We start from the raw sequence: 54,613 nt of genomic DNA on the forward strand, positions 1-54,613 counted from the left end.
CGCCCTGCCCCGGGACTGACGCGTCGGCTGTCTCTCGGACCGCTTCCGCTACCCGCCTCGGGGGCCCGGTTCCGGGTCGGTGGTGAGGCGGGCGTGGAGGTGTTCGTCGTGGTGGCGGCCGTCGCCGAAGAGGTGGGAGGCGCGCAGGGTGCCTTCGGGGAGGTATCCGCAGCGTAGGGCGACGCGGCAGGAGGCGTCGTTGCCGGTGGCGTGAGCGAGTTCGATGCGGCGTGCGTCGGCGGTGCGGAAGCCCCAGGTGGTGACGGCCCGGGTGGTCCGGGTGGCGAGGCCGCGTCCGCGGGCTTCGGGCAGGAACCAGTAGCCGATCATGGCCTGGCCGTCGGCCCGGTCGGTCCAGCGGAGGTTGACGGTGCCGAGCAGGGTGCCGTGGGTGGTGTCCAGGGCGGCGAAGGCGGCGCCGGCGCCGCGGTTCCAGCCGTCCTCGCGGGCTTCGAGCCAGGCCTGGGCGGTTTGGGGGTCGGCCGTCGGGAGGGGGTTCCAGAGGGCGATCGTCGGGTCGGCCGCGGCGGCGACGAGGGCGTCGAGGCGTTCCGGTCCGGCCGGTTCGCGGCCCCAGGGGTGGAGCTGCACGTCGCCGAGGTCGAGTGAGGTGCGGACGAAGGTCCGTAGGGGGGTGCTCATGGCGCTCTTCCTACGCGGCGGCCGGGCCGGTCGCCAGCCCTTTTCCGGTGGTCAGGGGAGGTCGCCGTCGCCGCCGAGGTTGGCGACGATGCGGCGCAGTACGTCGATGGTGGCCGCGTATGCGGTGTCGTCGATGCCGTTCCTGATGCGGGCGTGGACCTTGGCGTTGCGGTCGCGGGCGCGGAGGCGGCCTGCCTCGCCCGCCTCCGTCAGTGCGAGGTGGTCGGCGGTCTCGGTGATCCAGCCGCGGGCGGTGAGGTCGGCGTAGACGGCTTCGAAGTCGGTGTGCTGTTCGTCGTAGGGGGCGAGCTTGGCGGTGAGGGCGGGTCGGGTCCATCGGTTCGGGGCGCCGGCGAGGTGGTTGAGGGTCCACCAGTGGGGTTGGGTGAGGTTCTCTTCGGCGAGGGCGCTGCGCAGGCCGCCGATGACGAGGTCTGCGGCGGTGCGGCTCCAGTGGCCGATGGGCTGGGCGGCGAGCTGCTCCTGGGAGTACTGCCGGGTGGTGGTCATGGTGTGACCGTAGGACCTCAAGTGGGCTTGGGGTCAAGGGGCGGGGTCCGTGGGGTGGGGGTCCGCACCGCGCCGGGGTGGCCGGCGCGGTGGGGTGGCATGAGGGGGGTCAGCGTACGGGGTCGCCGATGTGGTGGATGCGGACGAGGTTGGTGGATCCGCTGACGCCGGGGGGTGAGCCGGCGGTGATGACGACGGTGTCGCCGGGGACGCAGCGGCCGATGCGCAGGAGTTCTTCTTCGACCTGGGCGACCATGGCGTCGGTGGAGTCGACGTGGGGGCCGAGGAAGGTTTCGACGCCCCAGGTGAGGTTGAGCTGGGAGCGGGTGGCGGGGTCGGGGGTGAAGGCGAGGAGGGGGATGGGGCTGCGGTAGCGGGAGAGTCGTCGGACGGTGTCGCCGCTCTGGGTGAAGGCGACGAGGAATTTGGCGTCGAGGAAGTCGCCCATTTCGGCGGCTGCGCGGGCGACGGCTCCGCCTTGGGTGCGGGGCTTGTTGCGGTCGGTGAGGGGTGGGAGGCCCTTGGCGAGGATGTCTTCTTCGGCGGCTTCGACGATGCGGGACATGGTGGCGACGGTTTCGACGGGGTATTTGCCGACGCTGGTTTCGCCGGAGAGCATGACGGCGTCGGTGCCGTCGATGACGGCGTTGGCGACGTCGGAGGCTTCGGCGCGGGTGGGGCGGGAGTTGTCGATCATCGAGTCGAGCATCTGGGTGGCGACGATGACGGGTTTGGCGTTGCGCTTGGCGAGTTTGATGGCGCGCTTCTGGACGATGGGGACCTGTTCCAGGGGCATTTCGACGCCGAGGTCGCCGCGGGCGACCATGATGCCGTCGAAGGCGGCGACGATCTCGTCGATGGTGTCGACGGCCTGGGGCTTTTCGATTTTGGCGATGACGGGGAGGCGGCGGCCTTCCTCGTCCATGATGCGGTGGACGTCTTCGATGTCGCGGCCGCTGCGGACGAAGGAGAGGGCGATGACGTCGGCGCCGGTGCGCAGGGCCCAGCGGAGGTCTTCGATGTCCTTGTCGGAGAGGGCGGGGACGGAGACGGCTACGCCGGGGAGGTTGAGGCCTTTGTGGTCGGAGACCATGCCGCCTTCGATGACGCGGGTGTGGACGCGGGGGCCGTCGACGGTGGTGACTTCGAGGGTGACGCGGCCGTCGTCGACGAGGATGCGTTCGCCGGGGGTGACGTCTGTGGCGAGTCCTTTGTAGGTGGTGCCGCAGGTGTGGCGGTCGCCGTGGTGGTCTTCGACGGTGATGGTGAATTCGTCTCCGCGTTCAAGGAGTACGGGTCCTTCGTGGAAGCGTCCGAGGCGGATCTTCGGGCCTTGAAGGTCGGCGAGGATGCCGACGCTGCGGCCGGTCTCGTCGGAGGCCTTGCGTACGCGCTGGTAGCGCTCCTCGTGTTCGGCGTAGGTGCCGTGGCTGAGGTTGAGGCGGGCGATGTCCATTCCGGCTTCGACCAGGGCTTTGATCTGGTCGTACGAGTCGGTGGCGGGGCCCAGGGTGCATACGATTTTCGCTCGGCGCATGGGGCGAGCCTATTCCCCTACCAACGGGTAGGTAATCGCTTCCGGGTGTCCTATCAACAACCTTTGGGCGAAGGGTTGTTGACAACTGTTGAATGTGCGTGGGGGTGCTCTGATGAGCACCCCCCGGAGGCTTTTTCCGCGGTTTCTCAGAGCCGTGGAGGGGTCATGGTGAAGCGGGCGTTGACGTTCGCGTGGACGGTCTGGCGCTGGGGTTCGAGGTCCAGTGGCGCGGGGCCGGTGTCCTCGGTGGCGCCGAAGGCCATGGTGCGCATTCCGGAGCCGGCCGGGGAGCCGAGGGGGCCTGCGTTGTCGGCGTCGAGGTCGGCGAGTTCGACGAGGGCGGCGAGGGTGGCGCCGAGGGCGTCGGCGTATTCGCGGGCGCGCTGGACGGCTTCGAGGACGGCTTGGCGGCGGGCTTGGCCGTGGGCGGGCGAGGTGGGGCGCAGGGCCCACCAGGGGCCGTCGACCTGGGTGAGTTCGAGGTCGGCGAGGCGGGTGGTGAGTTCGCCGAGGGCGGTGAAGTCGGCGAGTTCGGCGGTGATGTGGACGCGGCCGGTGTAGGCGCGGACGCGTTCGGCGCGGCCGTGGCGGGTGAGTTCGGGGGTGATGGAGAAGGAGCCGGTTTCGAGTTTTTCGACGGCGTCGCCGTAGCTCTTGATGAGGTCGAGGGCTGCGTTGTTGCGTCGGGTGAGGTCGTCGAGGGCGGTGCGGCGGTCGGTGCCGCGGGCTCCGACGGTGATGCCGATGCGGGCGATCTCGGGGTCGACTTCGAGGCGGGCTTCGCCGCGGACTGCGACGCGGGGGACTTCGGGCGTTCCGTAGGGCTGGTGCTGCGATGCGTCCTGGGTCATGGATTCACTGTCGCACTGTTGCTCGGATGGGTGCGGTCATCGGATCGAAACCTGGCGGGGGTGTTGCGGCTTGTTACCGGTGGGTCAGAATCTACGCGCGTTGTTCAGGCCTCGAAAGGGAGATGGCATGGCGTTCGACCGCAGGACTTTCATGGGGACCACGGCCGTGACCGGTGCGGCCGTGGCGCTGACGGGGGCCACGAGCACCCCGGCGGCGGCTGCCGGACCGCAGGACGCGGAGCGGAGGAAGCCGCGGACGTACGCGTTCACGGTGATGGGGACGACCGATCTGCACGGGAACGTCTTCAACTGGGACTACTTCACGGACAAGGAGTTCGACGACAAGGCGCACAACGACGTCGGCCTGGCGAAGATCTCCACGCTGGTGGAGCAGGTGCGGGCGGAGAAGGGGCGCCGCAACACGCTGCTGATCGACGCGGGTGACACCATCCAGGGGACGCAGCTGTCGTACTACTACGCGAAGGTGGATCCGATCACGGCGCGGCGTGGTCCGGTGCACCCGATGGCGCAGGCGATGAACGCGATCGGCTATGACGCGGCGGCGCTGGGGAACCACGAGTTCAATTACGGCATTCCGGTGCTGCGGAAGTTCGAGGAGCAGTGCGACTTCCCGTTGCTGGGGGCGAACGCGCTGGATGCGAAGACGCTGCGGCCGGCGTTCGCGCCGTACAGCATGCACAGGCTGCGCACGCCCTGCGGCCGGGACGTGAAGGTGGCGGTGCTGGGGCTGACGAACCCGGGCATCGCGTTGTGGGACAAGGCGAACGTGCAGGGGAAGATGACGTTCCCGGGGCTGGAGGAGCAGGCGGCGAAGTATGTGCCGCGGCTGCGTTCGATGGGTGCGGACGTGGTGATCGTGTCGGCGCACTCGGGGTCGAGCGGTACGTCGTCGTACGGGGACCAGCTGCCGCACGTGGAGAACGCGGCGGCGCTGGTGGCGGAGCAGGTGCCGGGGATCGACGCGATCCTGGTGGGGCACGCGCACACGGAGATCCCGGAGTACCGGGTGAAGAACCGGGCGACCGGCAAGGACGTGGTGCTGTCGGAGCCGTTGAAGTGGGGGCAGCGGCTGACGCTGTTCGACTTCGAGCTGACGTGGGAGAAGGGCCGCTGGTCGGTGGCGAAGGTCGCGGCGAAGGTGCTGAACTCCAACACGGTGGCGGAGGACGCGAAGATCACGCGGCTGCTGTCGGACGAGCACCGCAAGGTCGTGGCGTACGTGAACCAGGTGATCGGCACCTCGACGCAGGCGATGTCGTCGGCGGAGGGCCCGGTGAAGGACGTGGCGATCATCGATCTGATCAACCACGTCCAGGCGGAGACGGTGAAGGCCGCTCTGGCGGGTACGGAGTGGGCGGCGCTGCCGGTGCTGTCGCAGGCGTCGTGTTTCTCGCGTACGGCGGCGATACCGGCGGGGAAGGTGACGATCCGGGACGCGGCGGGTCTGTACCCGTTCGAGAACACCCTTGAGGCGCGGCTGCTGACCGGTGCGCAGCTGAAGGAGTACCTGGAGTTCTCGGCGCGGTACTTCGTGCGGACGGCGTCGGGTGACGCGGTCGATCCGGCGAAGCTGACGAATGCGGAGGGGATTCCGGACTACAACTACGACGCGGTGTACGGGTTCTCGTACGACATCGACATCGCGCAGCCGGCCGGGGCGCGGATCACGGGGCTGTCGTTCCAGGGGAAGCCGGTGGATCCGGCGGCGCAGTTCGTGCTGGCGGTGAACAACTACCGGGCTTCGGGTGGCGGCAACTTCCCGCACGTTCCGCAGGCCAGGCAGCTGTGGGCGAATTCGGACGAGATCCGCAACACGATCATCCAGTGGGTGAAGGCGAAGGGGACGGTGGATCCGGCGCAGTTCGCCGCGGTGGACTGGCGGCTGACGCGTGCGGGTGTTCCGGTGTTCTAGGCCGGGTGTTCCGGGCCCGGTGTTCCGGGCCGGGTGGTGTGGGAGGGGCCGGGGTCCGCGGTGGCGGGCTCCGGCCCCTTCGGCGTGTCAGGGGCCGGTGTGGACGAGGTGCGGGGGGACGGCGGCGTCGAGGGCGGCGATGAGCCGTTCGCCGCGGGCGACCTGGTCGGGGTGGACGTGCTGGGTGCAGCCGCAGCCGGCGAGGACGATGCGGCCGGCGCCGTCGTGGCGCATGAGGGCGATCTCGTCGAAGCGGAGGGGGTGTTCGTCCTGGGCGTCGCGGGCGACGAGGCCCCAGGAGGTGAGGACGTACTCGGCGCGTTCGTGGCGGGGGGTGGTGGCGCGGCGGAGGGGGTTCGGGCGGAAGCGGGTGCCGGGCGTCGGTGAGTGCCGGCTGTGGAAGCGCCAGCAGGTGGAGCTGGGCAGGGGGGTGCCGTGGAGGGTGGCCGGGCGGGGGGCGGCGTCGAGGGGGACGACGAGGACGGCTTCGGGGAGGGTGCGGCGGAGGTAGTGGGTGACGTCCTGTGCGGTGACGGCGGTGTGCTGGGCGAGGAGGGTGCGGGCGTCGTGGTGGGGGATGCCGAAGTGTTCGGCGGTGAAGGCGCGGTGGAGGGTGGTCCAGTGGCTGTGGTGGCAGTCGTACAGGTCGCGGGCGTGGGCGGTGAAGGCGGCGAGCTCTTCGGGGGTGGGGCCGCGCCGGGCGAGGTCGAGGGCTTCGTTCCAGAGGATCTCGGCGGCTTCTTCGGCGTGGCCGTCGGCGGGGTGGAGGGCCAGGACGCGGTCGAGGGTGAGGCGGTCGCATAGGAAGCGGTGGTGGGTGGGTTCGTCGGTGATGCCGCGGGTGTGGTGGGTGTTCTGCTCGACGCGCCGGCCGAGGACGTGGGCTGCGGCGTCGGCGGCGGGTTCGTGGGCGTGCGAGGTGAGCAGGAGGGAGACGGTGTCGATCTGGCGTTGCTGCCAGGTTCCGGCGGTGCCGGCGCGCAGGCGGGGGGCGGGCCGGTGGGGGCGGGGTCCGTCGGGCAGCGGGAGGGTGAGGCCGGCGGGCGGGGGGCCGTCGAGGGTGAGGACGGCGTTGCCGCGGGTGAAGTGGGTGGCGGCGTGGGTGCGGGCGGTGTCGGGGCGGAGCCGGGCGTAGGTCTCGGGGCCCTGGTGGGCGAGGAGGCCGAGGCCGTGGGGTCCGTAGCGGGCGTCGAGGGGGGCGGAGCCGCGGTGGTCGCAGGTCAGGGGGGCGTGGATGCCGAGGAGGCGGGTGGTGTGCGCGGTGTCGTGCAGGGGGAGGTCGCCGAGGGCGCTGCAGACGGCGTGGAGGAAGCCGGTGATGTCGTCGGGGGATCCCGTGGCGATGAAGTGGGTCGTCTCCTCGCCGACGGTGCTGCCGAACTCGTGCGGGCGGTTGCCGACCCGGGTCATGGCGAGGGCTTCGACGAGGCGGGTGACGCCGAGGGTGGGGGCAGTTTCGTCCCGCACCCCGGTGCCGAAGGAGAGGACGGCGGTGAGGGGACCGGGGGCGGGGGCGGTCTGCCACAGGACGGTGACCCCGTCGGTACTGCTGCGCTGCATGACGGCGACGATAGTGCCGGTGCGGGGAGGCGGGGCGTGGGGGGTGTGGCCCCGGGGCGGGGCCGGGTGTGGGGCTCGTTGCGGGGCCGGTCGGGAGCCCCGGGGTGGGGGCCGTTGTGGGGGCCGGGGCGTGGGGCCGGGCGGGAGCCCGTAGTGGGGGGCCGGGCGTTGGCCCCCGTTGTCGGGTCCGTTGTGGGCCGAGTGTGGGGCCCGTTGCGGGGGCCGGGCGTGGGGCTCGTTGCGGGGCCCGTCTCGTGGGCTGGGCTTGGGGCCCGTCGTGGGGGCCGTCGTCGGCCGGGCTTAGGGCCCGTTGCGGGGCCCGTCGTGGGCCGGGCGTAGGGGCCCGTCATCGGCCGGGCGTAGGGCCCCCGTTGTGGGCCAGCTGTGGGGGCCCGTTCCGGGGCCGGGTGTGGGGGCCCGTTCCGGGCCGGGCTTGGGGCCCGTTGTGGGCCCGGGTGCGGGCCGTTGTGGTTCAGGGGTGGTCGACGAGGGGGCGGAGTTCGCCGGCGGGGCGGGGGCGGGGGTGGGTGCGCTGTTCGAGGCCGAAGGTGGTGAAGGCCGTGCGGAGGGGCTGGGGGTAGGGCTCCTTGCCGGTGAGGGTGTTGAGGATGGCGGCGCTGCGCCAGGCGGCGAGGCCGAGGTCGGGGGCTCCGACGCCGTGGGTGTGTCGTTCGCCGTTCTGGACGAAGACGCTGCCGGTGACGGAGGGGTCGAGGACCATACGGTGGCGGTCGTCGATGCGGGGGCGGCCGGAGGAGTCCTTGCGCAGGTAGGGGTCGAGTCCTGCGAGGAGGTTGCCGAGGGGGCGTTCGCGGTAGCCGGTGGCGAGGACGACGGCGTCGGTGGTGAGGCGGGAGCGGGTGCCCTGCTCGGTGTGTTCGAGGTGGAGCTCGACCTGGGTGGTGGCGATGCGTCCGGCGGTGCGGACGGTGACTCCGGGGGTGAGGACGGTGTCGGGCCAGGTGCCGTGGAGGCTGCGGCGGTAGAGCTCGTCGTGGATGGCGGCGATGGTGGCGGCGTCGATGCCCTTGTGGAGTTGCCACTGGGCGGGGACGAGCCGGTCGCGGACGGGTTCGGGGAGGGAGTGGAAGTAGCGGGTGTAGTCGGGGGTGAAGTGTTCGAGGCCGAGCTTGGAGTACTCCATGGGGGCGAAGGAGGGGGTGCGGGCGAGCCAGGTGAGGCGTTCGCGGCCGGCGGGGCGGGCGCGGAGGAGGTCGAGGAAGACCTCGGCGCCTGACTGTCCCGAGCCGATGACGGTGATGTGCTCGGCGCCGAGGATGCGGCGGCGGTGGTCGAGGTAGTCGGCGGAGTGGATGACGGGGACGGTGGGGGTTTCGGCGAGGGGGCGCAGGGGTTCGGGGACGTAGGGGGCGGTGCCGATGCCGAGGACGAGGTGGCGGGTGTGGGTGCGGCCGAGGGCCTGGGCCTCTCCGGTGGTGTCGAGCTGGGTGAAGTCGACTTCGAAGACGTCGCGTTCGGGGTTCCAGCGGACGGCGTCGACCTGGTGGCCGAAGTGGAGTCCGGGGATGCGGTCGGCGACCCAGCGGCAGTAGGCGTCGTATTCGGCGCGGTGGATGTGGAACTGCTCGGCGAAGTAGAACGGGAAGAGACGTTCCTGTTGCTTGAGGTAGCTGAGGAAGCTCCAGGGGCTGGCGGGGTCGGCGAGGGTGACGAGGTCGGCGAGGAAGGGGACCTGGAGGGTGGCGCCGTCGATGAGGAGTCCGGGGTGCCAGCGGAAGTCGCGGCGCCGCTCGTAGAAGGCGGTGCCGAGTTCCCCCGCTCCTTGCCGGGGGAGGCCGTGGGCGAGGGCGGCGAGGGACAGGTTGGAGGGGCCGATGCCGATTCCGACGAGGTCGTGGGGCGCATCGAGGTGGGCGGTCATCGGTGGGTGCTGCCTTCCAGGAGGGCGATGAGGGTGTCCAGGTCTCCCGCCGTGGTGTGCGGGTTGAGCAGGGTGGCTTTGAGCCACAGGCGGCCGTCGGCGTGGGTGCGGCCGAGGACGGCGCGGCCTTGGTGGAGGAGGGTGCGGCGCAGGGTGGCGAGGTCCTCGTCGGTGGCGTGGGTGGGCCGGAAGAGGACGGTGGTGAGGGTGGGGGCCGAGTGGAGTTCGAAGCCGGGGTGGGCGTCGAGGCGGCGGGCGAGGTGCCGGGCGAGGGCGCAGGTGCGGTCGATGAGGTCGGTGAGGCCGTCGCGGCCGAGGGCGCGCAGGGTGGTGGCGATCTTGAGGGCGTCGGGTCTGCGGGTGGTGCGCAGGGAGCGGCCGAGGAGGTCGGGCAGGCCGGCTTCGGTGTCGTCGGTGGCGTTGAGGTAGTCGGCCTGGTGGGCGAGGGGGGCGAGCAGGGCGGTGTCGGGGACGGCGAGGAGTCCTGCGGCGACGGGCTGCCAGCCGAGTTTGTGCAGGTCGACGGTGAGGGAGTGGGCGCGGCCGAGTCCGTCGAGGTGGTGGCGGTGGCGGGGGCTGAGGGCGAGGAGGCCGCCGTAGGCGGCGTCGAGGTGGAGGTCGGCGCCGTGGTGCTCGCAGAGGTCGGCGATGGCGGGGAGCGGGTCGATGAGGCCTGCGTCGGTCGTGCCGGCGGTGGCGGTGACGAGGGTGGGGCCGGGGGTGGCGGCGAGGGCCTCGGCGAGACGTTCGGGGTCGAGGACCCCGGCGGGTGTGGGGAGTTCGGTGGCCGGGGGCAGGCCGAGGAGCCAGGCGGCGCGGGGCACGGAATGGTGGGCGTTGGCTCCGTGCAGGACGGTGAGGTGCGGGCCGTGGCGTTCGCGGGCGAGGAGGAGGGCGAGCTGGTTGGCTTCGGTGCCGCCGGTGGTGACGAGGGCGTCGGGGTGGGGGGTGTCGTAGAACTCGGCGGCGAGGGTGCGGGTGAGGAGGGCCTCGATCGCGGAGGCGGCGGGGGCCTGGTCCCAGGAGTCGAGGGAGGGGTTGAGGGCGGCCGCGGCGAGGTCTGCGGCGGCGGCGACGGCCAGCGGGGGGCAGTGCAGGTGGGCGGCGCAGAGGGGGTCCGCGGGGTCGGCGGCGCCGGCGGCGAGGGTGTGGACGAGGGTGCGCAGGGCTTCGTGGTCGCCGGTGCCGTGGTCGGGGAGGATGTCGCCGAGGGCGGTCCGGACGCGGGCGGTGACGGTGTCGGGGCCGCCGGCGGGGAGGGGGCCGTGGCGGGCGGTGGTGCCGGTGCGGAGGGCGTCGAGGGCGGTGTCGAGGAGGGGGCGCAGGGCCTCGGGGCCGGTGGCTCCGCCGGCGAGCGGGTGGCCGTGCGGCGCTGTCAACGGGACCTCCGGGGGCTGGCGGGGTGCCGTGCGGTGTGGGGCACCTTGCCCGTACAACGATCAGACCCGAATGGGGTAACCGCCGGGGTTTGTCCGGATCGGAGGGTGGGGGGTGGGGTGCGGGGGTGGGGCCGGCGCCGGGGGCGGGGCGGGGTGCCGTCCTGGACTGCATGATTCATGGCGCCCCAGGTCCATGTGCCCAGGCGGGCTCCTGCCGCGCCAACACATCACGTTCTGCGTCCTGGACAGCACCCCACCCCGCCCCCGTCACCGGCCCGCGCGCCGTCCGTCACCCGCCGGGGACGGCCCCGTGCCGGCCCGCTAGGTCCGTCACCCGCTGGGGGCGGCCCGTACCGGCCCGCCGTCCTGGGAGGCGGAGGGGGGCCGGGTCGCGGAGGCTTCGGTCAGTTGCGGACGCGGAGGGCTCGGGTGAGGTCGTCCAGTTGGTCGACGAGCTTGCGGCGCAGGAGGGGGATGACGGCGGGGTCGGCCAGGCAGGCCTGGCCGGCCTTGAGGTTGTCCTCGTCGACGGCGTGGGCGGGGAAGGCGTGGCGGCCCGCGGCCTCGCCGATGGCGGGGCCGCGGCGGGCGGCGAGGGCGACCGCTTCGGGGTAGAAGCGGGTCACGTAGTCCTGGAGGAGTTCGGTCTGTTCGGGCTGCCAGAAGCCTTGGGCGGTGGCGCTGAAGAGGTAGTTGGAGAGGCTGTCGTCGTTGAAGAGGCGGTCCCAGGCGGCGGCCTTGGCCTCGGGGGTGGGGAGGGAGGCGCGGCAGCGGGCGGCGCCTTCCTGGCCGGTGGCGCTGGGGTCGGCTTCGAGGGCGGCGTCGATCTCGGTTTCGCCGACGGCGCCGAGGACGGCGAGGCGGGCGAGGATGCGCCAGCGCAGTTCGGGGTCGAGGGAGGGGCCGCCGGGGACGGTGTCGTCGGCGAGCCAGCCGGTGAGGGTGTCGGGCTGGGTGGCGCTGCCGACGAGGGTGCGTACGGCGGTGAGCCGCATGCCCGGTTCGGAGCCGTCCTCGGTGCGTCGGAGCAGGTCGCGGGCGATGCTGGTGAGGGTGGCCAGTGCCTCGGGCCGGTCCTCGGGGGCGACGTAGTGGTCGGCGATCTGGGTGCGGGCGAAGGCGAGGACGCCCTGGACGATGGCGAGGTCGTGTTCGGCGGGGAGGTGGGCGGCGGCGGTGGCCAGGTAGTCCTGCGGGGCGAGTTCGCCGTCGCGGACCATGTCGCGCAGGGCGTTCCAGACGACGGCGCGGGTGAGGGCCTCGGGGATGCCGGAGAGGCCGTCGAGGACGGTGGCGAGGGAGGTCTCGTCGAGGCGGATCTTGGCGTAGGTGAGGTCGGCGTCGTTGAGGAGGAGCAGTGCGGGGCGGGTGCCGTCGGCGGAGATGACCTCGCCGGAGGGGACGTCGAGGTCGAGGAGTTCGCGCAGTTCGAGGATGCGGCCGTCGACGGGGTCGCGGTCGTAGACGCCGACGGCGATGTGGTGGGGGCGGCTGCCGTCGTGGTCGATGGTGAGGGTCCAGCCGTTGGTGCCTTCCGGGTCCTCGATGCGCGGGGTGAGGGTGTCGATGCCGGTGGTGCGCAGCCAGGCGGCGGCCCAGGCGCGGACGTCGCGGTCGGTGTGGGTGGCGAGGGAGTCGATGAAGTCGGCGAGGGAGGCGTTGGCGAACTTGTGGCGGGCGAAGTGGGTGTTGATGCCGGCCAGGAAGTCCTTCTCGCCGAGCCAGGCGACGAGCTGGCGGAGGGCGGAGGCGCCCTTGGCGTAGGAGATGCCGTCGAAGTTGAGGAGGGCGGAGGCGGTGTCGGGGACGTCGTCGGGGGCGGGGGCGACGGGGTGGGTGGAGGGGCGCTGGTCGGCGTCGTAGCCCCAGGGCTTGCGGGTGACGCCGAAGTCGGTCCAGGTGTCGGTGAAGCGGGTGGCTTCGGTGAGGGTCTGGTAGCCCATGTATTCGGCGAAGGACTCGTTGAGCCAGATGTCGTCGAACCAGGCGAGGGTGACGAGGTCGCCGAACCACATGTGGGCCATCTCGTGGGCGATGACCATGGCGCGGGACTGGCGTTCGGTGTCGGTGACGGCGGAGCGGTAGATGAACTCGTCGCGGAAGGTGACGAGGCCGGGGTTCTCCATGGCGCCGGCGTTGAACTCGGGTACGAAGGCCTGGTCGTAGGAGTCGAAGGGGTAGGGCTCGGTGAATTTGACCTGGTAGCGGTCGAAGCAGGCTGTGGTGAGGGAGAGGATCTCGTCGGCGTCGGCGTCCATGTACGGGGCGAGGGACTGGCGGCAGTGGATGCCGAAGGGCAGTCCGGCGTGTTCGGTGGTGACGCTGTGCCAGGGGCCGGCGGCGACGGCGGCGAGGTAGGTGGAGATGAGGGGGGTGGGGGCGGACTGCCAGATGCCGGCGCCGTCCGTGTCGCGGTCGGCGAGGCGGGTGGTGACGCCGTTGGCGAGGACGGTCCAGTGGGCGGGGGCGGTGACGGTGAATTCGAAGACGGCCTTGAGGTCGGGCTGGTCGAAGGCCGGGAAGACCCGCTGGACGTCGTCGAGGAACATCTGGCTGTAGACGTAGGTGTGTCCGTCGGCGGGGTCGGTGAAGCGGTGCAGGCCCTCGCCGGTGCGGGAGTAGCGCATCCGGGTGTCGAGGTGCAGTTCGTGGGGGCCCTGGGTGAGGCCGGTGAGCGGGAGACGGTTGTCGTCGAGTGCCGCCACGTCGAGGGGGTTGCCGTCGAGGGTGGCGGAGCGCAGTTCCTGGGGCTTCAGCTCGATGAAGGTGTCGCCGGCGGTGAGGGCCGTGAACCGGATGGCGGTGGTGGAGCCGAAGGTGTCGTCGCCGCCGGTGAGGTCGAGGGTGACGGCGTAGTGGTGGACGTCGAGGAGCTGGGCTCGGAGCTGCGCTTCGGTGCGCGTCAGTGCGGACATGGGGCCCATGCTGCCGCAGGGGGCGGCCGGACCCCGAGCTTCTACTCTTCGCCCGCGGCGATCGTCTCGTGGTGGCGGATGACCTCGGCGATGATGAAGTTGAGGAGCTTCTCGGCGAAGGCGGGGTCGAGTTTGGCGTTCTCGGCGAGCTGGCGGAGTCGGGCGATCTGGCTGGCCTCGCGGCCCGGGTCCGCGGGGGGCAGCTGGTGGCGGGCCTTGAGATGGCCGACCTGCTGGGTGCACTTGAAGCGTTCGGCGAGCATGTGGACGACGGCCGCGTCGATGTTGTCGATGCTGTCGCGGAGGCGGGCGAGCTCGGCGGTGACGTTCTCGTCGATGCCCGCGTTGCCGTTGCCGTTGTCGAGGTCGCTGGTGTTCATGGTTCCCGAGAATACGTGGAGGTGGGGCGGCTGGTCGCAGGGCTGTCGGTGGGTGAGACGGGTCGGGTGCGGCGGGCCGGTGGGCGGATGCCCGGAGGGGCCGCCGAGGCGTTCGTACGACTAATTCGCTGTCCGGTGGCCGGGGCTCCGTGGTAGACAACCGCGGTGCAAAAGGTCTTGCAGTTTCCCGATGTCCTGCGGCTGATCGAAGAGCGTTCGGGCGCGTTCCGCGCCGCGCTCGCGTCCGCGCCCGACCTCGACGTCCGGGTGCCGACGTGTCCGGACTGGACGCTGCGCGAGCTGGCGCAGCACCTGGGTGACGGCCGTCGCCGTCAGGCGGCCGTCGTCACGGCGGGTCCGGGCGCCGAGCCCCCGGCGCGGACGGACCCGAAGGGTGCGCCGACGGCGCCCCGCGACCGCGGGGCCCTGGACGCCTGGCTCGCCGCGTCGACGGAGTCGATGCTCGGTGCGCTGCGCGAGGCGGGGCCGGACCGCGGCTGCTGGACCTGGTGGGGCCGTTCGCAGGCCCCGCAGACCAGTGGGGCCGTGGCCCGGCACCAGGTGCAGGAGCTCGCCGTCCACACCTACGACGTGCAGCTCGCCGGGGGCGCCGCGCAGGCACTGCCGGCGGAGGTCGCCGTGGACGGTGTCGAGGCGTTCCTGACGACCGTGGCGGCGACGTCGGTCCCCTGGCCGTTCGAGCCGGCGACCATCGACCTGCACGCTGCCGAGGGCCGTTCCTGGCGCTTGACGCTCGACGCCGGCGGTGTCCGCTGCGACGGTCTGGCGGGGGGCGCGGAGCCGGGTGACCTGGTGATGCGGGGCACCGCGAGCGACCTGGTCCTGTACTTCTACGCGCGCCTGCCGATGGACGCCCTGGAGAACACCGGGGACACCGGGCCGATGGAGCAGCTCGCGGAGTGGGACCCGAACGCGTAGGCGCCGTGGCGTTCTTCGAGTCCGCTCTCGACGGTGAGCAGTACGGGCGGTCCGGTGCGGGAGGAGCGTTCGGTGAGCTCGCGGATCTCGGCGAGCCCGGCGACGGGGGTGGTGGAGGCCGGTACGGCGGGGGCGGACGGGGTGGCGGGCGCGGTGCCGGTGTCGTCGCGCAGGACCTTGACGAGGCGCCGCATGGAGGCGAGGGCTTCGTCCCCGGCGGTTTCGATGCGGCCGAAGATCTCGGCGGCGTGGTCGGCGGTGACCTTGGTGAAGCGGGCGGCGCGGGCCTCGACGACGATGCCGGTGACGTGGCACCGGCGGGTGTGGCGGGCCGCAACCGCACGGCGCGCCGCCCGGGGGGTGTCGGGTCCCCCGGCGGCGGCTGCGGTGGCGGTGTCCCCTTCGTCCCGGCCGGTGCCGGGCCGGGACGAAGGGGACAGGTGGTGCGGGTGGTGCGGGTTACAGGGTGGCCGCCGCGCTCTTGATCTGTGCGGCGAAGGTGGAGACCTCGGTGTAGACGCCCGGGTAGTCGGGGCGGGCGCAGCCGATGCCCCAGCTGACGATGCCGACCTGGATCCAGGCTCCGGCGTTGTCGCGGCGGAACATGGGGCCGCCGGAGTCGCCCTGGCAGGTGTCGACGCCGCCCTGGTCGATGTAGCCGGCGCAGATCTCCTCGCCGGGTACGAGGTCGCTGTAGGCGGCGTTGCAGGCTGCGTCGGAGACGAAGGGGACGGTGGCCTTCATCAGGTAGCGCTGCTGGCCGCCGCCCTCGCGGGTGGCGCCCCAGCCGGCGACGGTGAAGGTGCCGTTGTCGTAGGCCTTGGTCTCGGCGATCTTGAGGGTGGGCAGGTTGATGGGCTTGGCGAGTTTGATGAGGGCCCAGTCCTTGCCCGTGCCGTTGTAGCCGGGGGCGCGCAGGACCTTGGTGGACTTGACCTTGATGGCGCTGGAGCTGTTGAGGTCGACGACTCCGGCGGTGGCGGTGATGGAGGTGTTGTTGCCGGAGGCGCTGACGCAGTGGGCGGCGGTGAGGACGATCTGCTGGGTGTAGAGGGCGCCGCCGCAGCCCATGGAGAGGCGCACCATGAAGGGGAACTCGCCCTGGGCGGCGCGGACGCCGCCGACGACCGGCGCGGGGCCGGCGCTGGCGGTGCCGGGCTGGAGGCTGACGGCGGCGAGGGCGACGGCGCCGACGGCGAGGCTGCGCTTCATGAATCGCACAAGGGTGCTCATGGTCAACACACTGCCTTTCGTGGGGGGTTGGGCCGTGCGTGTCATCGGGGAATGACGGGTCCATGACACATCAGGGATGTGACGCACATCAAGAACCCACTTTCGGCCAACTCCCTTCTCCACGAAAGGGATTGCTGTATGGAGGACCCGATGGAGCACAACGGCGGCCCGCCCGGACGGATCGAGCACGGATTTCCGCACCTCCCCGTCGTGCGCGCCTCGATCACCGCCCTCTTCCGCCGGCTGACGGCGGACGGCGTCCGCGCCTACGCCACGAGCGTCTCCCCCGCCGAGGCCGCCTTCGACGCGGCCGAAGACCTGCACCCGGGCGCCCACCGGGTGGCCTCCGCCATGGTGCGCGCGCTGCGACTGCCCGACGCCCGCACGGTGGTGGCCTTCCGCCCGACGGAACAGGCCGCGACGGTCGAACCGGCCGCCGGGCCCGAGTACTTCGTCGAGGTCGACGACCGCTTCCGGACCCATCGGCGGGACCTCCCGGCCGCGCTGTCCCACGAGGTCGCGCACGTCCTGCTGCACCGGCTCGGCCTGGAGTTCCCGGACACCGCCGACAACGAGATCCTCACCGACACGGCCGCCGTCTACCTCGGCGCGGGCCGGCTGCTCCTCGACGCCTACCGCGAGGACGCGCTCACCCACCAGAAGTTCGGCTACCTCACCCCCGAGGAGTTCGGCTACGTCCTCGCCAAGCGCGCGGCACTGTTCGGCGAGGACCCCTCCCCCTGGTTCACCAGCCCCCGGGCGTACGAGGCGTACACGACCGGAAGCGCCCTGGCCGCCCGGGACCTGCGCCGGGCACCCCTGGCCGCGGCCGGCCCGATGACGCGGCGGCGCTACGCGAAGGCGCGGCGCGCGGCGGCGGCCGGCGCGGGGGTCCCTGCGGCGGGCGGGGCGGAGTACCGCTTCGAGCGGGGCGGGACGGACGGCGGGCTACGGGTGGGATTCCCCTGCCCGGTGTGCGAGCAGCGGCTGCGGGTGCCGGTGCGCGGGCCGTTGCGGGCGCGTTGCGGGCTGTGCGGGACCGTACTGGAATGCGACACCTGAGGTGGACGGGCACGACCCAAGATCATTCACCGGCCGGCCACAAAAAGTTTCCTACCGGCCAGTAGACACTGGAGGAGTTCTCGCCAACTCTGGTCACGTCCATGCCAATTCGTGACCGAGGAGCCGCCCCCCATGCGCATGTCCCGCCGCACTCGCACGTCCCGTACCGCCGCCGCCGGCCTGGCCGCCGCGGCCGCCGTCCTGACCCTCGTTCCGGCCACCGCCGCACAGGCCGCGCCCGCCGCCGCCCCGGCGCCGGTCTCCGCGGCGGCACCGGCTCCCGTCTCCGCGGCCGCGTCCACCTCCGCACCCGGTGGCAACGCGGCGATCCTCGGCATCGACTACGGCACCTGGCAGCGCGAGGTCGCCGCCATCGTCGACGCGGCCCGCCCGGCCATCGAACAGCGCATCGCCGCCTCCCCGGCCGGGGAGAAGCCCGCACTGGTGCTCGACATCGACAACACCTCGCTGGAGACGGACTTCCACTGGTTCTGGACGTATCCGACGCCGGCGATCTCCAAGGTCCGCGCGCTGACCCAGTACGCACACGCGCGCGGTGTCGCGATCTTCTTCGTGACCGCCCGGCCCGGGATCATCGAGTCGCTCACCGAGTACAACCTCAAGGCCGTCGGCTACCCGGTGTCGGGGCTCTACGTCCGCAGCCTGCCGGACCTCTTCGACGAGGTGAGCGAGTACAAGACGAGCAAGCGCGCCGAGATCGAGGCCCGGGGCTACACGATCATCGCCAACATCGGCAACAGCCCGACCGACCTGGTCGGCGGTCACGCCGAACGCACCGTCAAGCTGCCGGACTACGGGGGCAAGTTGTCCTGATCCCCACCTCCACGATTTCTCCGCACAACCGGAGCGCCCCGCGCGGTTCAGCGGGCGGCCGTAGCGGGTAGTCCTATCCCAACGCACCACCGAAGACTCGGGCCCGACCCCTCGCCAGGGGGCCGGGCCCGCCTTCGTTCCCGGCCCGGTTCCACCCGTTCCGCCTTTCTGGAACGACCGGTTGGGAATGGGGTAGGGTCGCCCCCATGGCACGATCCAAGGAGTTCGACCCGCAGACCGCCCTGGTGGCCGCCATGGAGCTGTTCCGCCGCCAGGGGTACGAGGCCACCTCGGTGCAGGACCTGGTGGACGCGCTGGGCGTCAACCGCTCCAGCATGTACGCCGCCTACGGCTCCAAGCACGACCTCTACCTCAAGGCGCTCGACCTGTACTGCGCCGTCGAGGCCGACCGGGCCCAGCAGGCCCTCGCCGGGTCCGACGCGGGGCCCGCCCTGCCGGTGCTGCGCGCCTTCCTCCTCTCCTACGTCGAATCCGCGCTGGCCGATCCGCTGCGCGGCGGCTGCATGGTCACCCACGGAGTACTGGAGCGGCTGCCCGGCGACGCCAAGGCCGCCGAACGGCTCGGCGGGGCGCTGGGCTCGCTGGAGGAGGCGTACGCCTACCTGCTGCTGCGGGCCCGCGCGACCGGCGAGCTGGCACCCGGCACCGACGTACGGTCCTCCGCCCGCCTCCTCGTCACCCTGACGCAGGGGCTGCGCGTGATGGAGCGGACGGCCGGCCGCGCCTATCTGACCCAGGTCGTGGACCAGGCCCTCGCGAGCCTGTCCCCGCCCGCCTGACCGCACCCCACCTCACCGCACCCGCACCGCCCCCGCCCCGCCGCCCGTTCGCGCGGCCGGGCTGCGCCTGCCCACATTCTGGAACGATCGTTCCCGACAGAAAGGTGGTGACGGCCGTGCCCAAGGCCGTCCACGTCCTCGCCCTCGGCATCTTCGCCATGGTCACCAGCGAATTCGCGGTCGCGGGCCTGATGCCCCGGATCGCCGCCGGGCTGGGGGCCACCATCCCCCACGTCGGTTACCTGATCACGGCGTTCGCCCTCGCGATGGCCCTCGGAGGGCCCGTCCTGGCGGCGGCCGTGCTCCGGCTCCCGCACAAGAGCGCCCTGATGGTGCTCTTCGCCGTCTTCCTCGGCGGCAACGTCCTGGCCGCCCTGGCGACGGACTACACGACGATGGCCGTCGGCCGCGTCGTCACCGGGGTCGCCTCGGCCGCCTTCTTCGGTGTGGCGCTCTCGCTCGTCGCCGAGATCACCCCGCCCGGACTGCGGGGCCGGGCCATCGGCACGGCCATGAACGGGCTCATGCTCGGCACCCTGCTGGGGCTGCCCCTCTCCACCTTCGTGGGAGGGCAGTTCGGCTGGCGGGCGGCGTTCTGGGCGATCTCGGCCCTCACCGCCGTGGTCGCCCTCGCCACCGCCGTCGGCGTGCCCTCCGGGACCGGGACCCGTACCGGGGGCGAGGGCCGGGACCGCACCCCGTTCGGCGAGGAGCTGCGCGCCTTCGGGAACCCGCGGCTGTGGCTGGCGTTCGCCACCTCCACGCTCACCATCGGCGCCACCTTCTCCGCCTTCAGCTACTTCACGCCGATCCTCACCGGGCTCACCGGCGTCGGCGAGGGCTCCGTGCCCTGGCTGCTGGTCGCCCACGGAGCCGCGACCGTCGTCGGCAACGCCGTCGTGGCGCGCTTCGCGGACCGGCACACCATCGTGACGCAGCTCGTCGGGCTCGGTCTGAACATGCTCCTCCTCGCCGGCTTCGCCCTCTTCGCCGAGGTCACCGTGCCCGCCCTGCTCTTCATGACGGGCATCGGCCTGGTCGGCGTCACGATGAACCCGTGCATGATCACCCGGGTCCAGCGCGCCGCGAACGCCCGCCCGCTGGTCAACACCGTGCACTCCTCCTTCATCACGTTCGGCATCGTCCTCGGTTCCTGGCTGGGCGGCGTCGGCATCAGCGCCCACGGGCTGCGCGCTCCGCTGGTGCTCGGCGCGCTCCTGGCCTTCCTCGGGCTGTTCACCCTGCTGCCGGACCTGCGCGGGGCGAGGCACCGCACCGGCGACGGCTCCGGCGGCCCGGGCGGCACCGGCGGTGGCACCGCCACCGCGCCCGAGGCGCAGCCGGCCGCGGCCTGACCGCGGCCCGGCCCGGGCCCGCCACCGGCCTCCGGCCCCGGCCCCGGTTACCCGATGGCATGTACACGCGCCCTCTGCGATCATCTGCGGATGCCCGAACTCGCCGACGAAATCGGCCTCCTCTCCTACGCCGTCACCGGCGACGGACCCCCCGTCGTCCTCGTCCACGCCGGTGTCGCCGACCACCGGATGTGGGACGCGGTGGTCCCCGCCCTCGCCGAGCGGTACACGGTCGTCCGCTACGACCTGCGCGGCTTCGGCGCGTCCGCGCCCCCGGCGGGGCCCTTCGACGAGGCCGACGACCTGCTGCGCCTCCTGGACCACCTGGGCCTGGACCGCGTCCGGCTCGTCGGCGCGTCCTGGGGCGGACGGGTGGCCGTGGAGTTCGCCGTGGCCCATCCCGACCGGGTGCGGTCGCTGGCCCTGCTGTCCCCGCCGTGGCCGGGCTTCGACTGGTCGGCGGAGATGATCGCCTACGACGAGGCCGAGACCGCGGCCCTCGCCGCGGGGGACCTGGACACCGCCGTCGCCGTCAACCTGGACATGTGGCTGCGCGGGCCGGCCCGCGGCTGGGACGAGGTCGCCGACGGCCTGGCCGACGCGCTGCGCGGCCCGCTGCGGACCTCGCTGGAGAACCAGGACGCCGTCGGGGCGCACTCCCGCGACACCCCGGCCGGCGACGTCACCACTGTCCGCGTCCCCACCCTGGTGGGGATCGGCCGGCTGGACGTCGCCGACTTCCAGGACATCGCCCGCCGCTACGCCGCCGCGATCCCGGGAGCCACCCTGGTCGAGTTCGGTTCCGCCGCCCACCTGATCGCGCTGGACTCCCCCGCCGAACTGGCCGCGGCCCTCGGCCCGTTCCTGGACCGTACGTAGTCCTCCCCGGCGGTGCGGCTACCGCGACCCGTACACGGGCAGCGCCTGCCGCGCCGCCGCGAGGAGCTTCAGTGCGGCCTCGCCCGCCTCCGCGGGCGTCCACCGGGAGTCGCGGTCGGCGGTGGGCCCCGGACTCCAGCCCTCCATCACCGTGATCCGGCCGCCCTCGGTCTCGAAGACCCGGCCGGTGACCCCTGCCGACGCGTCCGAGCCGAGCCACACGACCAGGGGCGAGACGTTCTCCGGGGCCATGGCGTCGAAGGTGCCCGGCTGCGGGGCGGCCATCGTCTGCGCGAAGGTCTCCTCGGTCATGCGGGTCCGGGCGGCCGGGGCGATGGCGTTGACCTGGACCCCGTGGCCACCCATCTCGGCGGCCGCGACGAGGGTCATGGCGAGGATGCCCGCCTTGGCCGCGCTGTAGTTGCCCTGGCCGACGGAGCCCAGCAGTCCGGCGCCGGACGAGGTGTTGACCACGCGGGCCCGCACCGGCCGGCCCGCCTTCGACTCCGCGCGCCACCACGCGGCAGCCGACCGCAGCGGCAGGAAGTGCCCCTTCAGGTGCACCCGGACGACCGCGTCCCAGTCGTCCTCGTCGAGGTTCACCAGCATCCGGTCGCGCAGGAACCCGGCGTTGTTGACCAGGGTGTCGAGCCGGCCGAAGGTGTCGACGGCCGCCTCGACCAGCGAGGCCGCGCCCGCCGCCGTCGCGATGTCGCCGCCGTGCGCCACGGCCTCGCCGCCGAGTGCCTCGATCTCCCGGACCACCCGTGCCGCCGGGCCCTGCGGCTCGGGCCGTCCGTCCAGCCCCACCCCGAGGTCGTTGACGACGACCCTGGCGCCCTCCGCCGCGAAGGCGAGCGCGTGCGCCCGCCCCAGTCCCCGTCCGGCCCCCGTGACGATCACGACCCGGCCCTCGCACAGTCCCGCCATCTCAGTCCTCCTTGTTGACAGTTGCCGCGTCCAGGAAGGCCGGGCGCTCCCCGCCCCCGTGCACCAGCAGGGCGGCCCCGCTGATGTAGCGCGCCCGGTCGGAGGCGAGGAACACCGCCGCCTCCCCCACGTCCGACGGTTCGGCCAGCCGGCCGAGGGGGACGGTCGCGCCGACCGCCGCGATCCCCGTCTCGTCCCCGTAGTGCAGGTGGGACAGTTCGGTCCGCACCATGCCGAGGACCAGCGTGTTCACCCGTACCTCCGGGGCCCACTCGACGGCCATGGAGCGGGCGAGGCTCTCCAGGCCCGCCTTGGCGGCGCCGTAGGCCGCGGTGCCGGGAGAGGGCCGGGTGCCGCTGACGCTGCCGATCATGACCACCGACCCGCGGGAGCGGCGCAGCCAGGGGCGGGCCGCCAGCGAGGCAGTCATCGGTGCGAGCAGGTTGAGTGCGACGACGCGTGCGTGGTGCTCGGGCGCTCCTTCGCCGAGCAGCCGGTACGGGGTGCCGCCGGCGTTGTTGACCAGGCAGTCGAGTCGTCCGTGGTGTGCGGCGAGCGTGTCGAAGAACTCCCGTACGGCGTCCGCGTCGCGCAGGTCGACCGGGGTGTAGGAGGCCTCCCGGCCGTCGGCCGAGACCGGCGTGTCCGGGGGCCGCCGCGCGCAGACGGTGACGTGTGCGCCGGCCGCGAGGAACGACCGGGCGATTCCGGCGCCGACGCCGCGGGTTCCCCCGGTGACGACCACGACCCTCCCGTCGAGCTCCATGGGCTGCTACCTTCCTCACCTAACAAATGTTTGGTGGAAAGGTAGCTGATCCGCTCATGGGTGTCTCCACCTCACGCCCCGACAAGGGCGTCGCATGCGTCACGGCCGACTTCCCACCCGTCAACGCCCTGCCCGTACAAGGCTGGTACGACCTGGCCGACGCCCTGCGCGCGGCCGGCCGCGACCCCGAGGTCCGCTGCGTGGTCCTCGCCGCCGAGGGGCGCGGCTTCAACGCGGGCGTCGACATCAAGGAGATGCAGCGCGACAGCGGACACACCGCGCTCCTCGGCGCCAACCGCGGCTGCGCCGAGGCCTTCGCCGCCGTCTACGAGTGCGAGGTGCCGGTGGTCGCCGCCGTGCACGGCTTCTGCCTGGGCGGCGGCATCGGCCTGGTCGGCAACGCCGACGCGATCGTCGCCTCCGAGGACGCCGTCTTCGGCCTGCCCGAGCTCGACCGGGGCGCGCTCGGCGCCGCCACCCACCTGGCGCGGCTCGTGCCGCAGCACCTGATGCGGGCCCTGTACTACACCTCGCGCACCGCGAGCGCCGCCGAACTGCACGCCCACGGCTCGGTCTGGAAGGTGGTGCCGGCCGCCGCGCTGCGCGCCGCGGCGCTGGAGCTGGCGGCCGAGATCGCCCGGAAGGACGGCGAGCTGATCCGCCTGGCCAAGGCCGCCATCAACGGCATCGACCCGGTGGACGTGCGCCGCAGCTACCGCTTCGAGCAGGGGTTCACCTTCGAGGCCAACCTCAGCGGGGTGGCCGACCGGATCCGCGACACCTTCGGGAAGGAGACGCGCGCATGACCGACAAGACCATGACGCCCGAGGAGGTCGTCGGGCGGCTGCGCAGCGGGATGACCCTCGGCATCGGCGGCTGGGGGTCCCGGCGCAAGCCCATGGCCCTGGTCCGGGCGCTGCTGCGGTCCGGGGTCACCGACCTCACCGTGGTCTCCTGCGGCGGCCCCGACGTCGGCCTGCTGGCGGCCGCGGGCCGGATCCGCCGGCTCGTCGCGCCCTTCGTCACCCTCGACTCGATCCCGCTGGAGCCGCACTACCGCGCGGCCCGCGAGCGCGGCGCGTTCGCCCTCACCGAGTACGACGAGGCCATGTTCATGTGGGGTCTGCACGCCGCCGCCAACCGGCTGCCGTTCCTGCCCGTGCGCTCCGCCCTCGGCTCCGACGTGATGCGGGTCAACCCCGGGCTGCGCACGGTGACCTCCCCGTACGCCGACGGCGAGGAGTTCGTGGCCGTGCCGGCCCTGCGCATGGACGCCGCCCTGGTCCACCTGAACCGGGCCGACCGGCTGGGCAACGGCCAGTACCTGGGCCCGGACCCGTACTTCGACGACCTGTTCTGCGAGGCCGCCGACACCGCGTACGTCTCCTGCGAGCAGATCGTCGGCACCGCCGAACTGGCCAAGGCGGGCCCCCCGCAGTCCCTGCTGGTCAGCCGGCACAGCGTCACCGGTGTCGTCGAGACCCCCAACGGCGCCCACTTCACCTCCTGCGCGCCCGACCACGAGCGCGACGAGGCCTTCCAGAAGCTCTACGCGACCACGCCCTGGACCGAGTTCGCCGAGCGCTTCCTGTCCGGGAAGAGCGAGCGGGACTACCAGCGCGCCGTCCGTACCTGGCACGAGGAGCAGCAGTGACCACCGACACCGCGCCGGCGCCCGCCACCCGGGCCGAGTACTGTGTGATCGCCTGCGCCGAGGCCTGGCGGGGCGACGGGGAGGTGCTGGCCGGCGCGATGGGGCCGATCCCCACCTTCGGGGCCCGCCTGGCGAAGCGGACCTTCTCCCCCGACCTGCTGCTCACGGACGGCGAGGCGATGCTCGTCGGGCCGGACGGCACGGTCGAGGGCTGGCTGCCGTACCGGCGGCATCTGGCGATGGTCACGGGCGGCCGGCGGCACGTGATGATGGGGGCGAGCCAGATCGACCGGTTCGGGAACCAGAACATCTCCTGCATCGGCGACTGGGAGCGGCCGTCCCGCCAGCTTCTCGGGGTGCGCGGGGCGCCGGTCAACACCTTGAACAATCCGGTGAGTTACTGGATCCCCCGGCATTCGCCCCGGGTGTTCGTCGAGCGCGTCGACATGGTGTGCGGGGTCGGCCACGACCGTGCCGCCGAGGCCGGGGTGACCCGCTTCCACGGGCTGCGCCGGGTGGTCAGCGACCTCGGGGTCTTCGACTTCGGGGGGCCCGGCCGGTCGATGCGGCTGGTCTCGGTGCACCCGGGGGTCACGGTCGCGGAGGTCCGGGCGGCGACGGGCTTCGACCCGGTGGCCGACGGCGGCCCGGAGGGGGTGCCGTTCACCCGGGAGCCGTCCGCGCGGGAGCTGCGGCTGATCCGTGAGGTGATCGACCCCCGGGGGCTGCGCGACCGCGAAGTGCGGGGCTGAGCGGTGGAGACGGCGTTCACCAGGCTGGTCGGGGTGGAGCACCCCATCGTGCAGACGGGGATGGGCTGGGTGGCCGGTCCCCGGCTGGTGTCGGCCGCGGCCAACGCGGGCGCCCTGGGGATCCTGGCGTCGGCGACGATGACGCTGGAGCAGCTGCGGTCCGCGGTGCACGAGGTCAGGTCGCGGGTCCCGGAGGGGACGCCCTTCGGGGTGAACCTGCGGGCGGACGCGGGGGACGCGACCGAGCGGGCCCGGCTGATCATCGACGAGGGGGTGCGGGTCGCCTCGTTCGCGCTGGCCCCGTCGCGGGAGCTGATCGGGACGCTGAAGGACGCGGGCGTGGTCGTCGTCCCGTCGGTCGGGGCGCGCCGGCACGCCGAGAAGGTCGCGGCCTGGGGCGCGGACGCGGTGATCGTGCAGGGTGGTGAGGGCGGTGGGCACACCGGGGACGTGGCCACCACGGTGCTGCTGCCGCAGGTCGTGGACGCCGTGGACGTGCCGGTGGTCGCGGCGGGCGGCTTCGGTGACGGGCGCGGGCTGGTCGCGGCGCTGGCGTACGGGGCGGCGGGCATCGCGATGGGCACGCGGTTCCTGCTCACCTCGGACTCCACCGTGCCGGATGCGGTGAAGGCCGAGTACCTGAAGGCCGGTGTCCGGGACGTCGTCGTCACCACGGCCGTCGACGGGCTGCCGCACCGCATGCTCCGCTCGGAGCTGGTCGACTCCCTGGAGCGGTCGGGCCGCGCCCGGGCGCTGGTCAGGGCGGTCCGGCACGCGGCGGGTTTCCGGCGTCTGTCCGGGACGAGCTGGCGGCGGATGGTCCGCGACGGCCTGGCGATGAAGCACGGCAAGGACCTGTCCTGGAGCCAGGTCCTGCTGGCGGCGAACACCCCCATGCTCCTCAAGGCGTCCATGGTCGAGGGCCGTACGGACCTCGGCGTCATGGCTTCGGGGCAGGTCGCGGGAGTGATCGACGACCTCCCGTCCTGTGCGGAGCTCGTCTCCCGCGTCATGTCCGAGGCGCACACCGTGCTGGACCGACTGCACCAGTCGGGCGGACCGCACGCGCTCCACACCCTGCCACCACCAGGGTGACGTCCTTCTCCTTCGGGGAGTTGCCTCCATGAGCCGTGCAAGACTCCGTCCGGCGGTCGCCTCGGCCGCCGCCGCCCTCGTCCTCGCCGCCCTGCCCGCTTCCGCGCACGCGGCGCCCGGGCCCGGTGCCGGTCTCCGTCCGGGCCACCAGCAGCAGGCGGAAACGATCCGTCAGATCGTCCTCCAGGGCGCCGTCAACGTCCGCGACCTCGGCGGGTACCGCACCTGGACCGGCGGGCAGGTCCGCCAGGGGCTCGTCTACCGTTCCGACGCACTGGGCAAGCTGACCGACGCGGACGTCACCGCCCTCTCCGGTCTGCGCCTCACGAAGGTCGTCGACTTCCGCATCCCGATGGAGGTCCAGTACGACGGCGCCGACCGGCTGCCCGCGGGACTCGCGCCGACCGCGCGCCCGGTCAGCGACCTGGGGCTCTACGCGACCCTGGTCGGCGCGATCGGCAGCGGCGACCCGGTCGTCCAGGAGCAGATGCTGGGCGGCGGCCGCGCCGAGGCCTACATGCGCGACATCTACCGCACGTTCGTCACCTCGCCCGAGAACCGGGCGCAGTTCGCGACGACGCTGCGGGAGATCGCGGACGGCCGGCAGGGCCCGGTCCTGTACCACTGCACGTCCGGCAAGGACCGTACCGGCTGGCTGAGTTACGTCCTGCTGCGGGCGCTGGCGGTGCCCGAGGAGACGGCCGGGAGCGACTACCTGGCGTCCAACACCTTCCGTGCCGCGTACGACGCCCGGGTGCGGGCGGGCCTGAAGCAGTCGGGCCGGATGCAGAACCCGGACCTTCTGATCCCGCTCCAGGAGGTCCGCCGGGACTACCTGGACGCGGCGACCGCGCGGATCGAGGCCGACTACGGCGGCTTCCACGGCTATCTGACGCGGGGGCTCGGCCTGGACCTGCGCACGCTCGCGAAGCTGCAGGACAAGCTGGTCCGGTGACGGCCGCGGCCGTGCCGGGCGGCGCGGAATGCGCCGTCCGGCACGGCCGTCGGGTCCGTGTCGTCGCCCGCGGACGGGCGGGTGTGCCGGTGTTCCGGTGGTCCGGTCAGACCGCCCGGCGGCGGCCCTGGCCGCCCGCGCCGACCCGGCTGCGCGCCGAGGCCGCGGCGGCACCGCCGCCGGAGGAGGTGGCGGAGCCGGAGCCGCGGCGGCGCTCGCCCGTCCCGGCGGAGCCGCCCTGACCACCCTGGCCGCGACGGGCCTGGCCGGCGCCGGCGGCCGCCGGGGCCTGCCCGGAGGAGCCGGATCCGGAGCGGCGTCCGCGGGTGCCGCCCGCCGGGGCCGCGCCCGTGCCCGAGCCGGAGCGCTGCCCGCCGGAACGGCGGCGCCCGCCGGAGCCGGCGGCGGAGCCGCTGCGCGGCTTCGGCGCGGGCTGCTGGGGGACCTCCAGGACGACCGGGACGCCCGAGGGCTCCTTGGCGCCGGTGAGGCGGGCCAGCTCCTCGTCGGAGGACTTGATCTGCGCGGTGCGCGGGGAGATCCCGGCGTCGGCCATGAGGCGGGTCATGTCCCGCTTCTGGTCGGGCAGCACCAGCGTGACCACGCTGCCGGACTCGCCGGCCCGGGCGGTGCGGCCGCCGCGGTGCAGGTAGTCCTTGTGGTCGGTGGGCGGGTCGACGTTGACGACGAGGTCGAGGTCGTCGATGTGGATGCCGCGCGCCGCGACGTTGGTCGCGATCAGCGCGGTGACCTCGCCGGTCTTGAACCAGTCCAGGGTGCGGTTGCGCTGCGGCTGGGAGCGGCCGCCGTGCAGGCCGGAGGCGCGCACGCCTTCGGCCAGGAGCTTCTTGACCATGCGGTCCACGCCGCGCTTGGTGTCCACGAACATGATCACGCGACCGTCGCGGGCCGCTATGCGCGTGGCCACGGCCTTCTTGTCGGTCTCGTCCATCACATAGAGCACGTGGTGCTCCATGGTGGTGACGGCGCCGGCCGACGGGTCGACGGAGTGCCCGACCGGGTCGGTGAGGAACATCTTGACGAGCTTGTCGATGTTCTTGTCGAGGGTCGCGGAGAAGAGCAGGCGCTGGCCGTCCGGCTCGACCTGCTTGAGCAGGGCGGTGACCTGCGGCATGAAGCCCATGTCGGTCATCTGGTCGGCCTCGTCGAGGACGGTGATCGAGACCTGGGAGAGGTCCGCGTCACCGCGGTCGATGAGGTCCTTCAGCCGGCCGGGGGTGGCGACGAGCACCTCGGCGCCGCGGCGCAGGGCCCCGGACTGCCGGTTGATGGACATGCCGCCGACGACGGTGGCGATGCGCAGGTTGACGGCCGTGGCGTACGGGCTCAGGGAGTCGGTGACCTGCTGGGCGAGCTCGCGCGTCGGTACGAGGACCAGCGCGAGCGGCGCCTTGGGCTGGGCGCGGCGGCCGGTGGTGCGGGCCAGCAGGGCCAGGCCGAAGGCGAGCGTCTTGCCGGAGCCGGTGCGTCCGCGGCCGAGCAGGTCGCGGCCTGCGAGGGAGTTCGGCAGGGTCGCGGCCTGGATGGGGAAGGGCTCGGTGACGCCCTGGGCGGCGAGGGTCTTCAGCAGCGCCTCGGGCATGTCCATGTCCTCGAACGCCTCGACCGGCGGCAGCGCCGGGACGGTCGGCTCGGGCATGGTGAATTCCTGCGGCCGGGGTGCGGGCGGGGCGGACTTCTGGCGTCCCGCGCCAGCCTTCGGACGCCCCTGGGCCGCTCCTCGTCCCCGGGCGGGGCGGCGGCTGGGTCGTGCGGAGCTGGAGCTGGTCATGCGTGAAGGCCCTCCTGGAACCGGCGGGTGGAACGAAGCAGGTGGAACGAAGCAGGTGGAACAAAGGTCGAACTGCATGCAGACAAGCCGGGGCCCGCACCTCGCGGTGCGGACCCCGGCATGCTGAAGAACTTAGGCGGGGATGATGTTCTCCGCCTGGGGGCCCTTCTGGCCCTGCGTCACGTCGAAGGACACGCGCTGGCCCTCGGTGAGCTCACGGAAGCCGGAGGTGGCGATGTTCGAGTAGTGGGCGAAGACGTCCGGGCCGCCACCGTCCTGCTCGATGAAGCCGAAGCCCTTTTCCGAGTTGAACCACTTCACGGTGCCAAGTGCCATTTTGAATCTCCTGAATAGGCGGCGAGGGCCCCATCCGGAGATTCCGGCAAAAACAATAAAAGCGCCTGACGTCTTACGTCAGGCGCACATAAAGTTCATGGGTACCACAACTGCAACGGCCCCAAAGCTAGCACACCTCGCGCCGGGTCGTCTCGACAAGGCACTGGTGACCGGGGCCCGGGCCTGCTTGGATCATGGAATGACAGCGATCCGAGAGCCCTGGGGGCTCAGCGTGCTCGGTGCGGGCAGCGTGTCCGCCGAACCCCGCCTCGCCCGGGTCGACCTGGCCGTCGACCTCATCGCCCCGACGCCGAAGGCGGCCTTCGCCGAGGCCGGTGCGGCGGTGACCCGGCTGCGGGCCGTCCTGCGCGACCACGAGATACCGGACGCCGACGTGTCGGGCTCCCGGCTGCAGCTCACCTCTCAGTACAAGGGCCACGGAGCGGACCGGACGTTCCACGGCTACGGCTGCGTGGCCACGTACACCGTGCGGACGACCGAGCTCGGGGGCCTGGACCTGCTCATCGAGGAGGCCGTGTCGGCGGGCGCGAACCGCGTGGACGCGGTGCGCTTCGAGGCCGAGGACAAGCCGGCGATGCGGGACGAGGCCCGGCGCCGGGCGGTGGCGGCCGCCCGGCGCAAGGCCGAGGTGTACGCGGAGGCGTGCGGGGTGAAGCTCGGCCCGGTGATCCACGTCGAGGACGTCGACCCGGAGTCGATGAGCGGCCACGGCGGGCGCCCGGACGGCGACCCCGAGGCGGACGGCACCCTCTCCCCCGGCTCGGTGCGCGTGGACGCGGCCGTCCTGCTGGGCTTCGGCCTGCTCCCCGCCTGAGCCGCGCCCGCCCGGCCCGGACGCCCGGCCGCCCCGGAGGCTCCGGCCGGAGGGCTCCGGTCAGAGGCGCTCGATGATCGTGACGTTGGCCTGGCCGCCACCCTCGCACATGGTCTGCAGGCCGTAGCGGCCGCCGGTGCGTTCCAGCTCGTGCAGGAGCGTGGTCATCAGCCGGGCCCCGGTGGCGCCCAGCGGGTGGCCGAGGGCGATGGCCCCGCCGTTGACGTTGACCCGGTCCGGGTCGGCCCCGGTCTCCTTCAGCCAGGCGAGGACGACCGGGGCGAAGGCCTCGTTGATCTCCACCAGGTCGATGTCGGCGAGCGTCATGCCGGCCTTCTTCAGGGCGTGGGCCGTCGCCGGGATGGGCGCGGACAGCATCCTGATCGGGTCCTCGCCGCGTACGGAGAGGTGGTGGACGCGGGCGCGGGGGCGCAGGCCGTGCTCGCGGACGGCCCGCTCGGAGGCGATGAGCAGGGCCGCGGCGCCGTCGGAGACCTGGGAGGACACCGCCGCGGTGATGGTGCCGCCCGCGACGACCGGTTTCAGGCCGGCCATCTTCTCCGCGCTGGTGCCGCGGCGGGGGCCCTCGTCCACGCCCACGTGGCCGTAGGGCACGGTCTCGCGCTCGAAGCGGCCCTCGTCGACGGCGCGCAGGGCACGGCGGTGGGAGCGCAGGGCGAACTCCTCCATGTCGCGGCGGGATATCCCCCACTTCTCGGCGATCAGCTCCGCTCCGTGGAACTGGTTGACGGGGGCGTCGCCGTACCGGGCCCGCCACCCGGCCGATCCGGCGTAGGGGCCCTCGGTGAGGCCGAGCGGCTCGGCGGCCTGCCGCGAGGCGAAGGCGATCGGGACCATCGACATGTTCTGGGTGCCGCCGGCGACCACCAGGTCCTGGGTGCCGGACAGGACGCCCTGCGCGGCGAAGTGCACGGCCTGCTGCGAGGAGCCGCACTGCCGGTCGACGGTCACCCCGGGCACCTCCTCGGGCAGGCCGGCCGCCAGCCATGCCGTGCGGGCGATGTCACCGGCCTGCGGGCCCACGGTGTCGAGGCAGCCGAAGACGACGTCGTCGACGGCGGCCGGGTCGATCCCGGACCGTTCGACGAGGGCCGTGAGGACGTGTGCGCCGAGGTCGGCCGGGTGGGCGGCGGCCAGGCCGCCGCCGCGCCGCCCCACGGGGGTGCGTACCGCTTCGACGATGTAGGCCTCGGGCATGGGGGTCCTCCGGTCGGTCAGGGGCGTAGGGCGATCCCGTCCAGGACCATCGACAGGTACTGGCGGGCGATCTCCTCGGGGCTGTGCAGGCCGCCCGGCCGGTACCAGGACGCCGCGACCCACACCGTGTCGCGCACGAAGCGGTAGGTGAGCCGGATGTCGAGGTCGGCCCGGAAGGCCTCGGCCGCGACCCCGCGTTCCAGGGTCCCGAGCCAGGCCTTCTCGAACTTCCGCTGCGAGTCGGACAGGTAGTGGAAGCGGGGCTGGGCGGAGAGGGTGCGGGCCTCCTTCTGGTAGATCGCGACGGCGGCGCGGTGCCGGTCGATCTCGCGGAAGGACTCGGTGACGAGGGCCTCGATGGTCTCCCGGGGGCCGAGACCGGCGGCGAGGACGGCGTCGTAGCCGTCCCAGAGCTCGGTCAGGAAGACGGAGAGGATCTCGTCGAGCATCGATTCCTTGGAATCGAAGTGGTAGTAGAGGCTTCCGGCGAGCATCCCGGCGGCGTCGGCGATCTTACGGACGGTGGTGGCGTTGTAGCCCTGGGCGGCGAACACCTCGGCGGCGGTGTCGAGGAGTTCACGGCGCCGCTCGGGCGAGGGCGTCGCCTGCGGCTTCTTCTTGGCTGTCGGCGCGGGGGCCGGCTTGTTCGTGGGCACGCGTCCATTCTCCGTCCGGGGGAACGGCGGCCAGTGCTGTGGCCGGGAAGGTTTGCCGGGTCGCGGTGTCCGGTGCGGTGCATCGCAAGGCGGAGGGCCGCGGCTCGTACCGGATGTACTCGCGTGGTCCGACAACGCGGCGAGGTGCCGTGCCGGGCGCCGCGACACGGTGGGCCTTCGCGGTCACAGCGCTAGGCGCGCTGGCTGCTGACGGAGACGGTCTCGCCGGTCATGTACGAGGCGTAGCCGCTGGCGAGGAAGACGATGACGTTGGCGACCTCCCAGGGCTCGGCGTACCGGCCGAAGGCCTCACGGGCGGTGAGGTCGGCGAGGAGTTCCTCGCTGGTGACCTTCACCAGGTGCGGGTGCATGGCCAGGCTGGGGGCGACGGCGTTGACGCGTACGCCGAACTCCGCGGCCTCCAGGGCGGCGCAGCGGGTGAGGGCCATGACCCCGGCCTTGGCGGCGGCGTAGTGGGCCTGGCCGGTCTGGGCGCGCCAGCCGACGACGGAGGCGTTGTTGACGACGACGCCTCCGGCGCCGGAGTCCCGGAAGGAGCGCAGGGCGGCGCGGGTGCAGCGGAAGGTGCCGTTCAGGGTGACGTCCAGGACGCGGGACCACTGTGCGTCGGTCATGTCGGCGAGGGCGGCGGTGCCGCCGAGTCCGGCGTTGTTGACGACGATGTCGAGGCGGCCGTGGGTCTGTTCGGCGTGTGCGAAGAGTGCCTGGACCTGGTCCTCGTCGGTGACGTCGCAGGGCAGTGAGGAGATCCGGGCGGCCCCGAACTCGGCGGCCAGCGCCTGCTCGGTCTCCTTGAGCCGGCGGACGTGGGCGTCGCCGATGACGACGCGGGCGCCTTCTTCCAGGAAGCGGCGGGCGGTGGCGCCGCCGATGCCTGCCCCGGCCGCCGCGGTGACGACGGCGGTGCGGTCGTGCAGCAGGTGGTGGCCGGGGGTGTACCGGGGCTCGTTCACGAGGGTTCCTCGACGCTGCTCATGGCCGTACGTTAACCTACCAAACACTTGTTAGGGAAGCGTGCGGCGGCGGTCCCGGACGGGCGCCGCGAGGGAGGCGGGCACCTGATGGACCTCACCCACACGGCGGAGACGCGGGCCTTCCGGGCCGAGGCGCGGGCCTGGCTGGCGGACCACGTGCCCGCCCGCCCGCTGCCCTCACTGGAGACCCGGGAGGGCTTCGCCGCGCACCGCGCGTGGGAGGCCCGGCTGCACGCGGACCGCTGGGCGGTGGTGTCCTGGCCCGAGGAGTACGGCGGCCGCGGCGCCGACCTCGTACGGTGGCTGGTCTTCGAGGAGGAGTACTGGGCGGCGGGCGCGCCCGGGCGGGTCTCGCAGAACGGCATCAGCCTGCTCGCGCCGACGCTCTTCGAACACGCGACGGCGCGGCAGCGGGCCCGCGTGCTGCCGTCGATGGCGAGCGGCGAGGTGGTCTGGGCGCAGGCCTGGTCGGAGCCGGAGGCGGGCTCGGACCTGGCCTCGCTGACCTCGCGGGCGGTCCGCACCGAGGGCGGCTGGCTGCTGTCCGGGCAGAAGACCTGGTCCTCGCGGGCGGCCTTCGCGGACCGGGCCTTCGGGATCTTCCGCAGCGACCCGGACGCCCCGAAACCGCACCACGGGCTGACGTACCTGATGTTCGACCTGCGGGCGCCGGGGGTGACGGTGCGGCCCATCGGCCGCCTCGACGGCAAGCCGGCCTTCGCGGAGATCTTCCTGGACGAGGTGTTCGTGCCGGACGAGGACGTGATCGGGGAGCCGGGGCAGGGCTGGCGGATCGCCATGTCGACGACCGGCAACGAGCGGGGGCTGACCCTGCGCTCCCCCGGCCGCTTCCTGGCCGCGGCGGACCGGCTGGCCCGCCTGTGGCAGGCGCAGGGCGACCCGTCCGACACCGCGCTGGCCGGCCGGGTGGCCGACGCCGTCGTGGGGGCGCGGGCCTACGAGCTGTTCACCTGGGCCGGGGCCGCCCGGTTCGCGGCGGGCGGGTCCGCCGGAGCGGAGTCCAGCCTGAACAAGGTGTTCTGGTCGGAGTACGACATCGCCCTGCACGAGACGGCGCTGGACCTGCTGGGAGCCGACGCCGAGCACGCGGACGGCGCCTGGGCCGAGCCGTGGCTCTTCTCCCTGGCCGGCCCGATCTACGCGGGCACGAACGAGATCCAGCGCGACATCATCGCCGAGCGGCTGCTCGGCCTCCCGAAGGGCCGCCGCTGATGCGCTTCCTGCCGACCGACGAGCAGAGCGACTTCGCCCGCACGCTGCGCTCCCTGCTCGCCGCGGCCGGGGTCCCGGCGGCCGTACGGGCCTGGGCGGACGGGGAGCACGGGCCGGGCGGCGCGCTGCGCTGCCGGCTGGCGGCGACGGGCCTGTTCGCCCTGGCCGCGGACGAGCGGTACGAGGGGGCCGGCCCGCTCCCGCTGGAGCTGGCGCTCGGCTTCGTGGAGCTGGGCCGGGCCGGGGCGCCGGGGCCGCTGGTGGAGAGCGCCGCCGCGGCCGTACTGCTGTCGGAGCTGGGGGACGACACCCTGGCCAAGCGCTTCCTGCCGGGCCTGGTGTCCGGCGAGGCCTGGGCGGCGCTGACCCTGCCCGGGGGGAGTCCGTACGCCCTGGACGCGGACGCGGCGGCCCACCGCCTCACCGTGTCGGGGGACGGCGAGCTGCGGCTGGCGGACGGCTGCGCCGGGGGGCCGGTCCGGTCCACCGACCCGGCCCGGCGGCTGTTCCGGCTCCCGGCGGAGGGCGGCGAGGTCCTGGCGGCGGGGCCGGCCGTGCTCCGGGCGGCGGCGGTGGCGGGTCTGTGGGCCCGGCTGCTGACGGCGGCCCAGTGCCTGGGCGTCGCCGAGACGCTGCTCGACCGGACGGTCGAACACGCCCGCAGCCGCACCCAGTTCGGGATGCCGGTCGGAGCCTTCCAGGCGGTCAAGCACCGGCTGGCGGACACCCTCCTCGGCATCGAGTTCGCCCGCCCGCTGCTGTGGGCGGCCGGGCTGTCCCCGGGCGCGGGCGAGGTCGCGGCGGCGAAGCTGCGCTGCGGGGAGGCGGCGTACCGGGCGGCCGGGACGGCGCTCCAGCTGCACGGCGCGATCGGCTACACCGAGGAGCTGGACCTGTCGCTGTGGCTGCGCAAGGCCCGCCCGCTGCGGGACGCCTGGGGCACGCCGGCGGACTGCCGGGCGGAGGTCCTGCGCTCCCTCACACCCGCACGACGCGGAGGGTGACGACGTAGCTCTCCTCCACCGTGCCGTCGGGGAAGAGCGGGGCCAGCAGCTCGCGTTCGGTGGCGAAGTACGCGCGGGAGGCCTCCTCGCCGAGCATCAGGAAGGCGGAGTGGCTGGCGAGGTTGGCGAGGTGCTCGTCGAGCGGGATGCGCCGGGACCAGCGCACGGAGCGGGTGGCGCACTCGCCCAGGCCCAGGGGCGGGGTGCGGAAGGAGCCGTCCCCCTCGCCGAAGCGGTCGCGCATCCGCCGGTCCTGCTCGGCGATCCACGGGACGGAGGCGTCCGGGTCGTTCCACCAGACGGCGAGCGACCCGCCCGGGCGCAGCACGCGGCGGGCCTCGGGGACGGAGCGCTCCGGGTCGGTCCAGTGCCAGGCCTGGGCGTAGGTGAGCAGGTCGAACGCTCCGGACGGCAGCGGCAGTCGGTCCCCGTCCCCGCGCACGATCGGGATCTCCGGGTGACTGCGGCGGAACTCGGCGGCCATGCCGTCCCCGGGCTCGACCGCCAGGACCTCGGCACCGCGGTCGCGCAGCAGGGCGGTGGCGATGCCCGTGCCGGCGCCGACGTCGGCCACCCGGGCTCCGGCGAGGGGGCGCCCGGCGAGCTCCTGGAGGGTGTCGAACAGGGCGGGGGGATAGCCGGGCCGGTGCTTGCCGTACAAAGCTGCCGCGGCGTCGAAGGAACGGGCACGTGTCGTCATGCGTCCATTGTTTTCGATCACACGCACGAACACACGCGCGTAGCAACAAGCAACAAGCAACAAGCAACAAGCAACAAGATCGAGGTATCAGGATCATGCGAAGGACGATCACCGGGCCGGCCCTGTGCGCCGCGGCGGCGCTGCTGCTCACGGGCTGCGGGAGCGCCGAGCCGAAGCCGGCCGGCGACGGGGGCGGGCAGCAGCCGCAGCCGGCCGCCTCGCAGGGCCAGGGCTCCGCGTCGGCCCCGGCGAAGGCCGGCGGCGGTGCGAAGCACGAGGTGACGCTGGAGGTCGGCGGCACGGGCCGGACGGCGGTCATGTTCAGCGGCGTGGGCAGCGGGTTCGAGCAGCAGAACCTGCCGTGGTCCAAGACGGACACCGTCGAACTCACCGCCGCCGAGCAGAAGGTGGGCTACCTGGTCAACGTGGTCCCGGGCACGATCACGGGCCCCGACGGCAAGCTGCAGCAGGCACCCTGCACCATCAAGGTCGATGGCAAGCAGGTCGCCCAGAGCGACGGCGTGAGCACGGTCAAGGGCTGCTCGTACACCATCAAGCAGTAGCGCGCGGCCGCCTTCCGGGGCGGCGCGGCACGGGCCGTCAGCGGCGGGAGCGGCGCAGGGAGAGCCGCCCCACCAGGACGGTCTGCAGCAGCAGGAGCGCGCCCGCTCCGGCCGTCTGCGCCAGCGGCAGGCCGGGGCGTCCGCCCGGCGCCCAGGCCGGTCCGTCGGGGTCCACGGTCACGGCGAGGCGCGCGCCGACCGGGAGGTCCTCCTCGACGGTCCCGGGCAGCTCCCGGCCCGCCTCGGTGCGCAGCCGCAGCGCCGGGGAGCCGTCGGCGCCGTCCCCGCCCGCCGTGCGCTGCGCGACGACGGCCGTCTCCTCCCGGCCCCGGTCGTGGAGGACCTGCCGGTCCCAGGCGGCCCCGCCGAGCAGCACGAGCCCGACGGCGACGAGGGCGACCCCGGTGCGGGCGACGAACTCGGCGTCGGTCCCGTGCGGTACGGCGGCGGCGACGACGAAGACGGCCAGCAGGACGGGGATCCAGGCGCCGCCGGGTCCCCGGAGCAGCCAGATCGCCCCGAACTCCACTGCGAGCAGGAGGCAGTTGCGCAGGACCGCGCCCGGCAACCTGCGTATCGGTTCAGCCATGGGCCCATGATGCCCGGGAGGCCTGGACATCATGGGCCCAGGCCGCCCGGCGTCAGGCGGCGGTCGTCCCGCCGTCCACGGTGAACTCCGCTCCCGTCACGTACGAGGAGGCGTCGGAGCAGAGGAAGAGGACCAGCTCGGCGACCTCCCGCGGCCGGCCCATCCGCCCCAGCGGCACGTGCGCCCAGTCCCGCCCCTCGACCGCCCCGGACACCATCGGGGTGTCGATGGCCCCCGGGTGGACCGAGTTGACCCGGATCCGGTCCGGGGCGAGGTCCAGGGCCGCCGAGCGGGTCAGGCCGCGCAGCCCGAACTTGGTGGAGCCGTAGGCCGCGTGGCAGCGGATCCCGACCAGTCCGGCGGTGGAGGAGATGTTGACGACGGAGCCGCCCCCGGCCTCCCGCAGCAGCGGGGCCACCGCCTGGATGCCGAGGAACGGGCCGAGCAGGTTGACCCGCAGCAGGGCCTCGAAGTCCTCCAGCCGCTGTTCCTCCACGTGGGCCGTGCGCCACAGGGCCGCGTTGTTGACCAGCGCCGACACGGTTCCGAAGGCGCGGACCGCGGCGGCCGCCACCTCCGCCCAGCTCTGCGGGTCGGCCACGTCGTGGCGTACGTAGAGGCCCTGGGTGCCCAGTTCCGCCGCGACGGCGCGGCCCTCCTCCTCCCGGACGTCGGTGACGACGACCCGCGCCCCGGCCTCCGCGAGCAGCCGCGCCTCGGCGGCGCCCTGGCCGCGTCCCGCGCCGGTGACGATGACGGTCTTCCCGTCGAGCCCGGAGAACACCACAGGACCGCCTCCCACCCGTCGAATATGCCTATTAGGCATACTTCTAGCAGCGGGGGCCGGGCGAGGGAAGAGCGCCCGCACGCCCCGGTCGTAGACTGCGCGCGTGGCCGACGAGACGAACACCCCCTCCCTCCCCGCGACGGGCTGGGCCGTCCTCGGCCTGCTCTCCTTCGGGGAGGAGCTCTCCGGCTACGACCTGAAGAAGTGGGCGGACCGCTCGTTGCGCTTCTTCTACTGGAGCCCGTCCTTCAGCCAGATCTACGGCGAGCTGCGACGCCTGGAGAAGGCCGGCTACGCGACCTCCCGCACGCTCACCCAGGAGGGCGCGACCCGCGGCAAGCGGATCTACCGGATCACCGGCGAGGGCATGGAAGCCGTCCGCCGGTGGGCCCGCGAGATGCCGGTCGACCCGCCCGTCCTCAAGCACGGGCCGATGCTGCGGCTGTGGCTGGGGCACCTGCTGGAACCCGAGCAGATGCGCGAAGTGCTGATCCGGCAGCAGGAGTTCGCCGAGGAGATGCGGCGCGGTGCCGTGGCCGACGCGCTGGCCGCGCAGGACGAGCCCGCATGGGCCATGCCGGTCCTGACCCTGCGCTGGGCGGAGCGCTACTACGCCGCGGAGCGCGACCTCGCGGCGGCCATGCTCGACGACGTCGAGGCGCTGATCGCCGCCCGTCCGCCGGAGCCCGCCGCCGAGCCGTCCGGCTGACGTACCCTCGCGCCATGACGAGCAGCGCCATCAGCTTCCGCAAGGTCGAGCAGACGGCTCCGGCCCTGGTGAGCCTCTACAAGGGCGCCGCGGTCTCCCTGCGCGAGCACGGCCTGGAGGGCGGGCGGACCCCCGCGCCGTGCCCGACGCGGAACTGTACGACCGCCTCGTCTCGGAGTTCCCCGCCTGGCCGGCCGCGGCCCGCGACGCGGGCATCGTGCGCGCCTGACCCGCGCCGGTGGCGGCCCGCGCTTTGATGGACGGATGACGCACACCAGTTGGGAAGTCTTCGAGAAGGCCGAACCGGAGTTCGCCGCGGCCGTCCGGGCCCGCTTCGCCCAGTACCCGCACCACGTCCTCGCCACCCTGCGCAAGGACGGCTCGCCCCGGGTGGCCGGGCTGAACGTCGACGTCCGGGGCGGCGAGCTGTGGCTCGGCATGATGGCCGGTTCGATGAAGGCCAGGGACCTCCAGCGCGACCCGCGCTTCTCCCTGCACACCAACCCGGGCGCGGGCGAGACCATGCCGGACGGGGACGTACGGATCTCCGGGCGGGCGGTGGAGCTGGTGGACCCTCCCGAACTGCACCGGTACGCGGAGGAGACGCAGACCCCGCACCCCTTCCACCTCTTCTACGCCGACCTGACGGAGGTCGTCCGCATCACCGTGCAGGGCGACGACCTGGTGATCCGCACCTGGACCCCGGACCACCCCCTGCGCACCCTGCGCCGCGGCAACGACGACGAACCGGCCCGCGAGGACCCGGTGCCGGGCGCCTGATGACGGACGCGTGGCGTCCACATGCGCGTCCTGCGACCATTCCCCGCATGGCGTGAACGCGACGCCGCACGGGGCAACCTGACCGCACCGGAACCGAATCCACGCCGACGCGGCCGGCCGGCCACCCGGCCGGCCGCCCGCACGGCGAGTCACCACGGGGGATCGTGATGCACCTCTGCCGCACCACCACAGGACGCGCCCGGACGCTCGCCTTCGCGGGCCTGACCGCCGCCGCCCTCCTCGCGACGACCACGGGCTGCGGGCCCGCCGGCGACGACAAGGCGGGCAGCCCCCCGGCCACCCCCGCCCCCTCCACGTCCACGACCGCCCCGGGGGCCGGCACCGGCAGCGGCACCCCGTCGACTGCACCCTCCCCCTCCATCGCCCCCGTGCCCCGGCCGGGCGAGGCGGAGGGCGACCCGGTGGGCAGGAACGGCAACTGCTCCGACGAGTACGCCCAGGTGTCCGTGGAGTGGGCGGTACCGCCCGCCAAGGACGACTCGAAGCTGCTGCTCACCGCCGCCAACAAGGGCACCAAGAGCTGCCTGCTCACCGCCTACCCGGTGCTCCGGGTCAAGGACGGCAACGGCCGGCTGGTGGCCGTCTTCGAGAACAGCAGGCCGGCGGCCCCGGTGGTCCTCGAACCCGGCAAGGAGGCCTACGCGGGCCTGCTCCTGCGGCAGGGCGCCAAGTCGGCCGGCACCCTCACGACGGACCTGGCGCTCGCCCCGCACGGCCAAGACCCCCGGGAGAACACCGGCGAGGGCACCCTCCTCGAACTGCCCCCGGGCGGCGTGTACATGGACGCCAAGGCCCGGGTGACGTACTGGCAGAGCACCTCGGAGAACGCGGCGTCGCCGCTGTTCACCCGCTGAGCGGCCGGCCGGGCCCGGGGCGGCTGAGTATCCGTACTCAGGCCCGTGTCTGTGGTGGCGGGTAGCGTCGCGGACGTCCGACGGACGGACGTTCGCGACACCCTGGGGGACTGCATGAAGAAGCGCACGACAGCCGTGGCCGCACTGGGCGCGGCCCTCGCCCTGACCCTGGCGGCGGCCCCGGCGCAGGCCGCGCCGGCGGGCGAGGTCATCGGCTACCCGGGCCCCGACGGCCTGATCTGGATCGCCGACCAGGCCGGCACCAGCGGCTTCGTCTCGGGCGGCCTCTCCTCGCGCCTGGAGACGTTCATCACGTTCGGATGCGCGGACGGCGGCAGCATCGAGGTGTCGTTCCGGCTCCAGGAGCACCCGGACCGCTCCCCGGCCCCGTTCACCGTCGACTGCCCGGGCACGGACCCGACGCTCGTCACGCTCCCCCTCGGCACGGGCCTCCACGGCGGCTTCACCGCCTGGGTGACCACCTCCACCCCGACCACCCGCTGGGGCGCCACGGTCACCCAGCCCGAGTAGCCGGAACACGCCGCGGCGACCTGAAGCCGGGCTCCGTCGCATGGCGTGGGGGCGACGGAGCGGGCTTCAAGGGGTGGGAGGCACGGTGGGCGGCGGCGAGTGGACCAGCAGGTCGATGCCGTATCTGACCGCCCGGCCGCCGGGCGCGGCGGACGCGTGGACGGAGGAGGCCGCGGAAGCAGGGCGGCGGGGCGGTCAGCGCATCCTGCACGCCGGAGAGGTGGTGGCCCCCGCTCGCGTCGCCCTCCTGCTCGGGCTGACGGCCGGAAGTACGGTCGTGACCCGACGCAGACTCATCGAACTCGACCACGAGCCAGTGGAGTTGACCGACACGTACTACCCCCGGGACATCGCCGCCGGCACGCCCCTCGCCGGCACGGCGAAGATCCGCGGCGGCGCAGTGACGCTGCTGGCCGCCCTGGGGCACGTCGGCGTACGGGTCGTGGAGGACGTGACGGCGCAGATCCCGCACGAAGACGAACGCGAGCGAATGCGTCTCGGGGCGGGTGAGCCGGTCCTCCGCCTGACCCGCACCACCTACGACGCCACGGACCGCCCCATCCAGGCGGACGTGATGCTCATGCCGGCCGGACGCCAACAGGTGCGCTACGAGATCAGGCTCGGCCCTTCACAGCCCGGATGAACGGCACCCACACGGCGGCGGGGAAGAGCAGGACCGGCCCGACGGCGGCGAGCTTGCTGTCGCGGACCGGGACGAGGCCGGGGAGGTCGTCGGACACCTCGACGCAGCTGTTGCTCTCGGAGTTGCTGTAAGAGGACGTCCTCCAGGACAGGCTGTTCACGTCTGCGCGCACTTCGCGTATTCCTCCGCCACCGACTCGATACGGGTCAGGGACACTTCCGGCGACAGCGCAGCGGCCCTGGCCAGATCGTAGAGTTTCCAATGGCGCTGTACCAGGACCGGATAGTCGAGCAACTGCCCCACGCGGGGCCCCTCCGTGTAGACCACGTCGGGCGCATCCGCGAACTGCATGATGCTCACCAGAGACCCCAGCGCCCCTTGGGCACCGGCCGAGAAGGGCACCACCTGCGCGGTGATCCGATGGCCTCGGACGCAGGCGGCGATGTGCCGCAGCTGCGCGGCCATCACGCCGGGTCCCCCGACCTCCGTACGCAGTACCGCTTCGTGCAGGACGACCCACACTTCGGGGGTCGCCGGGTCGTCGAGCAGGGCCGCCCGCTCCAGACGAGACGCGACCAGTCCGTCGACGTACTCGGCGAGCGCGGTGGGATTGCCACCCCGCATCACGGCCCGGGCGTAGTCGGCGGTCTGGAACAGCCCGGGAACCAGAGTGGAGGCGTATTCGTAGATGGCCGTCGCCCGACGTTCCAGCTCGGCCGCTTCGGCGAAGTAGTCCTCGTACTTGGGCTTGAAGGCCCTGGCCAGGCGGGTGAAGTAGTCCCCGGTGCCGAACACCCCGTCGATCAACTCCGCGATCTCCGGCCGGAGCCTCCGCGTCCCGCACTCCATCTGGCCGACGTACGCCCCGCTCGTGAAGATCCGCTCGCCCAGGCCCTCCTGGGTCAGCCCCGCCGCCTCCCGGTGGCGCCGCAGCTCCTCGCGGGCGAACTCCTCCGGCGTCCGCGCCCCGCCCATGTCCTTCGACTTGGCCATGAGCCAACTCCCCGCTTCCGCAGTGCCCCTGTTCGGCGAGAAGCGTAGTCCTCGCCGCCCCGCAGGCGCTCCGGAACGCATTCATACGACCGCGGAACGCCACGCCGCCCGCCACCCCTGGTCGGGGACGTGGCGGGCGGCGTGTCGGGTGTCCCGTACTCCGTTGTACGGACCGTTTGAGGGGTCCCGCCCTTCGCGGAGCGGGGGTGCTGCGGGGCTACACCATCAGCGAGCGGTCCGTCGGCTTGACCGGGTACGGGAGGGTGCTGCTGCCGGTCAGGAAGCGGTCCACGCCGCGGGCGGCCGATCGGCCCTCCGCGATGGCCCAGACGATGAGCGACTGGCCGCGGCCCGCGTCGCCGGCGACGAAGACGCCGGGGGCGCTGGTCGCGTAGGAGGCGTCGCGGGCGATGTTGCCGCGGGCGTCCATGTCCAGGGCGAACTGCTGGGTCAGACCGTTGGCCTGGTCGGTGCCCGTGAAGCCCATCGCCAGGGTCACCAGCTGCGCGGGGAGGACGCGCTCGGTGCCGGGCTTCTGGACGAGCTTGCCGTCGACGAACTCGACCTCGACCAGGTGGAGGGCCTTGACGTTGCCGTCCTCGTCGCCCTCGAAGTGGGTGGTGGAGACGGAGTAGACCCGCTCGCCGCCCTCCTCGTGGGCCGAGGTGACCTTGTAGAGCATGGGGAACGTCGGCCAGGGCTGGTTGGCGTTCCGCTCCTCGCCCGGCTTCGGCATGATCTCCAGCTGGGTGACCGAGGCCGCGCCCTGGCGGTGGGCGGTGCCCACGCAGTCCGCGCCGGTGTCGCCGCCGCCGATGACGACCACGTGCTTGCCCTCGGCGGTGATCGGGGGCGCCACGAAGTCGCCCTCCTGCACCTTGTTCGCGAGCGGCAGGTACTCCATCGCGAAGTGGATGCCGTTCAGCTCGCGGCCGGGGACCGGCAGGTCGCGGGAGACGGTGGCGCCGGCCGCGATGACGACCGCGTCGAAGCGCTTGCGCAGGTCGGTGGCCGTGATGTCGCGGCCCACCTCGATGCCGGTGCGGAACTTGGTGCCCTCCGCGCGCATCTGCTCGATGCGGCGGTTGATGTGCACCTTCTCCATCTTGAACTCGGGGATGCCGTAGCGGAGCAGGCCGCCGATGCGGTCCGCGCGCTCGTACACGACCACGGTGTGGCCGGACCGGGTGAGCTGCTGGGCGGCGGCCAGGCCGGCCGGGCCCGAGCCGATCACGGCGACGGTCTTGCCGGACAGGCGCTCGGGGGCCTGCGGGGTGACGCCCCCGTTGTCCCACGCCTTGTCGATGATCGAGACCTCGACGTTCTTGATGGTGACGGCCGGCTGGTTGATGCCGAGCACACACGCCGACTCGCACGGGGCCGGGCACAGGCGGCCCGTGAACTCCGGGAAGTTGTTCGTCGCGTGCAGCCGCTCCGACGCCGCCGTCCAGTCCTCGCGGTAGGCGTAGTCGTTCCACTCCGGGATGAGGTTCCCGAGCGGGCAGCCGTTGTGGCAGAACGGGATGCCGCAGTCCATGCAGCGTCCGGCCTGCTTGCTGATGATCGGCAGCAGCGAGCCCGGGACGTAGACCTCGTTCCAGTCCTTCAGCCGGTCGGCGACGGGACGGGAGCAGGCGGTCTCGCGGGGGGTGGTGAGGAAGCCCTTCGGGTCAGCCATGGGTCGCCGCCTCCATCATCTTCTCCGTGGTCTCGGATTCCGAGAGTCCGGCGAGCTCAGCGGCGTCCTTGGCGGCGAGCACTGCCTTGTACGTGGTGGGGATGATCTTGCTGAAGCGGTCCGCCGCGACGGACCAGTCAGCCAGGAGCTTCGCGGCCACGGTCGAGCCGGTCTCCTCCTCGTGACGGCGCACCACATCGTGCAGCCACTGCTTGTCGGTGTCGGACGGGGCCTCCACGGCGCCCGCGTTGCCGACGTTGACGTTGTGCGGGTCGAGGTCGATGACGTACGCGACGCCGCCCGACATGCCGGCCGCGAAGTTGCGGCCCGTCTCGCCCAGGACGACCGCGGTGCCGCCGGTCATGTACTCGCAGCCGTGGTCGCCCACGCCCTCCGAGACGACCAGGGCGCCGGAGTTGCGGACGCAGAAGCGTTCGCCGGTGCGGCCGCGCAGGAACATCTCGCCGCCGGTGGCTCCGTAGCCGATGGTGTTGCCGGCGATGGTGGAGTACTCGGCGAGGTGGTCGGCGCCGCGGTCCGGGCGGACCACGATCCGGCCGCCGGAGAGGCCCTTGCCGACGTAGTCGTTGGCGTCGCCCTCCAGGCGGAGCGTGACGCCCTTCGGGACGAAGGCGCCGAAGGACTGGCCGGCCGAGCCCGTGAAGGTCAGGTCGATGGTGTTGTCGGGCAGGCCCGCACCGCCGAACTTCTTGGTGACGTGGTGGCCGAGCATGGTGCCGACGGTCCGGTTGATGTTGCGGATCGCGACCTGGGCGCGGACCGGCTGGGCGCTCTCGGCGGACTCGGCGTTCAGCGCGTCCGCGGCGAGCTCGATCAGCTCGTTGTCGAGGGCCTTCTCCAGGCCGTGGTCCTGCGCGATCAGGGCGTGGCGGACCGCGCCCTCGGGCAGCTCGGGCACGTGGAAGAGCGGCTCCAGGTCCAGGCCCTGCGCCTTCCAGTGGGTGACGGCCTTGCTGGTGTCGAGGAGCTCGGCGTGGCCGACGGCCTCCTCGATGGTGCGGAAGCCCAGCTCGGCGAGGATCTCGCGGACCTCCTCCGCGATGAACTCGAAGAAGTTCACGACGAATTCGGCCTTGCCGGAGAAGCGGCTGCGCAGGACCGGGTTCTGCGTGGCGATGCCGACCGGGCAGGTGTCCAGGTGGCAGACGCGCATCATGACGCAGCCGGAGACGACGAGCGGCGCGGTCGCGAAACCGAACTCCTCGGCGCCGAGCAGCGCGGCGATGACCACGTCGCGGCCGGTCTTGAGCTGGCCGTCGGTCTGGACGACGATGCGGTCGCGCAGGCCGTTGAGCAGCAGGGTCTGCTGGGTCTCGGCGAGGCCGAGCTCCCAGGGGCCGCCCGCGTGCTTGAGCGAGGTGAGCGGGGAGGCGCCCGTACCGCCGTCGTGGCCGGAGATGAGGACGACGTCCGCGTGGGCCTTGGAGACGCCCGCCGCGACCGTGCCGACGCCGACCTCGGAGACCAGCTTCACGTGGATGCGGGCGACCGGGTTGGCGTTCTTGAGGTCGTGGATGAGCTGGGCGAGGTCCTCGATGGAGTAGATGTCGTGGTGCGGCGGCGGGGAGATCAGGCCGACGCCGGGCGTCGAGTGACGCGTCTTGGCGACCCACGGGTAGACCTTGTGGCCGGGCAGCTGGCCGCCCTCGCCGGGCTTGGCGCCCTGCGCCATCTTGATCTGGATGTCGTCCGCGTTGACCAGGTACTCGCTCGTGACACCGAAGCGGCCGGAGGCGACCTGCTTGATGGAGGAGCGGCGCTCCGGGTCGTACAGGCGCTCCGGGTCCTCGCCGCCCTCACCGGTGTTGGACTTGGCGCCCAGCTGGTTCATGGCGATGGCGAGGGTCTCGTGCGCCTCCTTGGAGATGGAGCCGTACGACATGGCGCCGGTGGAGAAGCGCTTGACGATCTCGGAGACGGGCTCGACCTCGTCGAGGGGGATCGACGGGCGGTCGGACGTGAAGCCGAAGAGGCCGCGGAGCGTCATCAGGCGCTCGGACTGCTCGTTCACGCGGTCCGTGTACTGCCGGAAGATGTCGTACCGGCGGTTGCGGGTGGCGTGCTGGAGGCGGAAGACCGTCTCCGGGTCGAACAGGTGCGGCTCGCCCTCGCGGCGCCACTGGTACTCGCCGCCGATCTCCAGCGCGCGGTGTGTGGCGGCGACGCCGGAGACCGGGTACGCCTTGGCGTGGCGGGCGGCCACCTCCTTGGCGATGACGTCCAGGCCGGCGCCGCCGATCTTGGTGGCGGTGCCGCTGAAGTACGTCCCGACGAACTCGTCGTCCAGGCCGACGGCCTCGAAGACCTGGGCGCCGCGGTAGGAGGCGACGGTGGAGATGCCCATCTTGGACATGACCTTCAGGACGCCCTTGCCGAGGGCGTAGATCAGGTTCCGGATGGCCTGCTCGGGCTCGATGCCCTCGATGAACGTACCGGCGCGCAGCAGGTCCTCGACGGACTCCATGGCGAGGTACGGGTTGACCGCGGCGGCGCCGTAGCCGATGAGCAGGGCGACGTGGTGGACCTCGCGGACGTCGCCGGCCTCGACCAGCAGGCCCACCTGGGTGCGCTGCTTGGTGGCGATGAGGTGGTGGTGCACGGCGGAGGTGAGCAGCAGCGACGGGATCGGCGCGTGCTCGGCGTCCGAGTGGCGGTCGGAGAGGACGATCAGGCGGGCGCCGTTGGCGATCGCCGCGTCGGCCTCGGCGCGGATCTCCTCGATCCGGGCGGCCAGGGCCTCGCCGCCGCCGGAGACCCGGTAGAGGCCGGAGAGGGTGGCGGCCTTCATGCCGGGCATGTCGCCGTCGGCGTTGATGTGGATGAGCTTGGCCAGCTCGTCGTTGTCGATCACCGGGAACGTCAGGGTGACGCTGCGACAGGACGCGGCGGTCGGCTCCAGCAGGTTGGACTGCGGGCCGATCGAGGACAGCAGCGAGGTGACGAGCTCCTCGCGGATGGCGTCCAGCGGCGGGTTGGTGACCTGCGCGAACAGCTGGGTGAAGTAGTCGAAGAGCAGCCGGGGGCGCTCGGACAGGGCCGCGATCGGGGAGTCCGTGCCCATGGAGCCGAGCGGCTCGCCGCCGGTGCGGGCCATGGGCGCGAGGATGACGCGGAGCTCTTCCTCGGTGTAGCCGAAGGTCTGCTGGCGGCGGGTGACCGAGGCGTGGGTGTGCACGATGTGCTCGCGCTCGGGCAGGTCCGTCAGCTCGATCTCGCCGGTCTCCAGCCATTCGGCGTAGGGGGCGGCGGAGGCGAGCTCGTTCTTGATCTCGTCGTCCTCGATGATCCGCTTCTGGGCGGTGTCGACGAGGAACATGCGGCCGGGCTGGAGGCGGCCCTTGCGGACGACCTTGGCCGGGTCGATGTCGAGCACGCCGACCTCGGAGCCGAGGACGACGAGGCCGTCGTCGGTGACCCAGTAGCGGCCGGGGCGCAGGCCGTTGCGGTCGAGGACCGCGCCGACCTGGGTGCCGTCGGTGAAGGTGACGCAGGCGGGGCCGTCCCAGGGCTCCATCATCGTGGAGTGGTACTGGTAGAAGGCGCGGCGGGCCGGGTCCATGGAGGTGTGGTTCTCCCACGCCTCCGGGATCATCATCAGCACGCTGTGCGGCAGCGACCGGCCGCCGAGGTGGAGCAGCTCCAGGACCTCGTCGAAGGAGGCCGAGTCGGAGGCGTCCGGGGTGCAGATCGGGAAGATGCGGTCGAGCGCGCCGTCGCCGAAGGCGTCCGACGCGAGCTGGGACTCGCGGGCCTTCATCCAGTTCCGGTTGCCCTTGACCGTGTTGATCTCGCCGTTGTGCGCGACGAAGCGGTACGGGTGGGCGAGCGGCCAGGACGGGAAGGTGTTGGTCGAGAACCGGGAGTGGACCAGGGCGAGCGCCGAGGCGAAGCGGCGGTCGGAGAGGTCCGGGAAGAAGGGCTCCAGCTGGCCGGTGGTCAGCATGCCCTTGTAGACGATGGTGCGGGCGGAGAGCGACGGGAAGTACACGCCGGCCTCGCGCTCGGCGCGCTTGCGCAGCACGAACGCCTTGCGGTCCAGCTCGATGCCCGTGCTGCCGTTGCTCACGAAGAGCTGGCGGAAGGCGGGCATGGTGGCGCGGGCGCCGTTGCCGAGCAGGTCGGGGGTGACCGGAACCTCGCGCCAGCCGAGGACCGTGAGGTTCTCCTCGGCGGCGATGGCCTCGATGCGCTCCGCGGCGGCGGCCTGTGCGGTGCCGTCGGCAGGGAGGAAGGCGATGCCGACGGCGTATGCGCCGGCCTCGGGGAGCTCGAATCCGGCGACCTCGCGGAGGAAGGCGTCCGGCACCTGGGACAGGATGCCCGCGCCGTCGCCGGAGTCCGGCTCGGAGCCGGTGGCGCCGCGGTGCTCGAGGTTCCGCAGGACGGTCAGGGCCTGCTCGACGAGAGTGTGGGTGGCCTCGCCGGTGAGGTTCGCCACGAAGCCGACGCCGCAGGCGTCCTTCTCGTTGCGCGGGTCGTACATGCCCTGCTGGGCGGGGCGACCGTCCATGGGCGACCAGGCGGTGTTCAGGCCGGTCGCGGAGTGCGTGGATGCGGAACGCATCGGCTCTCCCGTCGTCGTCGTGGCATATGTGCATAGCCGAGGGACGACGTTGGCCCTCTGCGAGAAATTTCGTGCAGATTACATGATGACGACTATCCCGAGAAGCGGATATGCCATTCCAGCATGCGGACACTGCATGAGGCAGAAAGACGGGACATTCGCGGCGCTATACGGAGGTATCGCGGGGCGAAGGTCCCGACTGCAGGACGGGCATCATTGCCCGGAGTCCTGGTGTGATGCCCAGCGGACACGGAATCGAAACCACCGGGTAACGGACTACTTATGTTGCGCGCTGCATAGTGTCTCACTCCCAGGCCGGTCAGCCTATGGCCCCGCCGATCCAGGTTCCCAGGATGTACGTCACACCCGCGGCCGCGCCACCCAGGAGCAGCTGGCGCAGCCCGCTGTACCACCAGGTCCGGGCGGTGACGCGGGCGACGACCGCACCGCAGGCGAACAGCCCGGCCAGCGCGAGCAGCACCGCAGGCCACAGGGCCGTGGCGCCGAGCAGGTAGGGCAGTACGGGCAACAGCGCACCCAGCGCGAACGACCCGAAGGACGAGACGGCGGCGACCAGGGGCGACGGCAGGTCGTCGGGGTCGATGCCGAGCTCCTCGCGGGCGTGGATCTCCAGCGCCTGCTCGGGGTCGCGGGACAGCTGCATCGCGACCTCGCGGGCGAGGGCCGGCTCGACGCCGCGCGAGACGTAGAGCTCGGCGAGCTCCTCCATCTCGTCGACGGGGTGCTTGCGCAACTGCTGCCGTTCGATGTCGAGTTCCGCGAGGACCAGCTCGCGCTGCGAGGCCACGGAGGTGTACTCGCCGGCCGCCATCGAGAAGGCGCCCGCGGCGAGGCCCGCCAAGCCCGTGATCACGATCGTCTGCGGGGCCACGGCGCCGCCGGCCACGCCGGTCATGAGCGCGAGGTTGGAGACGAGCCCGTCCATCGCACCGAAGACCGCGGGCCGCAGCCAGCCACCGTTGACGTCCCGGTGGGTGTGGTTGTCGCGGTGCGCGGTGTGCAGCGGTGCTTCGATGTCGATGATGGACATGACGTGAAATCTCCCCTTTTGTACGAACGGGCGCCAGGACACGCCCCGCTCCCCCTGAACACCTCGAAACTACGCACGATTTCTGCTGCCCGCCAGCAAGGAAGGCCGTACTTACCTGCGGTTTTGCGGGTCGGCGACCGGGTGACGGCGAGGTTCGACGGGTGTTTCGCGACAGCCGACAAACCACCTGCCATGGCACAAATCCCCCAAGGGCTCAAGATGGGCCCCACCACGTGGAGAGGCGCGCCCATGGAGCTGACTGCATCCGATCCGCAGGTCCTCCTCGAACGGGCCAGGGGCGCTCTTCTGGGACTCGCGGTGGGCGACGCGCTGGGCGCCCCCGCCGAGAACATGAAGCCGTCGGAGATCCGCGCCAGATGGGGCCGGATCGAGGGCTTCGTGTCCGACGACCCGGCCGGCACCGACGACACCGAGTACGCGATCTTCTCCGGGCTGCTCCTCGCCCGCCACGGCTCGGCCCTCACCGTCGCCCACGTGGAGCGCGCCTGGCACCACTGGATCGCCGACCTCGACGAAGGCCCCTTCCGGGGCGCCGGGTTCTCCGAACGCGGCACGCTGGAGAACCTCCGCCGGGGCCTGGCCGCCCCCATCTCCGCCCAGCACCGGCACGCCTGGTCGGACGGCCTGGCGATGCGGGCGGCGCCGTTCGGCGTGTTCGCCGCGGGACGGCCCGCGGAGGCGGCCCGGCTCGTCGCCGTCGACGGCACGGTCAGCCACGACGGCGAGGGCATCTACGGGGGCCAGGCCGTGGCGGCGGGCGTCGCCGTGGCCATGGCCGGCGGCTCCCCCGCCTCCGTCGTCTCGGCCGCCCTGTCCGTGATCCCCTCGGACTCCTGGACGGCCCGCTCCCTGCGCCGGGCCGTCACCGCCGCCCCGCGCGGCGAACGGGCAGTGCGCTCGGCGGTGGTCATCGGCGGCTATCCGTGGACGGACCTGGCCCCCGAGGCGGTGGGGCTCGCCTTCGGCGCCTTCGCCGCCTGCCACGGCGACTTCGCCTCGTCGGTCCTCACCGCCGTGAACATGGGCCGCGACGCCGACACCACGGCCGCGGTGGCCGGCGCCCTGGCCGGCGCGACGTCCGGCGCCTCCGCGATCCCGGCGGCGTGGGGCTCCGCCATCGGCCCGGTGCGCGGCAGCTGCCTCCCGTCGATGCGGGGCTACCACGTCCTGGACATCGCCGACCTCCTCACCCCGGAATGCGAGGCCGCCCGATGACTGCACCCCAGCCCACCCCGACCCCACCACGGGCCACCACCCCGCCCGCCCCACCACGGGCCACCACCCCGCCCGCCCCGACAACGGCCACCGTCCCGCCCCCGGACCACGCCCCGGACGCGGCGGCGGGTGGGTTCGGGGCCGTGCGGACGGCCGACTCGGCGTACGCGTCCCCACCGGCCGGCGGGCGCACGCTCCCGGAGCCGCCCCGCGCCCCGCAGGGCATCGGCACCGTGGTGCGGGCAGCGGGGCGGCCCGTCGCCCCCCGTCCCGCCGAGCCGCCCGCAGGGCACCCGCACGGGCCCCGCCGCATCGAGGGCCTCCTCCTCGGGCTCGCCGCCGGCGACGCCGCCGGGTGGCCCGCCGCCCGCCACCGCGCCAGCCGCATGCCCGAGTGGACCCGGCGCCTCACCCGCGAGCTCGACACCTTCGCCGAGCAGAACGCCACCACCACCCTCCCCGTCCCCATCGCCCTCAACCAGCCGCCCGAGCCGCTGCGCCTCGGCCCCTCCGACGACGCCGAGTGGGCGGCCTTCGCGGCCGAGTCCGTGCTCACCGCCGCGGGCGTCCTCCTCAGCGACCTCTCCCGCTCCCGCCGCATGCGCGCCGCCCTCGACCTCGCCTGGAACGCCCTCGCCTCCGAGGTCGCCGCCGCGGCCGAACGCGCACCCGAGGTGGAGTCCGCCGTGCTGCCGCTGCGCGCCCGGATCTCCGTACGGGCCGGGCTCGGCAACCTCGCCGCCGGCCTGCGCCCGCCCGCCACCGGCCACGACAACCCGCACTACTTCGACGACGCCGCCTGCGTGCGCGCCTGCGTCCTCGCCGTCGTCCACCCCGGGGACGCCGAGGCCGCGGCCGACCTCGCCGAGTTCGACGCCCGCTACACCCAGGACGGGGACGGCGTCCACGGCGCCCGCGCCATGGCCGCCGCCGTCGCCACCGCCCTCACCACGGCGGACGTCGACGCCGCCGTGGACGCGGCCCTCGGCCAGCTCCCGGGGGCCACCGAGATCGGCCGCAACGCCCGGCACGCCGTCCTGCTGGCCCGCGCCCACGCGGACGGCGGCGCCTTCGCCATCGTCCCCACCCTCGAACACGAGATCGTCGACCACGTCTACAGCTACGGGATCGCCGCCGCCGAGACCGTCCCCGTGGCCCTCGCCCTGGCCACCGCCGCCCGCGGCCGGGTCGCCGAGGCGGTCCCGGCCGCCGCCTGCCTGTCGCGCGTCGCGGACTCCGCCCCCGCCCTCGCCGGAGCGCTCACCGGCGCGACCGGCGGCGGCGACACGATCCCGGCCGCATGGCGCCAGGCCTGCCGCACCCTCTCCGGCTGCGCCCTCCCCCGCCTCGCCGGCACCGACCTCGTCGAACTCGCCGCGCTCCTCGCACGCACAGAACTCACCTCACCCAAGGGATGATTCGGACATGACGCTCACTCTGGAGGACCGGGCGGCCGGCTGCCTGATCGGAGCCGCCGTCGGCGACGCGCTCGGCGGCCCGGTGGAGGGCTGGACCCCGGACCAGATCCTCGAACGGCACGGCGGCCGCGTCCACGGCATCGTCGGGCCCTGGCACGAGAACTGGCGCACCGCCCGCCCCATCGCCCCCTACCACAAGGGCGACGGGCACGTCACGGACGACACCCTGATGACGCACGCCCTGGTCCGCGTCTACGGCACCGTCCGGGACCACCTCGACGCCCACGCCCTCGCCGAGCACCTGGTGCCCGACCTGATGGGCACGCCCCGCTGGATCCCCGAACTGGAGGCGGAGGCACTGCCGTTGCAGCGGATCTTCCTCGCGGAGAAGTGGATGGTGACCCGGCTGCACTACGCGCACGCCGATCCGCGGGAGGCCGGCAACGGCAACATCGTCAACTGCGGTGCCGCGATGTACATGGCGCCCGTCGGCATCGTCAACGCGGGCAACCCGGCCGGGGCCTACGCCGAGGCCGTCGACGTCTCCGGGGCGCACCAGTCCTCGTACGGGCGGGAGGCCGCCGGCGTGTTCGCGGCCGCGGTGGCCGCGGCGTGCACGCCGGGAGCCACGGCGGCCTCGGTCGTGGAGACGGCCCTGTCCCTCGCCAAGGACGGCACCCGCGCCGCGATCGCCGCCGTCCGCGAAGTCGCCGCGGAGCACCGGGACTTCGAGTCGGCGCTCGCACCGCTGCGGGCGGCGGTGGCCCCGTACGACTCGGTCGGCCCCGACTACCGGACGCCCTCCCTCGACGCCCGCCGCCCCTCCCGGCTCCATGCCATCGAGGAACTGCCCGTCGCCCTGGGGATGCTGCTCGTCGCCGACGGCCGCTACGAGACGGCGGTTCTCGGATCCGTCAACTACGGCCGGGACTGCGACTCCATCGCCACCATGGCGGGCGCGATCGCCGGGGCGATGGGCGGCGAGGCGGCCGTACCGGCCGCCTGGGCCAAGCAGGTCGCCGAGGCCAGCCGCCTCGACCTGCACGCGCCGGCCGCGACGACGGCCGAGGTGGCCCGGGAGGTCTTCGCCCTGGACCGGGCCCGCCGCCGCGCCCACGAATCGGCGTTCACCGCGATCGCGGCCCTCCGGTGACCACGCCGCACTGCGACACCCCGCCCCCGCGGCCCCCCTCACCGGCCGGGACCCGGCCCGCGGACGCCGGCGGTGAGTCCGGGGCGCGGTCGTACGGGCGCCGGGCGGCGCCCGCGGCGGGACGGGAGCGCGGCCCCGCCCCGCGGGCCCGGACGACGGCGGCCGGCGGGCCGCTCGCGGGGGCGCAGCCCCCGGACGCCGTACGGCTCACCTGGGCGCAGCCCGAGGACCTGATCGGGCACGAGCTCCGCCAGGCGGCCGAGGACGGCCGGGACGCCGGTCCCGCGCTGCGGGCCTGGCTCGCGGCCGGGGGCCGCCCCGCCCCCGAGCGGGCCGGCGCCTCCGACGCCCCGGCACCGCCGCACCTGCGCGCGCTGGCGAGCCGGCTGCTGGACGAACTGGCCGCGCTCCCCTCCCCCGTCGCGCCCCACGAGCCGACCGCCTGGGCCGCCATCGTCGCCACCTGGCCCGCACCCCCCGGCCCCGGCCCGCTCGGCCCCACGGAACCGGGCACGGACCCCGGCCCGGGCGGCCCCACGGACCCCGGCACGGACCCCGGCGCGGGAGCCGGCGCCCCGGAGCCCGCCGCCCCCGGCCGGACCGCCGACGGCCGGCCCCCGCGCCCGGGCGGGACGCCGGCCACCCACCCGCGGAGGCCGGAGCCCGTGGCGGCCCACCGCCCGGCCGCAGGCCGCGACCCCCACCCCGACCCGCGTCCTGGCGGTGTGGCGGAGCCCCCGCCGCCCGTCGACGAGCGGCTGCGGGAGCGGCTGGAGGCCGCCTGGCTCGGGCGCGCCGTCGGCTGCCTGCTCGGCAAGCCCGTCGAGAAGCTGCCGCTGGACGGGATCCGGGCCCTCGCCCGCGCCGCCGGGAACTGGCCGCTCGACGACTGGTTCACCGCCCGCGGCGTCCCCCCGCGGCTGCTGGCCGCCCATCCCTGGAACCGCCGTTCCGCCCCCACCTCGCTCGCCGAGAACATCGACGGCATGCCCGAGGACGACGACCTCAACTACCCCCTCCTCGGCCTGCTCCTGCTGCGCCGCCACGGCAAGGGCTTCACCACCGCCGACGTGGCCCGGCTGTGGCTGGACGAGCTGCCCGCCGGCCGGACCTTCACCGCCGAGCGGATCGCCTACCGCAACCTCCTCCAAGGCCTGGAGCCCCCCGCGACGGCCACCCACCACAACCCCTTCCGGGAGTGGATCGGCGCCCTCATCCGCGCCGACGTCCACGGCTGGACCCGTCCCGGCGACCCGGTCGCCGCCGCGGCCCAGGCCCACCGGGACGCCACCTTGACCCACACCGGGAACGGCGTCTACGCCGCCCTCTTCGTCGCCGCCGCCACCGCCGAGGCCGCCGGCGGCCGGGCGGACGTGCACACCGCGCTGCGGGCCGGACTGGCCGTCGTAC

Annotated in this window: 52 protein-coding genes and 2 pseudogenes (2 of these 54 cut by a window edge); 28 read left to right on the top strand and 26 right to left on the bottom strand. The window is 73.3% G+C overall.

Features of this window, described 5'->3' with window-relative positions; all coding sequences use genetic code 11:
* Window positions 1–19 carry the 3' portion of a DUF6980 family protein gene (locus tag ACPU2J_RS09025; protein ID WP_420081126.1) on the top strand. Its footprint begins 296 nt before the window's first position, so the window shows 19 of its 315 coding nt (coding positions 297–315); its start codon lies off the left edge, out of view; its stop codon occupies window positions 17–19.
* A gap of 29 nt (window positions 20–48) precedes the next feature.
* On the opposite strand, the gene ACPU2J_RS09030 is transcribed toward ACPU2J_RS09025, so the two are convergent.
* The 4 genes from ACPU2J_RS09030 to ACPU2J_RS09045 form a co-directional block, all read right to left on the bottom strand.
* The gene (locus tag ACPU2J_RS09030; protein WP_420081125.1) at window positions 49–642 is read right to left on the bottom strand and encodes a GNAT family N-acetyltransferase; all 594 of its coding nucleotides are present in this window, start codon (window positions 640–642) and stop codon (window positions 49–51) included.
* A 51-nt stretch (window positions 643–693) separates the two neighbouring features.
* Window positions 694–1,152, bottom strand: coding sequence for a MarR family transcriptional regulator (locus tag ACPU2J_RS09035; RefSeq protein ID WP_420081124.1), 459 nt, complete (start codon window positions 1,150–1,152; stop codon window positions 694–696).
* A gap of 109 nt (window positions 1,153–1,261) precedes the next feature.
* Complete coding sequence (gene pyk / locus ACPU2J_RS09040) at window positions 1,262–2,689, bottom strand: pyruvate kinase (RefSeq protein WP_420081123.1); 1,428 nt, start codon at window positions 2,687–2,689, stop codon at window positions 1,262–1,264.
* Window positions 2,690–2,835: 146 nt separating this feature from the next.
* Window positions 2,836–3,540 (bottom strand): SIMPL domain-containing protein, encoded by a 705-nt coding sequence (locus tag ACPU2J_RS09045; protein ID WP_420081122.1) that lies wholly within the window; start codon window positions 3,538–3,540, stop codon window positions 2,836–2,838.
* 127 nt (window positions 3,541–3,667) lie between these two features.
* On the opposite strand from ACPU2J_RS09045, the gene ACPU2J_RS09050 reads away from it, so the two are divergent.
* Complete coding sequence (locus tag ACPU2J_RS09050) at window positions 3,668–5,473, top strand: bifunctional metallophosphatase/5'-nucleotidase (protein WP_423833052.1); 1,806 nt, start codon at window positions 3,668–3,670, stop codon at window positions 5,471–5,473.
* 87 nt (window positions 5,474–5,560) lie between these two features.
* Here the strand turns inward: ACPU2J_RS09050 and ACPU2J_RS09055 are convergent, their stop codons facing one another.
* The 5 genes from ACPU2J_RS09055 to ACPU2J_RS09075 form a co-directional block, all read right to left on the bottom strand.
* A complete protein-coding gene (locus ACPU2J_RS09055) occupies window positions 5,561–7,033 on the bottom strand; it encodes a hypothetical protein (RefSeq protein ID WP_423833053.1) in 1,473 nt (490 codons plus the stop codon).
* Between the two features lie 472 nt (window positions 7,034–7,505).
* Window positions 7,506–8,915 (bottom strand): lysine N(6)-hydroxylase/L-ornithine N(5)-oxygenase family protein, encoded by a 1,410-nt coding sequence (locus tag ACPU2J_RS09060; RefSeq protein ID WP_420081120.1) that lies wholly within the window; start codon window positions 8,913–8,915, stop codon window positions 7,506–7,508.
* Entirely contained in the window at window positions 8,912–10,294 is a 1,383-nt protein-coding gene (locus tag ACPU2J_RS09065) for a pyridoxal phosphate-dependent decarboxylase family protein (protein ID WP_420081119.1), read from the bottom strand. Before ACPU2J_RS09065 ends, ACPU2J_RS09060 begins: the two co-directional genes overlap by 4 nt.
* Before the next feature lie 404 nt (window positions 10,295–10,698).
* Complete coding sequence (gene pepN, locus ACPU2J_RS09070; protein WP_423833054.1) at window positions 10,699–13,218, bottom strand: aminopeptidase N; 2,520 nt, start codon at window positions 13,216–13,218, stop codon at window positions 10,699–10,701.
* 32 nt (window positions 13,219–13,250) lie between these two features.
* Complete coding sequence (locus ACPU2J_RS09075; protein ID WP_361591977.1) at window positions 13,251–13,589, bottom strand: chorismate mutase; 339 nt, start codon at window positions 13,587–13,589, stop codon at window positions 13,251–13,253.
* Window positions 13,590–13,754: 165 nt separating this feature from the next.
* Here ACPU2J_RS09075 and ACPU2J_RS09080 point away from each other — a divergent pair, with 165 nt between their 5' ends.
* The gene (locus ACPU2J_RS09080) at window positions 13,755–14,528 is read left to right on the top strand and encodes a maleylpyruvate isomerase family mycothiol-dependent enzyme (RefSeq protein ID WP_423833055.1); all 774 of its coding nucleotides are present in this window, start codon (window positions 13,755–13,757) and stop codon (window positions 14,526–14,528) included.
* On the opposite strand, the gene ACPU2J_RS09085 is transcribed toward ACPU2J_RS09080, so the two are convergent.
* On the bottom strand, window positions 14,441–14,722 hold the full coding sequence (locus tag ACPU2J_RS09085; protein ID WP_420081115.1) for a hypothetical protein: 282 nt from the start codon (window positions 14,720–14,722) through the stop codon (window positions 14,441–14,443). The genes ACPU2J_RS09080 and ACPU2J_RS09085 overlap by 88 nt on opposite strands.
* A gap of 265 nt (window positions 14,723–14,987) precedes the next feature.
* Window positions 14,988–15,761 (bottom strand): S1 family peptidase, encoded by a 774-nt coding sequence (locus ACPU2J_RS09090; protein ID WP_361591985.1) that lies wholly within the window; start codon window positions 15,759–15,761, stop codon window positions 14,988–14,990.
* Window positions 15,762–15,899: 138 nt separating this feature from the next.
* Here ACPU2J_RS09090 and ACPU2J_RS09095 point away from each other — a divergent pair, with 138 nt between their 5' ends.
* From ACPU2J_RS09095 to ACPU2J_RS09115, 5 genes are all read left to right on the top strand, one after another.
* A complete protein-coding gene (locus ACPU2J_RS09095; protein WP_423833056.1) occupies window positions 15,900–16,823 on the top strand; it encodes a hypothetical protein in 924 nt (307 codons plus the stop codon).
* Between the two features lie 138 nt (window positions 16,824–16,961).
* Window positions 16,962–17,657 carry an HAD family acid phosphatase gene (locus ACPU2J_RS09100; RefSeq protein WP_420082465.1) on the top strand — a complete coding sequence of 232 codons (696 nt, stop codon included), beginning with the start codon at window positions 16,962–16,964 and terminating at the stop codon, window positions 17,655–17,657.
* Between the two features lie 206 nt (window positions 17,658–17,863).
* Window positions 17,864–18,457 (top strand): TetR/AcrR family transcriptional regulator, encoded by a 594-nt coding sequence (locus ACPU2J_RS09105; protein ID WP_420081114.1) that lies wholly within the window; start codon window positions 17,864–17,866, stop codon window positions 18,455–18,457.
* A gap of 116 nt (window positions 18,458–18,573) precedes the next feature.
* Window positions 18,574–19,812, top strand: coding sequence for an MFS transporter (locus ACPU2J_RS09110; protein WP_423833057.1), 1,239 nt, complete (start codon window positions 18,574–18,576; stop codon window positions 19,810–19,812).
* Between the two features lie 90 nt (window positions 19,813–19,902).
* Window positions 19,903–20,691, top strand: a complete 789-nt coding sequence (locus ACPU2J_RS09115) for an alpha/beta fold hydrolase (protein WP_399314946.1) — start codon at window positions 19,903–19,905, stop codon at window positions 20,689–20,691.
* Between the two features lie 18 nt (window positions 20,692–20,709).
* Here ACPU2J_RS09115 and ACPU2J_RS09120 read toward each other — a convergent pair whose 3' ends face one another.
* Window positions 20,710–21,621 (bottom strand): SDR family oxidoreductase, encoded by a 912-nt coding sequence (locus ACPU2J_RS09120; RefSeq protein WP_420081111.1) that lies wholly within the window; start codon window positions 21,619–21,621, stop codon window positions 20,710–20,712.
* Between the two features lies 1 nt (window position 21,622).
* The gene (locus ACPU2J_RS09125; RefSeq protein WP_420081110.1) at window positions 21,623–22,387 is read right to left on the bottom strand and encodes an SDR family oxidoreductase; all 765 of its coding nucleotides are present in this window, start codon (window positions 22,385–22,387) and stop codon (window positions 21,623–21,625) included.
* A gap of 56 nt (window positions 22,388–22,443) precedes the next feature.
* Here ACPU2J_RS09125 and ACPU2J_RS09130 point away from each other — a divergent pair, with 56 nt between their 5' ends.
* From ACPU2J_RS09130 to ACPU2J_RS09150, 5 genes are read left to right on the top strand one after another with little or no spacing between them, the layout of a single operon-like run.
* A complete protein-coding gene (locus ACPU2J_RS09130) occupies window positions 22,444–23,193 on the top strand; it encodes an enoyl-CoA hydratase family protein (protein WP_361591997.1) in 750 nt (249 codons plus the stop codon).
* Complete coding sequence (locus ACPU2J_RS09135) at window positions 23,190–24,041, top strand: CoA transferase subunit A (protein WP_420081109.1); 852 nt, start codon at window positions 23,190–23,192, stop codon at window positions 24,039–24,041. Before ACPU2J_RS09130 ends, ACPU2J_RS09135 begins: the two co-directional genes overlap by 4 nt.
* Complete coding sequence (locus tag ACPU2J_RS09140) at window positions 24,038–24,793, top strand: CoA-transferase subunit beta (protein WP_361592001.1); 756 nt, start codon at window positions 24,038–24,040, stop codon at window positions 24,791–24,793. The genes ACPU2J_RS09135 and ACPU2J_RS09140 overlap by 4 nt, the downstream gene beginning before the upstream one ends.
* 3 nt (window positions 24,794–24,796) lie before the next feature.
* Window positions 24,797–25,888 carry an NAD(P)H-dependent flavin oxidoreductase gene (locus tag ACPU2J_RS09145; RefSeq protein WP_420081108.1) on the top strand — a complete coding sequence of 364 codons (1,092 nt, stop codon included), beginning with the start codon at window positions 24,797–24,799 and terminating at the stop codon, window positions 25,886–25,888.
* A 28-nt stretch (window positions 25,889–25,916) separates the two neighbouring features.
* Window positions 25,917–26,843 (top strand): tyrosine-protein phosphatase, encoded by a 927-nt coding sequence (locus tag ACPU2J_RS09150; RefSeq protein WP_423833058.1) that lies wholly within the window; start codon window positions 25,917–25,919, stop codon window positions 26,841–26,843.
* 106 nt (window positions 26,844–26,949) lie between these two features.
* Here the strand turns inward: ACPU2J_RS09150 and ACPU2J_RS09155 are convergent, their stop codons facing one another.
* On the bottom strand, window positions 26,950–28,635 hold the full coding sequence (locus ACPU2J_RS09155) for a DEAD/DEAH box helicase (RefSeq protein WP_423833059.1): 1,686 nt from the start codon (window positions 28,633–28,635) through the stop codon (window positions 26,950–26,952).
* Window positions 28,636–28,767: 132 nt separating this feature from the next.
* Complete coding sequence (locus ACPU2J_RS09160) at window positions 28,768–28,971, bottom strand: cold-shock protein (RefSeq protein WP_079425878.1); 204 nt, start codon at window positions 28,969–28,971, stop codon at window positions 28,768–28,770.
* Between the two features lie 199 nt (window positions 28,972–29,170).
* Between ACPU2J_RS09160 and ACPU2J_RS09165 the strand changes: the two genes are divergently transcribed.
* The gene (locus ACPU2J_RS09165; protein WP_423833060.1) at window positions 29,171–29,806 is read left to right on the top strand and encodes an SIMPL domain-containing protein; all 636 of its coding nucleotides are present in this window, start codon (window positions 29,171–29,173) and stop codon (window positions 29,804–29,806) included.
* A 60-nt stretch (window positions 29,807–29,866) separates the two neighbouring features.
* Here ACPU2J_RS09165 and ACPU2J_RS09170 read toward each other — a convergent pair whose 3' ends face one another.
* From ACPU2J_RS09170 to ACPU2J_RS09180, 3 genes are all read right to left on the bottom strand, one after another.
* Complete coding sequence (locus tag ACPU2J_RS09170) at window positions 29,867–31,024, bottom strand: acetyl-CoA C-acetyltransferase (protein WP_423833061.1); 1,158 nt, start codon at window positions 31,022–31,024, stop codon at window positions 29,867–29,869.
* Between the two features lie 17 nt (window positions 31,025–31,041).
* Entirely contained in the window at window positions 31,042–31,680 is a 639-nt protein-coding gene (locus ACPU2J_RS09175) for a TetR/AcrR family transcriptional regulator (RefSeq protein WP_420081103.1), read from the bottom strand.
* A gap of 191 nt (window positions 31,681–31,871) precedes the next feature.
* Entirely contained in the window at window positions 31,872–32,654 is a 783-nt protein-coding gene (locus ACPU2J_RS09180) for an SDR family oxidoreductase (RefSeq protein WP_420081102.1), read from the bottom strand.
* A gap of 108 nt (window positions 32,655–32,762) precedes the next feature.
* On the opposite strand from ACPU2J_RS09180, the gene ACPU2J_RS09185 reads away from it, so the two are divergent.
* A complete protein-coding gene (locus tag ACPU2J_RS09185) occupies window positions 32,763–33,908 on the top strand; it encodes an acyl-CoA dehydrogenase family protein (protein ID WP_361592012.1) in 1,146 nt (381 codons plus the stop codon).
* Complete coding sequence (locus tag ACPU2J_RS09190; protein ID WP_420081100.1) at window positions 33,908–34,912, top strand: acyl-CoA dehydrogenase family protein; 1,005 nt, start codon at window positions 33,908–33,910, stop codon at window positions 34,910–34,912. Before ACPU2J_RS09185 ends, ACPU2J_RS09190 begins: the two co-directional genes overlap by 1 nt.
* Here the strand turns inward: ACPU2J_RS09190 and ACPU2J_RS09195 are convergent.
* Window positions 34,887–35,612, bottom strand: a complete 726-nt coding sequence (locus tag ACPU2J_RS09195) for a class I SAM-dependent methyltransferase (RefSeq protein ID WP_420081099.1) — start codon at window positions 35,610–35,612, stop codon at window positions 34,887–34,889. The genes ACPU2J_RS09190 and ACPU2J_RS09195 overlap by 26 nt on opposite strands.
* A gap of 95 nt (window positions 35,613–35,707) precedes the next feature.
* Between ACPU2J_RS09195 and ACPU2J_RS09200 the strand changes: the two genes are divergently transcribed.
* Window positions 35,708–36,175 carry a hypothetical protein gene (locus tag ACPU2J_RS09200; RefSeq protein ID WP_399315424.1) on the top strand — a complete coding sequence of 156 codons (468 nt, stop codon included), beginning with the start codon at window positions 35,708–35,710 and terminating at the stop codon, window positions 36,173–36,175.
* Between the two features lie 37 nt (window positions 36,176–36,212).
* Here the strand turns inward: ACPU2J_RS09200 and ACPU2J_RS09205 are convergent, their stop codons facing one another.
* A complete protein-coding gene (locus ACPU2J_RS09205) occupies window positions 36,213–36,764 on the bottom strand; it encodes a hypothetical protein (protein ID WP_420081098.1) in 552 nt (183 codons plus the stop codon).
* Between the two features lie 52 nt (window positions 36,765–36,816).
* Window positions 36,817–37,566 (bottom strand): glucose 1-dehydrogenase, encoded by a 750-nt coding sequence (locus ACPU2J_RS09210; RefSeq protein WP_420081097.1) that lies wholly within the window; start codon window positions 37,564–37,566, stop codon window positions 36,817–36,819.
* Window positions 37,567–37,654: 88 nt separating this feature from the next.
* Between ACPU2J_RS09210 and ACPU2J_RS09215 the strand changes: the two genes are divergently transcribed.
* The 7 genes and pseudogenes from ACPU2J_RS09215 (at window position 37,655) to ACPU2J_RS09245 (ending at window position 41,089) form a co-directional block, all read left to right on the top strand.
* Entirely contained in the window at window positions 37,655–38,260 is a 606-nt protein-coding gene (locus tag ACPU2J_RS09215; RefSeq protein WP_420081096.1) for a PadR family transcriptional regulator, read from the top strand.
* A 14-nt stretch (window positions 38,261–38,274) separates the two neighbouring features.
* Window positions 38,275–38,388, top strand: a pseudogene (locus tag ACPU2J_RS09220) (toxic cation resistance protein); the annotation flags it as partial.
* Window positions 38,388–38,489, top strand: a pseudogene (locus ACPU2J_RS09225) (VWA domain-containing protein); the annotation flags it as partial. The pseudogenes ACPU2J_RS09220 and ACPU2J_RS09225, both read left to right, overlap by 1 nt.
* A gap of 35 nt (window positions 38,490–38,524) precedes the next feature.
* Complete coding sequence (locus tag ACPU2J_RS09230) at window positions 38,525–39,040, top strand: pyridoxamine 5'-phosphate oxidase family protein (protein ID WP_361592023.1); 516 nt, start codon at window positions 38,525–38,527, stop codon at window positions 39,038–39,040.
* Window positions 39,041–39,207: 167 nt separating this feature from the next.
* On the top strand, window positions 39,208–39,915 hold the full coding sequence (locus ACPU2J_RS09235; protein ID WP_420082464.1) for a DUF4232 domain-containing protein: 708 nt from the start codon (window positions 39,208–39,210) through the stop codon (window positions 39,913–39,915).
* Window positions 39,916–40,029: 114 nt separating this feature from the next.
* Window positions 40,030–40,446, top strand: coding sequence for a hypothetical protein (locus ACPU2J_RS09240; protein ID WP_423833062.1), 417 nt, complete (start codon window positions 40,030–40,032; stop codon window positions 40,444–40,446).
* A gap of 85 nt (window positions 40,447–40,531) precedes the next feature.
* Window positions 40,532–41,089 carry a GntR family transcriptional regulator gene (locus ACPU2J_RS09245; protein ID WP_423834941.1) on the top strand — a complete coding sequence of 186 codons (558 nt, stop codon included), beginning with the start codon at window positions 40,532–40,534 and terminating at the stop codon, window positions 41,087–41,089.
* Here ACPU2J_RS09245 and ACPU2J_RS09250 read toward each other — a convergent pair.
* From ACPU2J_RS09250 to ACPU2J_RS09270, 5 genes are all read right to left on the bottom strand, one after another.
* The gene (locus ACPU2J_RS09250; RefSeq protein WP_423833063.1) at window positions 41,061–41,261 is read right to left on the bottom strand and encodes a DUF397 domain-containing protein; all 201 of its coding nucleotides are present in this window, start codon (window positions 41,259–41,261) and stop codon (window positions 41,061–41,063) included. The two genes, ACPU2J_RS09245 and ACPU2J_RS09250, sit on opposite strands and share 29 nt — an antisense overlap.
* On the bottom strand, window positions 41,246–42,082 hold the full coding sequence (locus ACPU2J_RS09255) for a helix-turn-helix domain-containing protein (protein WP_423833064.1): 837 nt from the start codon (window positions 42,080–42,082) through the stop codon (window positions 41,246–41,248). The genes ACPU2J_RS09250 and ACPU2J_RS09255 overlap by 16 nt, the downstream gene beginning before the upstream one ends.
* Before the next feature lie 217 nt (window positions 42,083–42,299).
* Window positions 42,300–43,760: a glutamate synthase subunit beta gene (locus ACPU2J_RS09260; RefSeq protein WP_420081090.1), complete on the bottom strand. Its 1,461-nt coding sequence runs from the start codon at window positions 43,758–43,760 to the stop codon at window positions 42,300–42,302.
* Window positions 43,753–48,291 carry a glutamate synthase large subunit gene (gene gltB, locus ACPU2J_RS09265; RefSeq protein ID WP_420082463.1) on the bottom strand — a complete coding sequence of 1,513 codons (4,539 nt, stop codon included), beginning with the start codon at window positions 48,289–48,291 and terminating at the stop codon, window positions 43,753–43,755. The genes ACPU2J_RS09260 and gltB overlap by 8 nt, the downstream gene beginning before the upstream one ends.
* A 373-nt stretch (window positions 48,292–48,664) precedes the next feature.
* Window positions 48,665–49,396, bottom strand: coding sequence for a VIT1/CCC1 transporter family protein (locus tag ACPU2J_RS09270; protein ID WP_361592033.1), 732 nt, complete (start codon window positions 49,394–49,396; stop codon window positions 48,665–48,667).
* Window positions 49,397–49,645: 249 nt separating this feature from the next.
* Between ACPU2J_RS09270 and ACPU2J_RS09275 the strand changes: the two genes are divergently transcribed.
* From ACPU2J_RS09275 to ACPU2J_RS09290, 4 genes are all read left to right on the top strand, one after another.
* Window positions 49,646–50,632, top strand: a complete 987-nt coding sequence (locus ACPU2J_RS09275; RefSeq protein WP_420081089.1) for an ADP-ribosylglycohydrolase family protein — start codon at window positions 49,646–49,648, stop codon at window positions 50,630–50,632.
* Entirely contained in the window at window positions 50,629–52,050 is a 1,422-nt protein-coding gene (locus ACPU2J_RS09280; RefSeq protein ID WP_420081088.1) for an ADP-ribosylglycohydrolase family protein, read from the top strand. Before ACPU2J_RS09275 ends, ACPU2J_RS09280 begins: the two co-directional genes overlap by 4 nt.
* A 7-nt stretch (window positions 52,051–52,057) precedes the next feature.
* Window positions 52,058–53,203, top strand: coding sequence for an ADP-ribosylglycohydrolase family protein (locus ACPU2J_RS09285; RefSeq protein ID WP_420081087.1), 1,146 nt, complete (start codon window positions 52,058–52,060; stop codon window positions 53,201–53,203).
* Between the two features lie 230 nt (window positions 53,204–53,433).
* Window positions 53,434–54,613, top strand: the 5' portion of a protein-coding gene (locus tag ACPU2J_RS09290) for an ADP-ribosylglycohydrolase family protein (protein WP_423834942.1). The gene runs 401 nt beyond the window's last position; the window shows 1,180 of its 1,581 coding nt (coding positions 1–1,180); it begins with the start codon at window positions 53,434–53,436; its stop codon lies beyond the right edge, outside the window.

Source organism: Streptomyces manipurensis (assembly GCF_049570255.1).
Classification (GTDB): domain Bacteria; phylum Actinomycetota; class Actinomycetes; order Streptomycetales; family Streptomycetaceae; genus Streptomyces; species Streptomyces manipurensis.

What these genes read in the sequence shown, in the direction of transcription:
- ACPU2J_RS09030 (WP_420081125.1), bottom strand. Translation starts at nt 642, where the DNA reads ATGAGCACCCCCCTACGGACCTTCGTCCGCACCTCACTCGACCTCGGC.
- ACPU2J_RS09035 (WP_420081124.1), bottom strand. Translation starts at nt 1,152, where the DNA reads ATGACCACCACCCGGCAGTACTCCCAGGAGCAGCTCGCCGCCCAGCCC.
- pyk (WP_420081123.1), bottom strand. Translation starts at nt 2,689, where the DNA reads ATGCGCCGAGCGAAAATCGTATGCACCCTGGGCCCCGCCACCGACTCG.
- ACPU2J_RS09045 (WP_420081122.1), bottom strand. Translation starts at nt 3,540, where the DNA reads ATGACCCAGGACGCATCGCAGCACCAGCCCTACGGAACGCCCGAAGTC.
- ACPU2J_RS09050 (WP_423833052.1), top strand. Translation starts at nt 3,668, where the DNA reads ATGGCGTTCGACCGCAGGACTTTCATGGGGACCACGGCCGTGACCGGT.
- ACPU2J_RS09055 (WP_423833053.1), bottom strand. Translation starts at nt 7,033, where the DNA reads ATGCAGCGCAGCAGTACCGACGGGGTCACCGTCCTGTGGCAGACCGCC.
- ACPU2J_RS09060 (WP_420081120.1), bottom strand. Translation starts at nt 8,915, where the DNA reads ATGACCGCCCACCTCGATGCGCCCCACGACCTCGTCGGAATCGGCATC.
- pepN (WP_423833054.1), bottom strand. Translation starts at nt 13,218, where the DNA reads ATGGGCCCCATGTCCGCACTGACGCGCACCGAAGCGCAGCTCCGAGCC.
- ACPU2J_RS09075 (WP_361591977.1), bottom strand. Translation starts at nt 13,589, where the DNA reads ATGAACACCAGCGACCTCGACAACGGCAACGGCAACGCGGGCATCGAC.
- ACPU2J_RS09085 (WP_420081115.1), bottom strand. Translation starts at nt 14,722, where the DNA reads ATGCGGCGCCTCGTCAAGGTCCTGCGCGACGACACCGGCACCGCGCCC.
- ACPU2J_RS09090 (WP_361591985.1), bottom strand. Translation starts at nt 15,761, where the DNA reads ATGAGCACCCTTGTGCGATTCATGAAGCGCAGCCTCGCCGTCGGCGCC.
- ACPU2J_RS09095 (WP_423833056.1), top strand. Translation starts at nt 15,900, where the DNA reads ATGGAGGACCCGATGGAGCACAACGGCGGCCCGCCCGGACGGATCGAG.
- ACPU2J_RS09100 (WP_420082465.1), top strand. Translation starts at nt 16,962, where the DNA reads ATGTCCCGCCGCACTCGCACGTCCCGTACCGCCGCCGCCGGCCTGGCC.
- ACPU2J_RS09105 (WP_420081114.1), top strand. Translation starts at nt 17,864, where the DNA reads ATGGCACGATCCAAGGAGTTCGACCCGCAGACCGCCCTGGTGGCCGCC.
- ACPU2J_RS09115 (WP_399314946.1), top strand. Translation starts at nt 19,903, where the DNA reads ATGCCCGAACTCGCCGACGAAATCGGCCTCCTCTCCTACGCCGTCACC.
- ACPU2J_RS09120 (WP_420081111.1), bottom strand. Translation starts at nt 21,621, where the DNA reads ATGGCGGGACTGTGCGAGGGCCGGGTCGTGATCGTCACGGGGGCCGGA.
- ACPU2J_RS09125 (WP_420081110.1), bottom strand. Translation starts at nt 22,387, where the DNA reads ATGGAGCTCGACGGGAGGGTCGTGGTCGTCACCGGGGGAACCCGCGGC.
- ACPU2J_RS09130 (WP_361591997.1), top strand. Translation starts at nt 22,444, where the DNA reads ATGGGTGTCTCCACCTCACGCCCCGACAAGGGCGTCGCATGCGTCACG.
- ACPU2J_RS09135 (WP_420081109.1), top strand. Translation starts at nt 23,190, where the DNA reads ATGACCGACAAGACCATGACGCCCGAGGAGGTCGTCGGGCGGCTGCGC.
- ACPU2J_RS09150 (WP_423833058.1), top strand. Translation starts at nt 25,917, where the DNA reads ATGAGCCGTGCAAGACTCCGTCCGGCGGTCGCCTCGGCCGCCGCCGCC.
- ACPU2J_RS09155 (WP_423833059.1), bottom strand. Translation starts at nt 28,635, where the DNA reads ATGACCAGCTCCAGCTCCGCACGACCCAGCCGCCGCCCCGCCCGGGGA.
- ACPU2J_RS09160 (WP_079425878.1), bottom strand. Translation starts at nt 28,971, where the DNA reads ATGGCACTTGGCACCGTGAAGTGGTTCAACTCGGAAAAGGGCTTCGGC.
- ACPU2J_RS09165 (WP_423833060.1), top strand. Translation starts at nt 29,171, where the DNA reads ATGACAGCGATCCGAGAGCCCTGGGGGCTCAGCGTGCTCGGTGCGGGC.
- ACPU2J_RS09170 (WP_423833061.1), bottom strand. Translation starts at nt 31,024, where the DNA reads ATGCCCGAGGCCTACATCGTCGAAGCGGTACGCACCCCCGTGGGGCGG.
- ACPU2J_RS09185 (WP_361592012.1), top strand. Translation starts at nt 32,763, where the DNA reads ATGGACCTCACCCACACGGCGGAGACGCGGGCCTTCCGGGCCGAGGCG.
- ACPU2J_RS09190 (WP_420081100.1), top strand. Translation starts at nt 33,908, where the DNA reads ATGCGCTTCCTGCCGACCGACGAGCAGAGCGACTTCGCCCGCACGCTG.
- ACPU2J_RS09195 (WP_420081099.1), bottom strand. Translation starts at nt 35,612, where the DNA reads ATGACGACACGTGCCCGTTCCTTCGACGCCGCGGCAGCTTTGTACGGC.
- ACPU2J_RS09200 (WP_399315424.1), top strand. Translation starts at nt 35,708, where the DNA reads ATGCGAAGGACGATCACCGGGCCGGCCCTGTGCGCCGCGGCGGCGCTG.
- ACPU2J_RS09205 (WP_420081098.1), bottom strand. Translation starts at nt 36,764, where the DNA reads ATGGCTGAACCGATACGCAGGTTGCCGGGCGCGGTCCTGCGCAACTGC.
- ACPU2J_RS09230 (WP_361592023.1), top strand. Translation starts at nt 38,525, where the DNA reads ATGACGCACACCAGTTGGGAAGTCTTCGAGAAGGCCGAACCGGAGTTC.
- ACPU2J_RS09235 (WP_420082464.1), top strand. Translation starts at nt 39,208, where the DNA reads ATGCACCTCTGCCGCACCACCACAGGACGCGCCCGGACGCTCGCCTTC.
- ACPU2J_RS09240 (WP_423833062.1), top strand. Translation starts at nt 40,030, where the DNA reads ATGAAGAAGCGCACGACAGCCGTGGCCGCACTGGGCGCGGCCCTCGCC.
- ACPU2J_RS09255 (WP_423833064.1), bottom strand. Translation starts at nt 42,082, where the DNA reads ATGGCCAAGTCGAAGGACATGGGCGGGGCGCGGACGCCGGAGGAGTTC.
- ACPU2J_RS09260 (WP_420081090.1), bottom strand. Translation starts at nt 43,760, where the DNA reads ATGGCTGACCCGAAGGGCTTCCTCACCACCCCCCGCGAGACCGCCTGC.
- gltB (WP_420082463.1), bottom strand. Translation starts at nt 48,291, where the DNA reads ATGGACGGTCGCCCCGCCCAGCAGGGCATGTACGACCCGCGCAACGAG.
- ACPU2J_RS09270 (WP_361592033.1), bottom strand. Translation starts at nt 49,396, where the DNA reads ATGTCCATCATCGACATCGAAGCACCGCTGCACACCGCGCACCGCGAC.
- ACPU2J_RS09275 (WP_420081089.1), top strand. Translation starts at nt 49,646, where the DNA reads ATGGAGCTGACTGCATCCGATCCGCAGGTCCTCCTCGAACGGGCCAGG.
- ACPU2J_RS09280 (WP_420081088.1), top strand. Translation starts at nt 50,629, where the DNA reads ATGACTGCACCCCAGCCCACCCCGACCCCACCACGGGCCACCACCCCG.
- ACPU2J_RS09285 (WP_420081087.1), top strand. Translation starts at nt 52,058, where the DNA reads ATGACGCTCACTCTGGAGGACCGGGCGGCCGGCTGCCTGATCGGAGCC.